The 55,746-nt window shown below is 69.5% G+C and carries 54 protein-coding genes and 2 pseudogenes (1 of these 56 cut by a window edge); 35 read left to right on the forward strand and 21 right to left on the reverse strand.

Features of this window, described 5'->3' with window-relative positions:
- The first annotated feature begins 186 nt into the window (after nucleotides 1-186).
- Both CQZ88_RS07250 and CQZ88_RS07255 read left to right on the forward strand, forming a co-directional pair.
- A complete protein-coding gene (locus CQZ88_RS07250) occupies nucleotides 187-501 on the forward strand; it encodes a helix-turn-helix domain-containing protein (protein ID WP_029545995.1) in 315 nt (104 codons plus the stop codon).
- Between the two features lie 369 nt (nucleotides 502-870).
- The gene (locus tag CQZ88_RS07255; RefSeq protein ID WP_006931605.1) at nucleotides 871-1,809 is read left to right on the forward strand and encodes a ScbA/BarX family gamma-butyrolactone biosynthesis protein; all 939 of its coding nucleotides are present in this window, start codon (nucleotides 871-873) and stop codon (nucleotides 1,807-1,809) included.
- A 14-nt stretch (nucleotides 1,810-1,823) separates the two neighbouring features.
- On the opposite strand, the gene CQZ88_RS07260 is transcribed toward CQZ88_RS07255, so the two are convergent.
- Nucleotides 1,824-2,465: a ScbR family autoregulator-binding transcription factor gene (locus CQZ88_RS07260; protein ID WP_006931603.1), complete on the reverse strand. Its 642-nt coding sequence runs from the start codon at nucleotides 2,463-2,465 to the stop codon at nucleotides 1,824-1,826.
- A gap of 95 nt (nucleotides 2,466-2,560) precedes the next feature.
- Between CQZ88_RS07260 and CQZ88_RS07265 the strand changes: the two genes are divergently transcribed.
- From CQZ88_RS07265 to CQZ88_RS07275, 3 genes are all read left to right on the forward strand, one after another.
- Entirely contained in the window at nucleotides 2,561-3,478 is a 918-nt protein-coding gene (locus CQZ88_RS07265) for an NAD(P)-dependent oxidoreductase (RefSeq protein ID WP_102799491.1), read from the forward strand.
- Between the two features lie 88 nt (nucleotides 3,479-3,566).
- Nucleotides 3,567-4,388, forward strand: a complete 822-nt coding sequence (locus tag CQZ88_RS07270) for an SDR family NAD(P)-dependent oxidoreductase (RefSeq protein ID WP_102799492.1) — start codon at nucleotides 3,567-3,569, stop codon at nucleotides 4,386-4,388.
- 30 nt (nucleotides 4,389-4,418) lie between these two features.
- On the forward strand, nucleotides 4,419-5,339 hold the full coding sequence (locus tag CQZ88_RS07275; protein WP_102799493.1) for a TIGR03619 family F420-dependent LLM class oxidoreductase: 921 nt from the start codon (nucleotides 4,419-4,421) through the stop codon (nucleotides 5,337-5,339).
- On the opposite strand, the gene CQZ88_RS07280 is transcribed toward CQZ88_RS07275, so the two are convergent.
- A complete protein-coding gene (locus tag CQZ88_RS07280) occupies nucleotides 5,336-6,175 on the reverse strand; it encodes a trans-aconitate 2-methyltransferase (protein WP_102799494.1) in 840 nt (279 codons plus the stop codon). The two genes, CQZ88_RS07275 and CQZ88_RS07280, sit on opposite strands and share 4 nt — an antisense overlap.
- A 49-nt stretch (nucleotides 6,176-6,224) precedes the next feature.
- Here CQZ88_RS07280 and CQZ88_RS07285 point away from each other — a divergent pair, with 49 nt between their 5' ends.
- A complete protein-coding gene (locus CQZ88_RS07285; protein WP_102799495.1) occupies nucleotides 6,225-6,815 on the forward strand; it encodes a helix-turn-helix domain-containing protein in 591 nt (196 codons plus the stop codon).
- A 9-nt stretch (nucleotides 6,816-6,824) separates the two neighbouring features.
- Here the strand turns inward: CQZ88_RS07285 and CQZ88_RS07290 are convergent, their stop codons facing one another.
- From CQZ88_RS07290 to CQZ88_RS07315, 6 genes are all read right to left on the reverse strand, one after another.
- Nucleotides 6,825-7,349 (reverse strand): nuclear transport factor 2 family protein, encoded by a 525-nt coding sequence (locus CQZ88_RS07290; protein WP_102799496.1) that lies wholly within the window; start codon nucleotides 7,347-7,349, stop codon nucleotides 6,825-6,827.
- Between the two features lie 13 nt (nucleotides 7,350-7,362).
- Complete coding sequence (locus CQZ88_RS07295) at nucleotides 7,363-7,827, reverse strand: nuclear transport factor 2 family protein (protein ID WP_102799497.1); 465 nt, start codon at nucleotides 7,825-7,827, stop codon at nucleotides 7,363-7,365.
- A complete protein-coding gene (locus tag CQZ88_RS07300; RefSeq protein WP_102799498.1) occupies nucleotides 7,824-8,687 on the reverse strand; it encodes a coniferyl-aldehyde dehydrogenase in 864 nt (287 codons plus the stop codon). The genes CQZ88_RS07295 and CQZ88_RS07300 overlap by 4 nt, the downstream gene beginning before the upstream one ends.
- Before the next feature lie 44 nt (nucleotides 8,688-8,731).
- Nucleotides 8,732-9,871, reverse strand: a complete 1,140-nt coding sequence (locus tag CQZ88_RS07305; protein ID WP_006931588.1) for an FMN oxidoreductase — start codon at nucleotides 9,869-9,871, stop codon at nucleotides 8,732-8,734.
- Nucleotides 9,872-10,066: 195 nt separating this feature from the next.
- A complete protein-coding gene (locus CQZ88_RS07310) occupies nucleotides 10,067-10,819 on the reverse strand; it encodes an SDR family NAD(P)-dependent oxidoreductase (protein ID WP_043798646.1) in 753 nt (250 codons plus the stop codon).
- 16 nt (nucleotides 10,820-10,835) lie between these two features.
- Complete coding sequence (locus tag CQZ88_RS07315; RefSeq protein WP_102799499.1) at nucleotides 10,836-11,774, reverse strand: 3-oxoacyl-ACP reductase; 939 nt, start codon at nucleotides 11,772-11,774, stop codon at nucleotides 10,836-10,838.
- 285 nt (nucleotides 11,775-12,059) lie between these two features.
- Here CQZ88_RS07315 and CQZ88_RS07320 point away from each other — a divergent pair, with 285 nt between their 5' ends.
- Nucleotides 12,060-13,682: an acyl-CoA synthetase gene (locus tag CQZ88_RS07320; protein ID WP_050035891.1), complete on the forward strand. Its 1,623-nt coding sequence runs from the start codon at nucleotides 12,060-12,062 to the stop codon at nucleotides 13,680-13,682.
- Between the two features lie 66 nt (nucleotides 13,683-13,748).
- Here the strand turns inward: CQZ88_RS07320 and CQZ88_RS07325 are convergent, their stop codons facing one another.
- Both CQZ88_RS07325 and CQZ88_RS07330 read right to left on the reverse strand, forming a co-directional pair.
- Entirely contained in the window at nucleotides 13,749-14,243 is a 495-nt protein-coding gene (locus CQZ88_RS07325; protein ID WP_006944203.1) for a nuclear transport factor 2 family protein, read from the reverse strand.
- The gene (locus CQZ88_RS07330; RefSeq protein WP_102799500.1) at nucleotides 14,240-15,139 is read right to left on the reverse strand and encodes a TIGR03619 family F420-dependent LLM class oxidoreductase; all 900 of its coding nucleotides are present in this window, start codon (nucleotides 15,137-15,139) and stop codon (nucleotides 14,240-14,242) included. Before CQZ88_RS07330 ends, CQZ88_RS07325 begins: the two co-directional genes overlap by 4 nt.
- Before the next feature lie 247 nt (nucleotides 15,140-15,386).
- On the opposite strand from CQZ88_RS07330, the gene CQZ88_RS07335 reads away from it, so the two are divergent.
- From CQZ88_RS07335 to CQZ88_RS07365, 7 genes are all read left to right on the forward strand, one after another.
- Nucleotides 15,387-16,280, forward strand: coding sequence for an IclR family transcriptional regulator (locus tag CQZ88_RS07335; RefSeq protein ID WP_043798636.1), 894 nt, complete (start codon nucleotides 15,387-15,389; stop codon nucleotides 16,278-16,280).
- 1,022 nt (nucleotides 16,281-17,302) lie between these two features.
- Nucleotides 17,303-18,268, forward strand: coding sequence for a thiamine pyrophosphate-dependent dehydrogenase E1 component subunit alpha (locus CQZ88_RS07340; RefSeq protein ID WP_006944220.1), 966 nt, complete (start codon nucleotides 17,303-17,305; stop codon nucleotides 18,266-18,268).
- A 14-nt stretch (nucleotides 18,269-18,282) separates the two neighbouring features.
- Entirely contained in the window at nucleotides 18,283-19,314 is a 1,032-nt protein-coding gene (locus CQZ88_RS07345) for an alpha-ketoacid dehydrogenase subunit beta (RefSeq protein ID WP_102799501.1), read from the forward strand.
- A 1-nt stretch (nucleotide 19,315) separates the two neighbouring features.
- Nucleotides 19,316-20,866 carry a 2-oxo acid dehydrogenase subunit E2 gene (locus tag CQZ88_RS07350; protein ID WP_102799502.1) on the forward strand — a complete coding sequence of 517 codons (1,551 nt, stop codon included), beginning with the start codon at nucleotides 19,316-19,318 and terminating at the stop codon, nucleotides 20,864-20,866.
- Between the two features lie 10 nt (nucleotides 20,867-20,876).
- The gene (gene lpdA / locus CQZ88_RS07355) at nucleotides 20,877-22,277 is read left to right on the forward strand and encodes a dihydrolipoyl dehydrogenase (RefSeq protein WP_006944224.1); all 1,401 of its coding nucleotides are present in this window, start codon (nucleotides 20,877-20,879) and stop codon (nucleotides 22,275-22,277) included.
- 74 nt (nucleotides 22,278-22,351) lie between these two features.
- Complete coding sequence (lipA, locus tag CQZ88_RS07360) at nucleotides 22,352-23,356, forward strand: lipoyl synthase (RefSeq protein WP_044476367.1); 1,005 nt, start codon at nucleotides 22,352-22,354, stop codon at nucleotides 23,354-23,356.
- A gap of 4 nt (nucleotides 23,357-23,360) precedes the next feature.
- Nucleotides 23,361-23,642 carry a DUF3263 domain-containing protein gene (locus CQZ88_RS07365; protein ID WP_006944226.1) on the forward strand — a complete coding sequence of 94 codons (282 nt, stop codon included), beginning with the start codon at nucleotides 23,361-23,363 and terminating at the stop codon, nucleotides 23,640-23,642.
- A gap of 84 nt (nucleotides 23,643-23,726) precedes the next feature.
- Here CQZ88_RS07365 and CQZ88_RS07370 read toward each other — a convergent pair whose 3' ends face one another.
- Nucleotides 23,727-24,854: a GAF domain-containing protein gene (locus CQZ88_RS07370; RefSeq protein ID WP_180986965.1), complete on the reverse strand. Its 1,128-nt coding sequence runs from the start codon at nucleotides 24,852-24,854 to the stop codon at nucleotides 23,727-23,729.
- A 171-nt stretch (nucleotides 24,855-25,025) separates the two neighbouring features.
- Here CQZ88_RS07370 and CQZ88_RS07375 point away from each other — a divergent pair.
- Nucleotides 25,026-25,208 (forward strand): annotated as a pseudogene (locus CQZ88_RS07375) (nitrilotriacetate monooxygenase); the annotation flags it as partial.
- A 42-nt stretch (nucleotides 25,209-25,250) separates the two neighbouring features.
- Here the strand turns inward: CQZ88_RS07375 and CQZ88_RS07380 are convergent.
- Complete coding sequence (locus CQZ88_RS07380) at nucleotides 25,251-25,754, reverse strand: FBP domain-containing protein (RefSeq protein WP_029545972.1); 504 nt, start codon at nucleotides 25,752-25,754, stop codon at nucleotides 25,251-25,253.
- Nucleotides 25,755-25,811: 57 nt separating this feature from the next.
- Between CQZ88_RS07380 and CQZ88_RS29490 the strand changes: the two genes are divergently transcribed.
- From CQZ88_RS29490 to CQZ88_RS07440, 12 genes are all read left to right on the forward strand, one after another.
- Nucleotides 25,812-26,483 (forward strand): TetR/AcrR family transcriptional regulator, encoded by a 672-nt coding sequence (locus CQZ88_RS29490; protein WP_146034266.1) that lies wholly within the window; start codon nucleotides 25,812-25,814, stop codon nucleotides 26,481-26,483.
- A gap of 254 nt (nucleotides 26,484-26,737) precedes the next feature.
- Nucleotides 26,738-28,027 carry an ATP-grasp domain-containing protein gene (locus CQZ88_RS07390; protein WP_006944236.1) on the forward strand — a complete coding sequence of 430 codons (1,290 nt, stop codon included), beginning with the start codon at nucleotides 26,738-26,740 and terminating at the stop codon, nucleotides 28,025-28,027.
- A complete protein-coding gene (locus tag CQZ88_RS07395) occupies nucleotides 28,024-28,872 on the forward strand; it encodes a hypothetical protein (RefSeq protein WP_006944243.1) in 849 nt (282 codons plus the stop codon). The genes CQZ88_RS07390 and CQZ88_RS07395 overlap by 4 nt, the downstream gene beginning before the upstream one ends.
- Nucleotides 28,869-29,942: a PLP-dependent cysteine synthase family protein gene (locus CQZ88_RS07400; protein WP_029545965.1), complete on the forward strand. Its 1,074-nt coding sequence runs from the start codon at nucleotides 28,869-28,871 to the stop codon at nucleotides 29,940-29,942. The genes CQZ88_RS07395 and CQZ88_RS07400 overlap by 4 nt, the downstream gene beginning before the upstream one ends.
- Entirely contained in the window at nucleotides 29,939-30,967 is a 1,029-nt protein-coding gene (locus CQZ88_RS07405; protein ID WP_029545963.1) for an enolase C-terminal domain-like protein, read from the forward strand. The genes CQZ88_RS07400 and CQZ88_RS07405 overlap by 4 nt, the downstream gene beginning before the upstream one ends.
- Entirely contained in the window at nucleotides 30,964-32,220 is a 1,257-nt protein-coding gene (locus CQZ88_RS07410) for an MFS transporter (RefSeq protein WP_102799503.1), read from the forward strand. The genes CQZ88_RS07405 and CQZ88_RS07410 overlap by 4 nt, the downstream gene beginning before the upstream one ends.
- Nucleotides 32,217-33,041: a trans-aconitate 2-methyltransferase gene (locus tag CQZ88_RS07415; protein ID WP_102799504.1), complete on the forward strand. Its 825-nt coding sequence runs from the start codon at nucleotides 32,217-32,219 to the stop codon at nucleotides 33,039-33,041. Before CQZ88_RS07410 ends, CQZ88_RS07415 begins: the two co-directional genes overlap by 4 nt.
- A 56-nt stretch (nucleotides 33,042-33,097) precedes the next feature.
- Nucleotides 33,098-34,666: an ABC transporter substrate-binding protein gene (locus CQZ88_RS07420; RefSeq protein ID WP_006944259.1), complete on the forward strand. Its 1,569-nt coding sequence runs from the start codon at nucleotides 33,098-33,100 to the stop codon at nucleotides 34,664-34,666.
- Nucleotides 34,666-35,613, forward strand: a complete 948-nt coding sequence (locus CQZ88_RS07425; RefSeq protein WP_102799517.1) for an ABC transporter permease — start codon at nucleotides 34,666-34,668, stop codon at nucleotides 35,611-35,613. Before CQZ88_RS07420 ends, CQZ88_RS07425 begins: the two co-directional genes overlap by 1 nt.
- The gene (locus CQZ88_RS07430) at nucleotides 35,610-36,446 is read left to right on the forward strand and encodes an ABC transporter permease subunit (protein WP_102799505.1); all 837 of its coding nucleotides are present in this window, start codon (nucleotides 35,610-35,612) and stop codon (nucleotides 36,444-36,446) included. Before CQZ88_RS07425 ends, CQZ88_RS07430 begins: the two co-directional genes overlap by 4 nt.
- Entirely contained in the window at nucleotides 36,443-37,882 is a 1,440-nt protein-coding gene (locus tag CQZ88_RS07435; protein WP_102799506.1) for an ABC transporter ATP-binding protein, read from the forward strand. The genes CQZ88_RS07430 and CQZ88_RS07435 overlap by 4 nt, the downstream gene beginning before the upstream one ends.
- A 108-nt stretch (nucleotides 37,883-37,990) precedes the next feature.
- Nucleotides 37,991-39,196 (forward strand): enhanced intracellular survival protein Eis, encoded by a 1,206-nt coding sequence (locus CQZ88_RS07440; RefSeq protein WP_102799507.1) that lies wholly within the window; start codon nucleotides 37,991-37,993, stop codon nucleotides 39,194-39,196.
- A gap of 417 nt (nucleotides 39,197-39,613) precedes the next feature.
- Here CQZ88_RS07440 and CQZ88_RS07445 read toward each other — a convergent pair whose 3' ends face one another.
- From CQZ88_RS07445 to CQZ88_RS07465, 5 genes are all read right to left on the reverse strand, one after another.
- A complete protein-coding gene (locus CQZ88_RS07445; RefSeq protein ID WP_102799508.1) occupies nucleotides 39,614-40,066 on the reverse strand; it encodes a hypothetical protein in 453 nt (150 codons plus the stop codon).
- A 19-nt stretch (nucleotides 40,067-40,085) separates the two neighbouring features.
- A complete protein-coding gene (locus CQZ88_RS07450) occupies nucleotides 40,086-41,234 on the reverse strand; it encodes a DUF6745 domain-containing protein (RefSeq protein WP_102799509.1) in 1,149 nt (382 codons plus the stop codon).
- Nucleotides 41,235-41,472: 238 nt separating this feature from the next.
- Entirely contained in the window at nucleotides 41,473-41,913 is a 441-nt protein-coding gene (locus tag CQZ88_RS07455; protein ID WP_102799518.1) for a VOC family protein, read from the reverse strand.
- A 273-nt stretch (nucleotides 41,914-42,186) separates the two neighbouring features.
- Entirely contained in the window at nucleotides 42,187-42,612 is a 426-nt protein-coding gene (locus CQZ88_RS07460; RefSeq protein WP_258008493.1) for a ClbS/DfsB family four-helix bundle protein, read from the reverse strand.
- Nucleotides 42,613-42,772: 160 nt separating this feature from the next.
- The gene (locus CQZ88_RS07465; RefSeq protein WP_065922097.1) at nucleotides 42,773-43,300 is read right to left on the reverse strand and encodes a flavin reductase family protein; all 528 of its coding nucleotides are present in this window, start codon (nucleotides 43,298-43,300) and stop codon (nucleotides 42,773-42,775) included.
- Nucleotides 43,301-43,546: 246 nt separating this feature from the next.
- Between CQZ88_RS07465 and CQZ88_RS07470 the strand changes: the two genes are divergently transcribed.
- The 6 genes from CQZ88_RS07470 to bphC all read left to right on the forward strand — a co-directional run bounded on the left by CQZ88_RS07470 (nucleotide 43,547) and on the right by bphC (nucleotide 49,454).
- Complete coding sequence (locus CQZ88_RS07470) at nucleotides 43,547-44,416, forward strand: alpha/beta fold hydrolase (RefSeq protein ID WP_102799510.1); 870 nt, start codon at nucleotides 43,547-43,549, stop codon at nucleotides 44,414-44,416.
- A 120-nt stretch (nucleotides 44,417-44,536) separates the two neighbouring features.
- The gene (locus CQZ88_RS07475; RefSeq protein ID WP_006935104.1) at nucleotides 44,537-45,322 is read left to right on the forward strand and encodes a 2-keto-4-pentenoate hydratase; all 786 of its coding nucleotides are present in this window, start codon (nucleotides 44,537-44,539) and stop codon (nucleotides 45,320-45,322) included.
- An 11-nt stretch (nucleotides 45,323-45,333) separates the two neighbouring features.
- Nucleotides 45,334-46,236 (forward strand): acetaldehyde dehydrogenase (acetylating), encoded by a 903-nt coding sequence (locus tag CQZ88_RS07480; protein ID WP_102799511.1) that lies wholly within the window; start codon nucleotides 45,334-45,336, stop codon nucleotides 46,234-46,236.
- Between the two features lie 39 nt (nucleotides 46,237-46,275).
- On the forward strand, nucleotides 46,276-47,298 hold the full coding sequence (gene dmpG / locus CQZ88_RS07485) for a 4-hydroxy-2-oxovalerate aldolase (RefSeq protein ID WP_102799512.1): 1,023 nt from the start codon (nucleotides 46,276-46,278) through the stop codon (nucleotides 47,296-47,298).
- 31 nt (nucleotides 47,299-47,329) lie between these two features.
- Entirely contained in the window at nucleotides 47,330-48,508 is a 1,179-nt protein-coding gene (locus CQZ88_RS07490; protein WP_102799513.1) for an acyl-CoA dehydrogenase family protein, read from the forward strand.
- Nucleotides 48,509-48,542: 34 nt separating this feature from the next.
- Entirely contained in the window at nucleotides 48,543-49,454 is a 912-nt protein-coding gene (gene bphC, locus CQZ88_RS07495; RefSeq protein WP_006935116.1) for a biphenyl-2,3-diol 1,2-dioxygenase, read from the forward strand.
- A 149-nt stretch (nucleotides 49,455-49,603) separates the two neighbouring features.
- On the opposite strand, the pseudogene CQZ88_RS07500 reads toward bphC, so the two are convergent.
- Nucleotides 49,604-51,084 (reverse strand): annotated as a pseudogene (locus CQZ88_RS07500) (MDR family MFS transporter).
- A 330-nt stretch (nucleotides 51,085-51,414) separates the two neighbouring features.
- On the opposite strand from CQZ88_RS07500, the gene CQZ88_RS07505 reads away from it, so the two are divergent.
- A complete protein-coding gene (locus CQZ88_RS07505) occupies nucleotides 51,415-52,032 on the forward strand; it encodes a hypothetical protein (protein ID WP_006935122.1) in 618 nt (205 codons plus the stop codon).
- A gap of 265 nt (nucleotides 52,033-52,297) precedes the next feature.
- On the opposite strand, the gene CQZ88_RS07510 is transcribed toward CQZ88_RS07505, so the two are convergent.
- The 3 genes from CQZ88_RS07510 to CQZ88_RS07520 are packed head-to-tail and all read right to left on the reverse strand — an operon-like array spanning nucleotide 52,298 to nucleotide 54,521.
- On the reverse strand, nucleotides 52,298-53,089 hold the full coding sequence (locus tag CQZ88_RS07510; RefSeq protein WP_006935123.1) for an SDR family oxidoreductase: 792 nt from the start codon (nucleotides 53,087-53,089) through the stop codon (nucleotides 52,298-52,300).
- Nucleotides 53,090-53,110: 21 nt separating this feature from the next.
- Nucleotides 53,111-53,368, reverse strand: a complete 258-nt coding sequence (locus CQZ88_RS07515) for a hypothetical protein (RefSeq protein WP_102799514.1) — start codon at nucleotides 53,366-53,368, stop codon at nucleotides 53,111-53,113.
- Complete coding sequence (locus tag CQZ88_RS07520; RefSeq protein ID WP_006935126.1) at nucleotides 53,346-54,521, reverse strand: Rieske 2Fe-2S domain-containing protein; 1,176 nt, start codon at nucleotides 54,519-54,521, stop codon at nucleotides 53,346-53,348. Before CQZ88_RS07520 ends, CQZ88_RS07515 begins: the two co-directional genes overlap by 23 nt.
- Nucleotides 54,522-54,771: 250 nt before the next feature.
- On the opposite strand from CQZ88_RS07520, the gene hsaA reads away from it, so the two are divergent.
- Nucleotides 54,772-55,746, forward strand: partial view of a 3-hydroxy-9,10-secoandrosta-1,3,5(10)-triene-9,17-dione monooxygenase oxygenase subunit gene (hsaA, locus tag CQZ88_RS07525; protein ID WP_006935131.1) — the 5' portion only. It continues 192 nt past the right edge of the window; 975 of the gene's 1,167 nt are visible here — the first part of the coding sequence; it begins with the start codon at nucleotides 54,772-54,774; its stop codon lies beyond the right edge, outside the window.

A 55,746-nucleotide genomic window follows, 5' to 3' on the forward strand; every position in this document is an offset into this window, starting at 1 on the left:
GGACTCTGCGGAGGCCGACCACGTCGCCACCGGAGAGCAGAGCGAGAGGCTGGTGATGCGTATCCCTCGGGATTGCGAACTCGTGTATGTCATTTCCTCGTGCCGGTCGAGGCCGGCACTGTCGTAACCGTCACGAACCCCGGCGCCCCATGTGCCGGGGTTCCCTCTCGTAGCAACGAAGGGCACGTGGATCCCACACCCGACCGCGCTCCCGCGGTCACCAACGAACTCGACAACGACGACTACCCCGCCTTCAGCATGGGTCGCGCCGCTGCGGCGCTCGGGGTCACTCCTGCCTTCCTCCGCAGTCTGGACGACACGGGCCTCGTGGTGCCGCACCGTTCCGGGGGCGGTCACCGCCGCTACTCCCGGAACCAGCTCCGGCTCGTCGCGCGGGTGCGGGAACTGGTCGACAGCGGCACCGCGGTGGACGCGGCGTGCCGGATCGTCTACCTCGAGGATCAGCTCGCCGAAGCGCGAAGTCGCATTCCGAGCAAGTGAGGCACCCGGGTTCGGGTGGCGGCGATGTGAACGCAGACACGCCTCCGCGCCGCAGGGGCTACCCCTCGTATAGTCCCGGCGGCGCGGAGGTGCTGTGACCTCGGGCCTGCCGCTCGAACACCCCTCCGCGTGCTCGACGGCCGACCCTGTTCATTTGTTTCATTTGTTTCCCGACTGCCTGACACCTTACCATAAACCGGTCGATCGGTTTGTTGGATTCGAAGAATTCATCCGAGCGACCGACGGGGGACGAAAGCCGTTCCCGGCGTCCGATCCAGTCACTGGACACGGGCGTGCTCCGATTCGTCCGGGTCGTCTATAGTCCCTCGATAAAAGCAGTCCGGCCGGTTTGCAATGAAAGAAGCGACAATGACCGTGGATGCGGACGCAGTGCCCCGGAACAGTCCCGTCCTCGGTTTCGAGTCGACGGTGCCCAGGCGGTACGTCCACCGGCAATCGGTGTCGGAGGTGTTCCTGACGGACTGCACGTCCGCCGGCGCCGACCATCGATTCCTGCTGGGCGCGCAGTGGCCACGGCTGCACGGCTTCTACCGGACCGAAACCGGCCGATACGACACCATGCTGATCGCCGAGACCCTGCGCCAGACGGCGATCTACTTGGGGCACACGCAATATCGCGTTCCCCTCGGTCATCCGTTCGTCATGCAGACCCTGCGGGTGGACGCGGCGGTGCAGGCGCTCGCCATCGGTACCGGCGCCGCGGAGGTCGTCCTCGACGCCTGCCTGGAGGACCCGGTGTACCGCGGCGGGCTGCTGTCCCAGTTCGATCTGACGGTGGTGTTCGTCGTCGACGGACGACAGGTGGGCACGGGACAGGGAGTGGCGAACGTCCTCACCCCCGACGACTACCAGCGGCTGCGCTGGAACGGCACCGGCCCGCGCACGATCGGGGATCCCGTCTGCCCCCCGGCGATTCCCCCCGCCGTCGTCGGGCAGTCCCGGCCACTGGACGTCGTGCTCGGTCCGCAGTACGCCGAGAACCGCTGGCGCCTGCGGGTCGACGATCGTCATCCGGTCCTGTTCGACCACCCCAGCGATCACGTTCCCGGCATGCTCGTCCTCGAGGCGTTCCGGCAGAGCGCCCGCGCCGCATGCGGCCGCCCACACGCCGACGTCGACCTCATCGAGGCCGCCTACCACCGGTTCGTCGAACTGGACGAGCGGGCGAACGTGGTGGCGCGGATCGATCCGCACGATCCGTGGACCGTGCGGACCTCGGTCGAGCAGTGGGGCGAGGCGCTGGCGACCGGCACGGTGCGGCTCGCACCGGATCGGTCACGATGCTGACCGCCGCGTGGCGTTCAGTCGGCGGGCGGCGTCCAGCGGGCCCGACGGATCCGCGGGATCTCACCGTGGCGGTCTGCGGGCATTACGGCGGGCAGCAACAGGATCCACATCTCGTCGAGGCGCTGTTCGAGATCCTGCCGGTGGGTGAGGACGTTGGACACGAGCTGGACGCCGTTGTAGGCGGAGATCACGAACCGGGCCAGCATGGCCGCGTCGATCGTGTCGAGGATGTCGCCCTGGGCGATCGCCTGCTCGGTGAGCTTCTCGCAGGCGGCGATCCAGTCCAGGTACGGGCCGGTGGGACCGTCGGTGGCGCTGAGTTCGAGCGTCAGGCGGATGCCGGCCCGCACGATCGGCTCGTCGATCATCTGCCGCGCCATCTCGTGCGAGAGCATCACGATCTGCTCGAGTGCGGAAATGTCGAGGCCCGCGATGGCCTCGACCGCGGCGATCGAGATGCGATGCTGCTCCTCGATGACGACTTGGGCGAGTTCGTCCTTCGACCGGAAGTGGAAGTAGAGGGCGCCCTTGGTGATGCCCGAGCTCTCGACGATCGCGCCGAGGCTCGCGCCCTCGTAGCCCGACCGTTCGAAGTTCTCGGCCGCGCCGAGAACGATCTGCTGCCTGGTCGCCACCGCCCGCGCTTGCTGAGCCATCCGTCCTCACTCCGTTCCCACCCTGTGTTCCGACGAGGTGCATCGTGACGAACCCCATCGGGTTTCCCCCACCCGGCCGAATGGTACCCACAGTAATGGACCGCCGCCGCGACGAACGTTCGTCGCAACCCCTGCGAATCGCGCTGATCGGCGCCACCGGCTTCGTCGGGGGCGCCGTGCTCGCGGCGCTCACGGCGTCCGGCGTGCCCTGCACGGCCGTCGCGCGACGGCCGGACGAGCTGCCCCCCGCCGCGACGCGGAGGGCCGCGGCGGACCTGACCGAACCGTCGTCCCTGGACGCCGTGGTCGCCGCCGCCGACGTGATCGTGCACGCCGCCTCCTACACCGGATCGGACCCGCAGACGTGCGACGCGGTGAACCGTGCCGGGACCGGGAACCTCCTGGCCGCGGCGGCCCGGCAGCACCGGCCGCACGTGATCTACGTCAGCACGATCGGGGTCTACGGTCCCGGCCCGCACCGCGGTGTCGACGAGGATGCCGTCGTGCCGAATCCGGTCTCGGTGCTCAGCGAGAGCCGGCTCGCGGCCGAACTGGCCGTGCGTGATTACGGCGGCACCGTGGTGCGGGCCGCCTTCGTCTACGGGCCCGGAGACCGCTGGTTCGTGCCCGGCATCGCGCAGATCCTCACTCGCCTCGGCGCCTGGGTCGAGGACGGCCGCCCCCTGCTGTCGGTGATCTCGGTCGGCGATCTCGGCCGCCTGATCGCGGCACTCGCGGTCCGCGGCACCCGCCCCGGCTCCGGCGGCGATGTCCTGCACGCCGCCCACCCGGATCCGGTGAGTGTGCGGGCCCTCGCGTCGGCCTTCGCCCGCGACGCCGGATTCGACCTGCCCCGCACCAGTCTCGGGTACGACGAGGCCGTGGCCGTCGCGCCGGAGCGGGGACTGACCGAGCGGCACATAGATCTCGCCGGCCACGACCACTACTACGACGCGGCGCGCATCTGGCGGGAGACCGGGCTGCGGGTGCCGCCCCCTGCCTTCGGTCCATAGGGGCCCTCCCGGCGCGCGGGCTCGGTCCCGTTCCCGGCCACCGGGAACGACCGGGGCGCCTCGGGGCGCGACAGCTACCGTCGCGACGGTGACCACCGTTCCGGCTTCGAGTAGTACGTCGCATCCCCTGCTGTCCGGAAGAACGGCGATCGTCACCGGAGGGGCGAACGGCATCGGCGCGGCCGTCGTCCGGCTGTTCGCCGAGCACGGTGCCGGCGTCGTCCTCGTCGACACCGATCGTGGGGCGGCCGAGCGGCTGGCCGCCGGAATTCCCGGCGTGGTGCCGATCGTCGGCGACGCCGCGGACCCGGCCGTCGCGACGGAGGCCGCGAGCCATGCCCCGGACGTACTCGTCAACAACGTCGGTGACTTCCTCCGCCCGTCGACGCCCTTCGCGGAGGCCGACGAATCCGAATGGGAGGCCCTGGCCCGCGCCAATCTCGACCACGCCCTGCGGATGACCCGCGCCGTCCTTCCGGGCATGATCGACCGCGGCCGGGGCGGCTCCGTCGTCAACGTCACCACGGTCGAGGCGCACCGCGGCATTCCCGGGCACGTCGTGTACGGCACGTACAAGGCCGGGCTGCGGCACTTCACCCGCAGTCTCGCCGTCGAGGTCGGCCGGCACGGCATCCGGGTGAACGCGATCGCGCCCGACCTGATCGCGACGCCGCAGGTGCCGTACGAGCGGCTCGTGCCGGAGGCGGACCGGCACCGCTGGCCGGGGTGGGCGCCGCTGGGCGGCCCGGGCCGCCCCGAGGACGTCGCCGGACCGGCCCTGTTCCTCGCCTCCGACCTCTCCCGCTACGTCACGGGGTCCACCGTTCACGTCGACGGTGGCAGCTACGCGGCCGGCGGCTGGTTCCCGCGCGCCGACGGGTCGTGGACCAATCGTCCCCTAGCGCCCTGACCGGATCCTCTACACCCGAAGGGTTTTCGCGTGAACTTCCTCCCCCCGACGCTGAGCGTCAATCTCCCCAATTTCGGCGACGTGCTGGCCCGTGACAACTTCGCCCACCTCGTGGACGTCGCGGTCCGGGCCGAGGAATGCGGCGTGGACCGCGTGAACGTCACCGACCATGTCGTGATGGGAGCCGACACCTCCGGTTACGCGTGGGGACCGTTCGCCACCGAACCCGATGCGATGTGGCTCGAACCCATGACCGTGCTCGCGGTGATCGCCGGCCGGACCCGCACGATTCGCCTCGGCACCGGCGTGATCATCGCGGCGCTGCGGGGCGCCGCCGTGCTCGCCAAGACCGCGGCCACCCTGGACCACATGTCGGGTGGGCGGCTCGACCTCGGGGTCGGAACAGGCTGGCAGGAGAAGGAATACGAGGCCGCGGGACTGAGCTTCGCCGATCGTGGCCCGCTGCTCGACGACACGCTCGCCGCCTGCCGGGCGCTGTGGGAGCACGCCCCGGCCTCGGTGCAGCGCCCGAGCGTGGCGTTCACCGACGTGTACTGTGCGCCGCGTCCCGGCGGCCGTCGCATCCCGGTCTGGGTCTCGGGGTCGTTGTCGAAGCCGGTGATCCGCCGGCTCGCCCGGTGGGGCGACGGGTGGATTCCCATCATGGGTGCCGGCCCGGACGAGCTGCGCCGGGGCCGCGATCTGCTCCGCGGCGCGCTCGAGCGGGACGGCCGCGATCCCGACGTCCTGCAGATCCGCGGACGGCTGCAGGTGGTCCACGACTCGGCCGGCGAGATCGCCGTGCCCGCGACGGCGCAGGCGGTGAAGGAGCTTCTCGCCGTGGGTGTCACCGACGTGATGGTGCCGCTGACCCTGGTGCATCCCGATCCGGACCGGGCCGCGGACCGGCTCGCGACGCTCGTCACGGTGCTGCGGGAGGCGGCCCTCTAGCGGCGGCGTGCCGCCCACGCGGTGCGGCTGCCACGGACCGTCAGGTCGCCGCGGTGCAGCAGACCGTCGGGGCTGTCGGGCGCCAGCAGGGCGTCGAGGGTCTCGAGATCGTCGGTGGCCAGCCGGCCGTCGAGCGCGGCGCGGATGCGGGACAGGTAGGCGTGTGCGTAGCGGGCCGCGCTCGGTGGTGCCGGCGCCGCCGCCACGGTGAAGCTGCGCTGGGCGGTGAACTCGAAACCGGCCCGCTCCAGGTGGGTCCGCCAGTCCGGGTGCGCGTTCCAGCCCGCGCGCGCCAGGGCCTCGTGGCAGCGCCGCTCCAGGCCCGGCCTGCCCCGCCCGACGTCGTCGGGCAGGAACCGGGGCAACTCGTCCATCTCGACGACCACCAGCAGGCCACCGGGATTCAGTGCGGCGTGGAGGTCGCGCAGCACCCTGTCCGGGTCGGCGACCTCGTGCAGCGACGAGGCCGCCCACGCGACATCGACCGTACCGATCGAGGGCCAGGCGGCATCCAGGTCGGCGAGCACGACCCGGAGCCGCTCGGCCGTGCCGTGCTCGGCCGCGGCGGCGCGGACGCGTGCGAGCATCGACGCCGACCTGTCGACCGCGACGATCTCGGCGGCGGGGAAGCGGCGCCCGAGCGCCAGGCTGCCCGTGCCCGTTCCGGCGCCGACGTCGACGATCGTGCGCGGCCCCTGCGGGGCGTGCTGCTCGGCCCACGCGGTCACCCCGTCCAGGTACGAGCCCAGTACCTCCGCGTCCAGGTCCAGTAGTTCTGCCAGCCCGGGGTCGTGGTGTGCGTGCCGGCTGCCGGGGGGCTGATGATCGTGCGTCATGGCTGCCACGGTAGCGACTTCGATGCGTGAAGGGCATACCATCTTGCGTATGACGCAAGATCTCGATCTGGACGCCGTGATCCGCCGACGCATCCGCGGCCTGCGACTGGCCCGTGGCTGGTCGCTCGATTCGCTGGCGGCCCGCTGCCGGCTCAGCCCGTCGACGCTGAGCCGCATCGAGACCGGCAACCGTCGGATCGCTCTGGATCAACTGGTGCCGATTGCCCGGGCCCTGGGCACCACGCTCGATCAGCTCGTCGAATCCGCCGAGGACGAGGACGTGGTGATCCGGCCGCAGCCCGAGCACATGCCCGGGGTGACCACGTGGCTGCTGTCCCGGGAACGTGCCCTGCACGGCGTGACGGTGGCGAAGATGCGTATCACCCCCGACCGGTCCACCGGAACCGGTGCGGCGAAGGTGCATCCGGGCCGGGAGTGGTTCACCGTGCTCTCCGGCACGGCCCGACTGCAGCTGGGCGAGCGGACCGTGCTCGTGCGGACCGGCGAGGCCGCCGCGTTCTCGACGATGGTCCCGCACGTGATCGGTGCCCACGACGGTCCGGTGGAGATTCTCACGATCTTCGACCACGACGGCGAGCGTGCCCACCTCCACGGTGAGCACGACGCGTCGCGGCCGTGACGCCGGCGGCTACAGCGGTTTCAGAAAGTCGAAGAACCCGGGCGTGTGCACCTGCCGCAGCCGGGTGAGCGCGCGGTAGCTGATCAGCCACACGCCGTCGACCCTCCGGTACTCCTCGTGGTAGTGGCCCCAGCCGTGCAGGTGCTCCTCGACCGCTCCGTTCGTCCACCACAGTTGGTCCTCCATCGCCCAGATCCCGGTGGCCGTGGTGTCGGAGGTGAGCGTGATCTCGGGTGTGTGACCGTGGTGCGCGCTGGTGACCGGCGTGCCTCCGTCGAGCAGGTTCTCGATCGCGCGCCGCAGCGGTTCCCGGCCCACCACCCGGTTGGCGCGATCACCGGTCCGCGGCTGGGTGTCCTCGGGCAGGCCGCCCCACGTCTCGCTCACGACGTCCTCGGTGTGCAGCGTGGGATACAGGTCCCATTGCTTGGTGTCCATCACGCGAAGCCGCGCGGCGAAGAGCCGCTTGATCTCCTCGACGGCCAGCAGTTGTTCCGCGGCGGTCAGCGTCAGGGCCGGTTCCGTATGCTTCACAAGGGCTTTCCCTTCACTCGGTAGCGGATCGGAGCAGCCGCACCTCGCGGTCGGCGGTGAGGTCGACGACCAGTTCCCGGCGCGCGATGCGCCACCCCTCCGGCACGCGGCGGTACTCGTCCCGGTAGCGGACGGACACCGTGTAGTCCCGGTATCCGTCGCCGCTCGGGTACACGTGGTGCGCCTCGCAATACAGCTCGCCCCGGGCCCGGTCGCCGTCGAAGTCGATCACATGCTGGCCGAGGACGTGCCGGGTGGAGTGCAGGTGCGCGACCGCGGCGAGCACCCCCTCGGCGATCGGCCCTGCTCCGGTGAGCACCGGGTCGTGCCCGCGACGGACCAGTCCCGGCGGCTGCACGAACTCGGCGTCGTCGGCGAACAGCGAGCGCAGCACGGTCGGATCGCGCCGGTCGACGGCGCGGGCATACCGTGCGACGACGTCCGCGAGGGCGAGGCGGTCCTCGACGGGGCTGCTCATGCCGGCATTCTCCATCGCCCGCCGGCCGGCGCGCGTCCCTCGTCCCGCTGACCGGACGGCGCCGCGCCGGGGCGGGTGAAGCGCAGGACGGGGCAGGTGCCCGGATGGTCGGTGACGGTCACGACCAGGCCGGCGTTCTCGGTGACGGCGGGGAGCAGCGCGGCATACGTCGCGGCGAGCGCGTCGGCGAACGTGCGGCGGTGCGGTGTCACCGATCGCGCGGCGCCGGGACGCAGCACGGTCGCCGTCCCGGCGCCGGCGGGTGCGCGCTCGCCGGTGATCACCACGTGGTCGAACCGGTCGGCGGTGATCGCATCGTCGTGTTCGCCAACGCCGATCATCACCGCGATGTCCGTGGGGTCGAGCATGGCCTCGGCGGCCTCGGAGAGGACACGCACGGTGCGCGGCAGGCCCTGCGCCGGCATCAGGACGGCACGGTGCCCGGTGCCGACCGCGCTGACCCACGGCCCCAGCAGCGAGAACAGGGGAGCGGTGCGGGCTCCGAGGATGGCCACCGTCCCGGCGTCGTGGTGGGGGCCGCAGTGCCACAGCGCTCCGGACGGTCCGGGGATCCGGTAGGTGGGACGGGCGGCGGTGCCCCAGCCTTCCAGGGACTCCCGGACGCGGTGCAGCGCCGTCAGGGAGGTGACGATGTCGTCCATGACCACGTGCGACGGCAGCACACCGTCGAAGTCCGCGTGGACCGCCTCGGTCAGCGGCTTGTGGTGCCGCACGAGCACGTCGATCATCGCGCGGACGGTCCGGACGCGGTGCGCGGGATCGGTGGCCGGCGCGGTCGCGGGCGCACGGCGCTGCCGATCGAGTACAGCGGAAAGCTGCTCGGGGAACGAGGATTCCATGGGGCCTCCTGTCGTCACCGCCGCGTACCCGCCCGTGCCGGGCGCTAGGTCAGCGACGCTTCGTGGATCTCGCGGTCGAATGCGGGCAGCGGTCCCCCGGCGCGCAGGGTGGTCGCCAGCGCCGGATCGGCCAGGTGCAGCCGGCCGACGGCGATCAGGTCGAACTCCCCGCTGCCGAGACGCCGTTCGAGCTCGGGGATGTTGTCGTCGACCGGTGCCGAGCCGCTGATCCGGCTCTCCCGCAGCGACTTGCCGATACCGACGCTGCCGACGGCCATCGTCGTGACCCCGGTCAGCTGCTTCGCCCAGCCGGCGAGCGAGAGGTCGCTGCCCTCGAAGGCGGGCGTGTCGAAGCGCCGGATGCTCGCATCGAGGATGTCGACCCCGGCCTCGACGAGAGCGCCGAGGATCACCTTCAGCTCGTCGGGCGTCTCGGCGATGCGGGCGGTGTAGTTCTGCTGCTTGTGCTGCGAGAAACGGAACACGATGGGCAGGTCGTCGCCGATCTCGGCGCGCACGGCCTCGACCACCGCAGCGGGAAACCGGGTGCGGCGCTCGAGGTCGCCGCCCCAGGCGTCGGTGCGGGTGTTGGTGCCCTCCCACAGGAACGAGTCCAGCAGGTAGCCGTGCCCGCCGTGCAGCGCGATCCCGTCGAAGCCGACCTCCGCCGCGGCGGCCGCCGCGCGCGCATAGGCGGAGATCACGTCGGCGATGTCCTGCTCGGTCATCGCCTCCGTCGGGCGCGACGCCCGCGCGACGTAGTCGGCGGAATACGAGGTGACCCCCGGGGTGCCCCAGCTGCCCGAGGGGCGCATGGGCTTCAGTGCGGGGTCCACGGCGCTCATCGCACCCCACAGCGGCCCGACGTGCCACAACTGCGGGACGATCCGCCCGCCGGCTGCGTGCACCTCGTCCACGACCCGGCGCCAGCCCGCCAGCGCAGCCGCGCCGTGCATGCGGGGTACCCGCGGATTGTCCACGGCCGTCGGATGATCGACGGCCACCCCCTCGGTGACGATCAGGCCGGTCCCGCCCTCGGCCCGCCGGCGGTAGTAGGCGGCGACATCGTCGCCCGGCACGCCGTCGATCGAGTACGACCGCGTCATGGGTGACATGACGATGCGGTTCGCCAGTTCGAGCGAACGCACGCGGAGCGGGCGGAACAGCGGGGAGGAGGAAGCCATGCGGTCGAAAACCTCTCTCGGCAGGACGGTATGGAATCTCCCGCCTCTCGGCGGGACGGTCTGGAAGTGGCCCGCCGGCCGGGTACGACACCGGCCGGCGGGCCCGTGCGGCTCACATTTCCATGCGGTCCGGCCGGCGGCGACCCGGTGTCCCACTCAGTGCGATCGAGGAACGGGCCGGCGTCCCCGGCCGCGTCAGCGCAACTTGATGCTGCCGCCGTCGGCCATCAGCGTCTGGCCCGTCATGTACCTCGAATCGTCGGACGCGAGGAACACGACCACCGGGGCGATGTCCGTCTCGGGATCGCCGATCCGCTGCAACGGCACCTTCGCCGCCGCGGCGGCCGCCCGGTCGGGGAACGCCTGCTGCCAGGCGAGCACACCTTCCGTGGCGGCGAACGGGCACACGACGTTGACGCGGATGCCGTCGGCCGCCCACTCGTTCGCGGCCACGCGGCTCACCGCCCGGATCGCCTCCTTCGCCGCCGCGTACGACGTCTGCGTCGGCATGCCGTCGAGGGCGGATCCGGAGCCGAAGTTGACGACGGACCCGCGGGCCTGCTTCAACTGCGGGTGGCAGGCCTGCATGAGGTGCACGGTGGGGTAGAAGCCCGTGCCGAACGACAGGTCGAACATCTCCGCGGTGTGCTCGAGCAGCGGGGCCTGGCGGGACGCGTGCGCGTTGTTGACCAGGACGTCGATGCCTCCGAACGCCGCCACGGCGGCGTCCCGGATCCGCTCCGCGCTCTCGCGCCGGGAGATGTCGGCCTGCAGGAACTTCGCCTCGCCGCCGGAGTCGACGAGTTCGGTCTCGAGGGCGTGGCCGCGGTCGTCGTCGACGTCGACGAACAGCACGCGCGCGCCCTCGCGGACGAACACCCGGGTGACGGCGCGCCCGATCCCGCCCGCGCCGCCGGTCACGACGGCGGTTTTTCCGCTCAGTTTCACGACCGTGTCCTTCCGCTCAGGCGCCGACGGTCTCACCGGTGGCCAGCGCGACCTTCTCCAGTTCGGCCACACTGTAGGCCGAGTACGTCTCGTACGGTCCGCGACCGGAGAAGTAGGACGACAGCTGTCCGCCGAGTTCCTCGACGGTGAACGCGGAACCGGCGGCGTCGAAACGGTGCTCGACCTTGGGTGCTTCCATGAGCGCGACCATCTTGCCGTACACGACGAAGACCTGGCCGTTGACCTCGTCGGAGGCGGGGGAGGCGAGGTACCGGACCAGGGTGGCCACTCGCTCGGGCGCGAGCGGGTCCAGGCCCGACGCACCGGTGTTGTTCTCGCCGAACGCGTCCGCCGTCATGGCCGTGCGGGCGCGGGGGCAGATGGCATTGGCTCGCACCCCGTACCGCGACAGGCCCTGGGCGGTCGAGAGGGTCAGGGCCGTGATGCCGGCCTTGGCGGCCGAGTAGTTGGGCTGCCCGGCCGAGCCGAACAGGAACGCCTCGGAGGAGGTGTTGATCACGCGGCCGTAGACCGGGCCGTTCGCGTCCTTCGAAGCCTGCCGCCAGTGCACGGCCGCGGCGCGCGACGTCGCAGCGTGGCCCTTGAGGTGTACCCGGATCACGTCGTCCCAGTCCGACTCGGACAGGTTGAAGATCATCTTGTCGCGCAGGATGCCGGCGTTGTTGACCAGGATGTCCATCGAGCCGAACTCGGTGACCGCGGTGCGGACGAGTTCCTCGCCGAGTGCCCAGTCCGAGACGTCGCCGGTGACGGCGACGGCGCGGCCTCCGACGGCGCGGATCTCGTCGACGACGTCGTGGGTGGCGGCACCCATGTCGTTGACGACGACGGCGGCCCCGGCGTCGGCGAGGGCGAGGGCTTCGGCACGGCCGAGGCCGGCGCCTGCTCCGGTGACGACGGCGGCGCGGCCGTCGAGGGTCAGGTTCTGGGTCATGGTGGGCTCCTTGTGTCCGTGCGGGTATGCAGAACGATGACTGAAAACTAGTATTCATTCTATTGCTTGCACAAGGGTGTTCTCGGACCGCGGTCCCTCGGGTGGGAGGCGGTCCTCGAATCCTGCAGCCAGGCTGGGGGCCTGGCTCCTCGTTCGTCGCTATCCGGCCGTTGATCCAGGAATAGGAATATGTTCTACTGAATCTGCTGTGATCCGCGGCACACACGCGACGATCGCGTGGGCGTGCGCGTCCTCGCCCACCCACGAACTCCGGAAGGACCCGCGATGTCTCTGAACCTGGCCGACCTCACCGAGGCCGTCGTCGATGCGATACCCGACCGGACGGCCCTGAGCTGCGGGGACGAGTCCCGGACGTACGCCGAGTTCGACGCCCGCGCCAACCGGGTCGCGCATTACCTCGCGGCCGTCGGAGTGACCGCAGGTGATCATGTGGGCCTGCACATGCGCAACAGCCTCGAATTCCTCGAGGTCATGTTGGGCTGTTTGAAGATTCGCGCAGTACCCGTGAACATCAACTTCCGCTACGTGGGTGCCGAGCTCGTGCACCTCTACACCGATGCGGACCTCGTGGCACTCGTGCTCGACGACGAGTTCGCCGACGTCGCGGCGCAGGCCGTGCCGCACACCTCACGGCTGCGGCACATCGTCGTCGTCGGAAGCGCGGAGACGGCGGCGCTCGAACAGGCTGCGGCAGGTGCGGGTGCGACCGTGGTGCGGTATGCGGAGGCGGCGGAGAGCGCCTCGGCGGAGAGGGATTTCGGTGAGCGCAGCGGCGACGACCGGTACATCCTCTACACCGGCGGCACGACGGGCATGCCCAAGGGCGTGATGTGGCGGCACGAGGACTTCTACTTCGCGGCGCTGGCCGGCGGCAACCCGTACGGCGAACCGCACCGCAGCCCTGCCGATCTCGCCGCGGCCGCCGCGGCAAACGAGCACCCGATGTCCTATCTCGTCACGGCACCGCTCATGCACGGGGCTGCGATGTATTCGGTGCTGATGGGGTTGTTCACGGGTGCGAAGCAGGTGCTGATGCGGTCGTTCGAGCCGGTGGAGGCGCTACGCCTGATCGAACGGCACCGGATCGCGATCGTGATGGTGGTCGGCGACGCCATCAGCCGGCCGCTGGCCGACGCAGTGGCCGCACGCGGCAAGGAGTTCGACCTGAGTTCGCTGCTGGTCATCGGTTCCGGCGGGGCGCTGTGGTCGGCGAGTGTGCGCGCGCAACTGGCGGAGCTGCTGCCGAACGTCTACCTGCGCAACTCGTTCGGCTCGTCGGAGGCAGGCGCGACCGGCACCCTCGACGTCGGTTCGGACGGCCGTGCCCGGATCTCCCCGTCGCCGACGCTACGGGTGGTCGATACGGATCTGGCCGAGGTCGAGCCCGGCTCGGAGACCATCGGCTACCTCGCGCGCATCGGCCACGTTCCCCTCGGCTACTACAACGACCCGGACAAGTCCGCGGCGACGTTCCCCGAGCGCGACGGCGTGCGCATGTGCCTGCTCGGCGACCTGGCCACCGTGGAGCCGGACGGCTCGATCGTGGTACTCGGCCGCGGCTCGGCGTGCATCAACACCGGCGGCGAGAAGGTCTACGCGGAGGAGGTCGAGGAGGCCGTCAAGAGCCATCCAGCCGTCCTCGATGCGGTGGTGGCTGGAGTTCCGGATCCGCTACTGGGAGAACGGGTCTCGGTGGCCGTCCAGTTCCGTCCCGGTGTGGAAGCGCCCTCGGTCACGGAACTGGCCGATCACTGCCGGACCCTGATTGCCGGGTACAAGATCCCGAAGACGATCGTGCCGGTTCCCGAGGTGATGCGCTCACCGGCGGGGAAGGCGGACTATCGGTGGGCCAAGGCGACGCTCGAGAACGCGACCGTCGACGCCTGACGCCGTCGGACACGGAAGCGGCCGGCCCCACATCCGGGGCCGGCCGTTCCCGGTCTTCGGGGCACGTCAGCGGCCGGCTCGGGCGAGCAGCTCGCGCGCTTCGTCGCGGCCGTCGAGGACCCGTGCGGTGCGCTTGCGGATCCGCCACCGACCGTCGTTCTTGACGAGTTCGAAGCGGTTGGCCGTTACGCGCCAGACGCGGAAGCCGTTCTCGTCGTGACGCAGCAGCTGCGAATGGCAGGTGGCCACGGCCGTGTCACCCTCGACCCGGATGTGCACAGGGTCGAGGAGGTGTCCGCATCCTTCGTGGATGTAGTCCTGGTGCGGCCGCGTGCGCACCATCTCCATGATCTCCTCGCGGCCGTTCATGGTGCGCATGTCGACGTCGTAGACGGCGTCCTCGGTCCACAATTCGCCCACCGCCGCGGCGTCACCGGCATCGACGGCCGGGCCGTAGGCGGTGACGATCTCCTGGACGGCGATCTTGTCCTCGAGGAGCTGGACGCGGGCGAGGAGGGACTGGACGAGCTGTGCGGTGTCGGTCGCTGCGGTGTCGGTCATCGGGTCTCCTGTTCGGACGGTTCGGCCGGGGCGAAGTCCAGCCCCAGGTCGGTGCCGAGTGCCCGCAGGCACTCGAGTTGTTCGCAGTAGTGTTCGACGCCGGTCGCGGCGACGGTCGCCCCCACGACGGTGGCGCCGGCCTCGCGACGGCGTTCCAGGGACCGGACGGTGCGCTCGCGCGCGCCCAGCGGGTCGAGGGGCGCCCCGGTGTCGAGGACGACGTCGAAGCCCGCCGGGAGGTCCACCCGGCCCAGCATCGCGGTCAGGTCGGGCAGGGGCAGACCGAACGGCACCCAGCCGTCGCCGTGGGAGACGGCGCGGCGCAGCGAGCGCAGCGTGCGGCCCCCGATCCACAGCGGGACGCGGGATTGGACGGCGTGCGGCTCGACGAGCAGGTTCTGGAATTCGTAATAGGACCCGTGGTACTCCGGCAGGCGTCGGGACAACGCGGCGCGCAACGCGGCCAGGGCGTCGTCGGCGCGGGCGCCCCGGTCGTCGAACGGGGCGCCGAGGAGGTCGAACTCCTCGCGCAGGCTGCCCACCCCGAGGCCGAGCGTCAGCCGGCCGCCGCTGAGGACGTCGAGGGTGCCGTAGCGTTTGGCGATCGCGAGCGGGTGGTGGTAACCCAGGACGAGCACCTGGGTGGCGAGCCGGATGCGGTGCGTCCGGGCGGCGAGATAGCTCAGGGTGGCGAGCGGGTCCCAGTAGGTGCCTCCGCGGGTGTCCGCGATGTCCACCGGCACGGCGACGTGCTCACTGCAGGTCAGATGGTGGAAGCCGAGCCGATCGGCGGTCCGGGCCACCCGGACGAGGTCGTCGACGCCGGCGGCGCGTTCCCATGGTGAGTGCACGCCGGGGTGCTGGACCACGACGGGGCTGACGATTCCGATGCGCATGCGAGCCTCTCCGCTGCCGGGACTGGGAGGGTGTCGGTCCGTTGTACCGGACGGCATCGCTCCGTCGCGGCCGACGTTCCGATGAGCGGGATCCGGGTCGATCGTGGACGCGAGGCGCGCCAGGGTCGCAGGTGCGAGATTCGCGCCGCCGATCACTACTGGTGGCGAGAGTGAGCTGATACACTTTCAGAATTCATTTCAGTTTTCCCGCTCCCACCCCGGGAGCAGATGTATCGGGAGGCCGCAGATGGCAGTCGTCGAAGCAACGGAACCGACAGCTACCTCCGCCCCGCGGCGCGACGTGCCGCCGTCGATGGTCGAACGGATGACACTCATCCTCGACGCGTTCGAGGGCCGGTCCTCGCGGCTGACGCTGGAGGAGGTGGCCTGCCGCACCCGGCTGCCCCGCTCGACCGTGCACCGCATCCTCGATCAGCTCGTGAAGCTGAACTGGGTCGATCACGCATCCTTCGGCTACTGCCTCGGCCGGCGGGCGCTCGGTCTCGGCGGCGGGGACGGTGGGCACGGGGAGATCCGGGCGTCGGCGGCGCCGCTCCTGCACGAGCTGCACATGCAGACCGGCATGGTGGTCCACCTCGCCGTCCTCGACGGCGCCGAGAGCGTCTACCTCGACAAGGTCGGCGGCCGCTTCGCCGCGGCGCTGCCCTCGCGGGTCGGCGGCCGGGCACCGGCGTACACCACTGCCGGCGGCAAGGCGATGCTCGCGTGGCTCGAGCCCGAACGCGTGGACGACCTGTACGAGCGGCGCCTGGCCCGCCGCACCGAGCACACCATCGGTGACCTTGCGACCCTGCACCAGGAACTCAGCCGGATCCGGCAGCGGCGCGGTCTGTCGTTCGAGCGCAGCGAGTCCGTACGCGGCGTTGCCTGCGTCGCCGTCGCGGTGCGCGGGCACGACGGTCCGGTCGCCGCGATCTCGCTGTGTGGCGATGCCCGCACCGCGCAGCTCGAGCGGGTCGCGCCCCTCGTGGTGGATGCCGCCCGGGAGGTCTCCCGCAGCCTCTACCCGGAACTCGGCGCCCCGCGCCGGGGCCGCAGGGCACCCGAACCGCCCGAGAGCACGTGGTCCCCGGACGCGATGGACCGGTTGCTGTCGGTCCAGAGCGGGCAGTGGCTCTAGCGACCAGCGGCGCCAGCGGTCACCAGCTCTGATCGAGACCGCGGCCTGGGCCCCGCCGACAGTGGTTCGTCGGCGCGTCCTGCGCCGCCCCCGGCGGACTGCACCCAGACCGTCGACGCGCGTGATCCGGCGCCCAACATGTCGAGGATCGGCTGCGGCCGCCGGCGGAACAGCCGATACGGTATGCCGCGGTCCGCGGCACTCCCAGTCGACTTCTGTCCGTGCCGGTGCACTCGAATTCGGTTTCGGACGGGCGGGTGTCATTGCCGCGGATCGGTGACACCGGCTGGTTCGACGCCTCAGTTCCGCACCGCATCCGATCGGTCGCAACCGAGCCCTCCGAGGCGCTCGTGGTGACCAACGATGTTCCCGTGCAACAGCGGGACAACGAGGGCATGGCGGGCAGGCGGTCGACCCGACCGAGGATGCGATCGCCGAGGCCGTGTCGGCCGAGCACCACAGGCGCATGGCCGCCGTGCTCGACGACTTCACTGCCGCCGCTGCACCGGTGTTCGAGCGGATGGCCCGGCTGGGACACATCAGGATCTGCGCAACGACCTGGATTCCAGCCAAGTGGCCTTCGTGACGGTGGCTGCCATCCGCGGGGTGGAGGAGGTGTGACCACCGACCACTGAATTCACCAGGCACACAGCGGTCTTCACCGGTTTACTACCGACACCGCCGGATCAGGGCGCATGAAGTGCCGACGGGAGTACCCGGAGCAACCCCCGCGCCGAGCGGATGTCGGATGCTCTCCTCGCGCGGCGCCAGTCCGTGCCTGCTTCTCGGGCGCGCGGTACCCAGCCCGCGCGCGTTCCGTGCGGCGCTCGGCCCGGCTGCCACCGCGAGTGCTCGTGCGGGGTCCGGGCTGCAATCCGCTGCAACGTTGAGTGGGCTCGCCCCCTCTCCCTACATTCGTGGCCTGGGTTACACGGCGTGAGACGAGAACCGTCCCGAAGTCTCGTCACGCTCGGGGCCTGAACCTGTGCGGCCGGCCCTCGGACAGAAAGTAGAGGAGAGCAATGGCGCTGAACAAGAGTGCATTACTGAGCGCGTATCGGAAGATGTCGGAGATCCGCGAATTCGAGGACCGGTTGCACGAGGAGAACGCGACCGGCGACATCCCGGGGTTCATCCACCTGTACTCGGGGCAGGAAGCGATCGCAGTCGGTGTGTGCGAGAACCTGAACGACACCGACTACATCGGCTCCACCCACCGCGGGCACGGCCACTGCATTGCCAAGGGGTGTGACCTCGACGGGATGATGGCCGAAATCTTCGGCAAGAACGACGGATTGTGCCACGGCAAGGGCGGATCGATGCACATCGCCGACCTGTCGGTCGGCATGCTCGGCGCGAACGCGATCGTCGGCGGTGCCCCGTCGCTGGCGATCGGCGCTGCGCTGAGCGCCAAGACCCTGGGGAACGGCGGTGTCGCGGCCTCGTTCACCGGCGACGGCGGATCCAATCAGGGCACCGTATTCGAGGCCATGAACATGGCGGTCGTGCTCGAGTTGCCGATCGTCTTCGTCATCGAGAACAACGGATTCGGTGAGGCCACCGGCCGCGACTATGCGGTCGGCACACCGAGTATCGCTGGGCGGGCCGCGTCGTTCGGGATGCCCGCCACCACCGTCGACGGTACCGACTTCTTCGAGGTCCACGAGGCAGCGCGCGAGGCGGTCGAGCGAGCCCGCAGGGGAGGCGGTCCCTCCACCATCGAGGCGGTGGCACACCGCTGGCACGGCCACTTCGAGGGCGACGCCCAGCTGTACCGCACCGCGGACCAGGTCGCCGAACTCCGCAGGACCCAGGATCCGCTGGTGAAGTTCCGCGCGAAGGTCGACGGCAAGAAGGTCACCGCGAAGGAACTCGATGCGATCGACGCCGAGGCTCGTGAACGGGTCGACGTCGCCGTCACGAAGGCGCGAGCTGCCGAGTATCCGCCGCTGACGAACCTGCTGACCGACGTCTACGTGTCGTACTGAGAGAGAGAACGAAAATGACCACGTCGAAGACGACATATCGCGAAGCGATCAAGGCCGCACTCGCACAGGAGATGCAGCGGGACGCGACGGTCGTGCAGATCGGTGAGGACCTGCGCGGTGGTCACGCCGGCACCAATCCGGAACTCGAGTCCGGGAAGGTAGAGGCGTTCGGCGGTGTGCTGGGGGTGACGAAGGGTCTGTGGACCGAGTTCGGTTCCGACCGTGTCATCGACACCCCGATCACCGAGTCCGCGATCATCGGCATGGCAGCCGGCGCTGCTCTGACCGGGCTGCGGCCGGTGGCCGAGTTGATGTTCATGGACTTCTTCGGAGTCTGCTACGACGCGCTCTACAACCAGGCGGCGAAGTTCCGGTACATGTTCGGCGGCAAGGCCCGTACCCCGCTGGTGGTGCGGGGCATGATCGGCGCCGGATTCTCCGCCGCCGCTCAGCACTCGCAGTCACCGTACAACGTGTTCGCCGCCGTTCCCGGCCTCAAGGTCGTCGCCCCGTCGAACGCCTACGACGCCAAAGGCCTGCTGATCCAGTCGATTCGCGACGACGATCCGGTCGTGTTCTGCGAACACAAGACACTCTACGACGTCAAGGGCGAGGTTCCGGACGAGCCGTACACGATCCCGTTCGGTGTCGCCAACTACACCCGCGAAGGCACGGACGTCACGATCATCGCGCTGTCGGCGATGGTGAACGCCGCCAACACCGCCGCGGACAAGCTGGCCGCCGAGGGGATCTCCGTCGAGGTCGTCGACCCCCGCACGGTGTCGCCGCTCGACGAGGAGGGCATCCTCGAATCCGTGGCCTCCACCGGCCGGGTAGTGATCGCCGACGAGTCCGCGGCGCGCTGCGGGTTCGGTCACGACGTCGCCGCGCTGATCGCGACGCGTGCTTTCGGGTCACTGAAGGCGCCGATCGAACTGGTCATCCCGCCGCACACTCCGGTGCCGTTCTCCCCGGTCCTCGAGCAGGCGTGGCTGCCGAACGCGGCTCGGATCGAGGCCGCCGTCCGCAAGGTTGTGAGTGCCTGACATGAGTGAGATCAAATTGATCGAAGTTCCGAAGTGGGGCCTGTCCATGGAGGAAGGCACCGTGGCGGAGTGGCTGGTCGAGGAGGGAGCGTCCTTTTCGAAGGGCGACCTGATCTGCGAGATCGAGACCAGCAAGATCGCCAACCAGTTGGAGGCGCCGTTCGACGGGGTGCTCCGACGGGTCGTCGCCAAGCCGGGGGAGACGTTGCCGGTCGGTGCGGTGCTGGCGGTGTCGGCCGAGGCTGCAGTCTCCGACGCCGAAATCGAGGAATTCCTCGCCGGCATCGGGGCGGATCAGGTGCCGACCCCGGCCGAGTCCGGGCGCTCACCGGCCGGACAGCCCGCCCCCGCGCAGCCGGATCTCGAGAGCAGCCCGCCGGCGCCGGCGGCCCACGAATCGGTACCGGTGACCGGGGCGACCACCGGGTCCCGTCAGCGGCCCGGTGCGACGATCGTTCCCGATGCCCTGCGAGGACGGACGAACGGTGACGTGTTCGCGACCCCGCACGCCCACCGCTTGGCGGACGAGTTGTCGATCGACCTGGCCCGTGTGACGGGGACCGGCCGGGACGGCCGGATCTCCGTTGCCGACATCCACGACACGATCCGGGCGGCCGGTGGAACCGTCGCACAACCGCCGTCGCCGACGCGGTCAGGTATACCGGGACGTTCCTTCGAGGACGACAGCACCGTCCCGGCCACCCCCGTGGCCCGACGTCTGGCCGCATCCCTCGGGATCAACCTGCACGACTGCCGGGCCACCGGGTCACGCGGCCGGGTGTGTGAGGCCGACGTCCGCGAGGCCGAGTGCCGGTTCCGGCTGCAACCGGAAGTCGTCGCAGCGCCCGAACCCGTCGCGGAGGCGGAGTTCGAGACGATTCCGTTCACCGCGATGCGCAAGGCGATCGGGCAGCGGTTGCAGGAGTCGAAACGCAGCGCCCCGCACTTCCGGCTCACCGCGGACCTGCAGATCGACGATCTTCTGGCCTTGCGGGCAAAGATCAATGCAACCGTTCCGGCCGTCAAGCTGTCGGTCAACGATTTCGTCGTCAAGGCGTGTGCCGCGGCGCTGCGGAAGGTGCCCGATGTCAACGTTCAGTTCGACGAGGCGACACAGTCGGTGCTGCGCTATGCAAGTGCCGACATCTCGGTGGCTGTCGCACTGCCGTCGGGTCTGATCACCCCGATCGTGCGCGGTGCCGACGGCAAGACTCTCGCCGAGATTTCCGGGGAGGTGCAGTCACTGGTGACCAAGGCCAAGACCGGGAAACTGGCGGTCGACGAGTTCCAGGGCGGCACCTTCACGGTGTCCAATCTCGGCATGTTCGGTGTGCGGGAATTCGACGCGATCATCAACCCACCGCAGGGCGCCATCCTCGCGGTCGGTGCCGCACAGGAGCGTCCCGTCGTTGTCGACGGTCAGGTCGTTGCGCGCACGATGCTCACCGTCACGCTCTCGTGCGACCACCGGGTGATCGACGGCGCGCTCGGCGCGACCTTCCTGCGAGAACTCCGGCGTTTCGTCGAGTCACCCGCGCTGATGCTGGTCTGAGAGGTACACCATGACAGAGAAATACGACGTCCTCGTCGTCGGCAGCGGGCCGGGTGGCTATGTCGCCGCAATCCGTGCCGCGCAGCACGGTCTGCGCACCGCCGTCGTCGAGCGGGACCGGCTCGGCGGGATCTGCCTGAACTGGGGGTGCATCCCTACCAAAGCGTTGCTGCACGGTGCCGATGTCGCCCACACGCTGGCGAACCTTCGGCCGCTCGGGTTCAGTGCGAGTGGTGTGGAATTCGACATGGCACGCCTCGTCGAGTTCAGCCGGTCGGTGTCGGGGCGACTGTCCGACGGCATCGGCTACCTGATGAAGAAGAACGGCATCGACGTCGTCCGGGGGTCGGCGCGGCTGCTCGACAAGGGAGTCGTCGCAGTGACGGCCGCGGACGAGTCGGTGTCCGAGTATCGGGCCGACCACGTCATCCTGGCCACCGGAGCCCGGCCGCGTTCGGTTCCCGGTGTCGTGCCTGACGGCGACCGGGTCTGGACATACTTCGATGCTCTGGTCCCGTCGGAGCTGCCGAAGTCATTGCTGGTCATCGGATCCGGTGCCATCGGCGTCGAATTCGCGAGTCTGTACAACGATCTCGGGACTGACGTCACCCTCGTCGAATTGGCCCCGCAGATCATGCCGGTCGAGGATGCTGCCGTCGCAGGCCATGTACGGCGGCAGTTCGAGAAGCGAGGCATCGGGATTCACACCGGCGCCTCGGTGTCCGAACTGACGGTCGGCACGGATGCCGTCACCGTGGCCGTCCGGTCGGCCGACGGAACGATCGATGAAGCGACCGTGGACAGAGTTCTCGTTGCGGCCGGAATCCAGGGCAACGTCGAGGGTCTCGGCCTCGAGGAACTCGGTGTCGAAGTCGATCGCGGATTCGTCACCACCGACCAGTGGTGTCGCACTACCGCATTCGGCGTGTACGCGATCGGTGACGTGGCGGGCGCACCCTGCCTCGCCCACAAGGCCAGCCACGAAGCCGTGCTGTGTGTGGACAGGCTCGCCGGTGCGGATCACGTCCGGCCGTTGGACCGCGACTACGTTCCGGGCTGTACCTACGCGAGGCCGCAGGTCGCCAGCCTCGGTCTCACCGAAGAACGAGCGCGTGCGACCGGCCGTCGCCTGCAGATCGGGCAGTTCGATCTGCAGGCGTCCGGAAAGGCGCGCGCGATCGGCGAAGCCGACGGCTTCGTGAAGACGATCTTCGACGCCGACAGCGGCGAACTCCTCGGTGCCCACATGGTCGGCCCGGATGTCACCGAGCAGATTCAGGGATTCGGCATCGCTCGATCCCTGGAGGCGACCGCCGACGATCTCGCCGAGGTCGTCTTCGCGCACCCGACACTATCGGAGGCGATGCACGAATCGGTTCTGGCCGCACTGGGCCGTCCGATCAACATGTAGCAAGTCCCGCCGAACCGCGGACCCGGGTGGGACCGTGGTTCGGCGGGAACTCACGCCCAGGAATCGAACAAAACGTGAATCCCATACCTGGAACATCACCCGAGGGGCCGGTTCCGTCGGGCCGCAGATTGCTTCGACTGGAGGTCCGCAATGCGCAAACCCCCATCGAACGCAAGCCGAACTGGATCAAGACCCGCGTCAAGACGAGTCCTGCGTACGCCGAACTCGAGAGCCTGGTCGAACGCGAAGGACTGCACACGGTGTGTGCGGAAGCCGGCTGCCCCAACATCTTCGAATGCTGGGAAGACCGCGAAGCCACGTTCCTGATCGGCGGTCGGCAGTGCACGCGCCGCTGCGACTTCTGCCAGATCGACACCGGCAAACCCACCGACCTCGACCGGGACGAGCCCCGCCGCGTCGCCGAGTCCGTGCACGCGATGGGACTTCGGTACTCCACCATCACCGGGGTTGCCCGCGACGACCTGCCCGACGGCGGCGCCTGGCTCTACGCCGAAACCGTCCGACAGATCCACGCCCTCAACCCCGGGACCGGCGTCGAGAATCTCGTCCCCGACTTCAGCGGAAGGCCCGACCTGCTGGCTGAGGTGTTCGACTCCCGGCCCGAGGTGCTCGCCCACAACCTCGAGACCGTGCCGCGGATCTTCAAGCAGATCCGCCCCGCGTTTCGCTACGAACGCTCGCTCGGTGTGCTCGCCGCGGCCCGCGACTTCGGCCTGATCACCAAGTCGAACCTGATCCTCGGTATGGGGGAGACCCCACAGGAAGTGCAGCAGGCGATGATCGACCTGCACGATGCCGGCTGCGACATCCTCACCATCACCCAGTATCTGCGTCCCTCGCCGCGGCACCACCCGGTAGAGCGGTGGGTCGAGCCGGAAGAATTCGTCGAGTACTCGAAGGCCGCCGAGGAGGTCGGTTTCGCCGGCGTCCTGGCGGGGCCGCTCGTGCGTTCCTCGTACCGCGCCGGCCGCCTCTACGCCGACGCCATGGCTCACCACCGCCGTGAACTCGCGGCTCCCCTCAGCCATCTCGCCGAAGCGCACCCGTCAGGAGATTGACCACATGAGTTCCGCTATCGAAGACAACCGCATCATCGAATTCGCCCGTCGCGGGCTGCCGTACGGGGGCGGAAGTCCCGGCGACCTTCTGGTCGAATTCGGTATGACCCCAGCCGATTATCTGATCCGGTTGGGTGAGATCCTCGACAGCCCTGTCGCCTTACGACTGCACCCCCGGCTACGTGCGGACCTGCGCAACTTCGTCGCTGCGCGCACCCCTGCGCCGCGCGCCGCGCCGAATCGGAGCGACCAGGTTCGGAGAGGATCCCGGTCCGCCGCGGTGTGAGCCCCGGGAGCAGGGCACGCGTGCCCCCAGATTCGTCGACACGGAGGCGGCGGGGTTCGGAGCGAGATGTTCGCAGGCGGAATGTCACCTGATCACACGGACTTCGACACCGTCCGCGAACCGGTACGGCTGGGGCGTCAGCACAGGGCCGAGGCTCTTGCGCAGCCGGGAGACCTCGGCGCGGACGGCAACGATGTGGTCCCGGTCGCCGAACAGGGCCTCGCTCAACGACGCGGCATCGATACCGGCCGATCGGGTACGTGCCAATACCCTCAGAATCTGCGCGTGCCGCGGTGACAGGGCACGCGTCCATTCCATCTCCCCCCGCACCGTCGCCCGAGGGGCCGCCCCCAGGTCGAGTTCGAGTTCGATGGCCGTCCGTTCCGCGCGGCGGCGCACCAACCATGCGTCACCGAGCGGTTCGGGTACGCAAAGTCCGAGACCGGGCACGAGCAGTGGTCGGTCGGCCTCCGGTGATGCCAGTCGTTCGGGAACGCCGATGCCGCTGGCTGCCACGACCCAGCCGTGACCGTCCACGACGACAGCAGGCCCGCACGTCCTTGCGAGCACCGGCGCCGCGTCAGTACGGAGCCTGTCGAGGTGGGCGGCATGCTCGCGCCAGAGCATCGACTCAGCCAACCGCACAGCCGTCTGCACGAGGGCCACGGTGGCCGGATGCACCGACATCGCCGACCCGCTGAGATCCAGTACGCCGAGTACCTCGCCGGAGCGTGGATCGTGGACCGGTGACCCCGTACACGACCAGCCGTAGTGGGACCGCGCATAGTGTTCGGCCGAGAAGAGCTGTACCGGAGCGTCCTCGACCAGCGACGTGCCGACAGAATTGGTGCCTACCGACTTCTCCGACCAGCGGGCGCCTTCCACGAATCCGAGGACGTCAGCTTCCCTCTGCACGTCGCGTGCACCCTCTCGCCACAGCACCACCCCGTCCGAGTCGGCGACGACCACGATGAAGTTCGCGTCGCTCGCCACCTCGGTCAAGGCGCCGCGTAGCTCGGGCAGAACCGACGTCAGGGCACTTCGTGCACGGCGAGCTTCGAGTTCGGAGACGTCCGCGAGTACGACGTCCTCACACCGGGCGGGACTGACACCGTCTGCCCGAAGACGCGACCACGACCGGGCGACAACGTCACGCGGAGGCACCGGCGGCGTCCGACCGGACATCACCGCGTCGTGGACGTCGCTCAACAATCGGGCGCGTCGCGACAAGTCTTCACCGGAACCGAAAGCGAGCAACCGTTGGCGCGCCGAACTGGCCCTACTCACACCGTTCAGCCTACCGTCAGGAGTGTGAGCCGCACCATGGCCCCTGCCGTCTGCGGCCATCACGAACGCGGAAGTCGTCGACGATCTCACGCACTCGTCGAGGAGTGGTTCGTTGCCGGCGCCTGCGACGGATTCAACCTGATGTGTCCGGCGTATCCGGATTCGCTGGACGACTTCGTCGACCTCGTCGTCCCGGAACTGCAGCGCCGCAGCCTGTTTCGCGCCACGTACCCGGGTACCACGTTGCGCGACAGTCTGGGACTGTGGTCCTTCGCGTAAAGGCGCTCGGGTGATGGCGCCGCTCGGGTAGTGGACAGCGGGTTATGGGTCCTGCTCGTCGAGCACCCGCCCGATGAAGCCACCGAGTCGAGTCTCGAGGTGGCGGATCCGAGTCTCGGTGGGCAGTGCTCGATCGGGCTGATTGCCAGGCAGTGGCAGCAGCTCTCGCACATACAGTGAGCACGCGAAGTTGCTGCACATGTAGGTTCCGACGCTGTTTCCGGCCTTGCCGCCGGCGCCGGCCTTGCGTGCCGTGAACAGCGCCGTTCCGCCGATGCGGTGAACGGCGTGGCAGATGGTGCACATCGTGCTGCGCGGCCGGGAGCTGTCGGTCTCGGCCTGTCGCAACTCGATTCCGACCACCTGCCCGGCGTGCTGGGCAATCAGATACGCGCGAAGCGGGGCTCGGGGGTCCGTCCAGCCGAAGAAGTCGAGTTCCGCCCAGCGCACGGTGTCGAAGTCGGGCGGGAACGTCACCGTCCTGATCTTGCTGCGCGAGCTGTTGACGAACGATCCGAGGACGTCGTCGCGGGACGGTGCCTGCATCACCACTATTCCTTCCACGTTTGATTCATGAAACAAGTGGAGTATAAACTCGCGGGCATGGGTCGCCACAAGGATGTCGAGCGTCGGCGCGCGCTCCTCGAGGGCTGCTGCGCCTACGCCGAGGAGCAGGGGCTGTTCGGTCTCACCCTCCGCCCGCTGGCCGATCGGCTCGAAACGTCGACCCGAAATCTCCTCCACCACTTCGGCAGTCGTGAGAACCTGATCGTCGAGATCGTCGACCGCACCCTGGTGACCCATCTGACCGCGTCGCGGGATCTGCTCCTGCGGATCCGCGATCTCTCGGCCGACGAGTCGTCGCCGTCGGCGACCGCCGCCCACGTGACCGCCGTGATCTCGCAGGGGCTCGAGATGGCGTGGGCGGAAGCGCACACGCCGGATGGGCGCCGGCGAACCGCCATGTTCTTGGAGATCTATGCCGCGGCGACGCGGGATCCCGAGCTGCAGCAGACATTCCTCGTCCCGGTGGTGACGGAATGGGTCGACCCCATGGCCGCGGCGATCGAGGCCGCGGGCGCGTCACCGGGCGCGGCCCGGTCCGTCGCCTCGCGCATCCTCGCGGCCCATCGAGGTCTTCTCCTCGAGGATCTCGCGCTCGGCTGCAACGTCGCCACCGATGCCGCGCATCGGGACGCCGTCCTGGCGGTCCGTACCGAGATCTCCCGTGCGACTTCCTCGGGCGGGGAAGGGGTCCATGACCGGGCGGAGTGAGCAGCCCGCCAGTCGTTCGTCGCGATCTCGTTCGCACCGCTGTTCCGGGCTTTCCCGGCGTCGCCGGGGTCGCCGGCCGGCCTGGTATCGAGCCCCGGCTCGATCGGCTGACCGGCACGAGCTGCCGGACCTTTCCTGGGCAACTGTTCTCACCAGGCTTGCAATCTTCGACACACCGGTCTTGCTAACGATAACGATTATCAGTAGCTTCTGTGGCGCTGGGTACTGCGGGAGATGCGAGCGGAAGGCCACGTGTGGCACACCTACTGCTGGTGGAGAGCTGGGTCGGCGCAATGGGAACGTTGCTGCCGAGAGCGATTGCCGACCTGGGAGTCGAGTTCACGTTCCTGACCCGACGGCCGGAGCACTACCCGGACACCCTGCCGGACGGTTCCCCGCATCCGCTGCGTCTCGGTCGCGCGGTAGCGACTGCCGAGACCAACGATCCGGCTGCCGCACTCGAGGCGGCGCGGCGGATCGATGCCGAGGCAAGGATCGACGGCGTCCTCACCAGCTGCGACTACTACCTGCCGACCGCCGCGCGAATTGCCTCCGCACTCGGACTTCCCGGTCCGACACCCGAGGCGATCGAGACCGCCTGCGACAAGGCGCGCACCCGGGCGGTGTTGGATTGCGTCGGTGTCCCGGGGCCGCGGCACACCACCGCGTCGGTCGACGACACGATCCGGCTCCGTACCGCGGCCGAGTCGGTGGGATTCCCCTTGGTGGTCAAACCCACCGATCTGTGTGCGGGAATGTTCGTGCGACGCGCGGACAGTTGGCTGGATGTCGAGTCGGCGGTGCACGCGCTGCGGGGGTTCGAGATCAATGCGCGCGGGCAGCGGCGGAACTCGACGGTGTTGCTCGAGGAGTTCCTCACCGGCCCGGAATTCAGTGTGGAGAGCTGGATTTCGCGCGGCAAGGTCCACACGGTCGGCGTGACCGACAAGAGCTTGGGTGGGGCGTCGGGTTTCGTGGAGACCGGGCACATGTTCCCGGCCGACCTGGCTGAGGGGGACCGCGCGAGAGTGGTGGCCGCCGCGGAGGAGGCGATCGATGCGGTGGGTCTCGATCACGGTGTGGTGCACACCGAACTACGCCTGACCGCCGCCGGGCCGCGGATCATCGAGATCAATCCACGGCCGGCCGGCAATCAGATCACCGAGCTGATCCGGCATGTGAGCGGAGTCGACCTGCCGCGGGTGGCGGTCGAGCTCGCACTGGGACGCGAGCCGATCGTCCCGACGGTCCCGGACGAGGACCGTGACGGCGGACGGCCCTCGAGCGCAGCCGTGAGCATGCTGGTGCCGACGAGGGCGGGTGTTGTCACCGGAATCGAGGGAGTGGACACCGTCGCAGCCGATCCGTCGGTGGTCTCGGCGGCGTTCAAGGGGCCCGGTCACCGAACCACGCCGGGAATGGACAACAACAGCTACCTGGGCAGCGTCGTCGTCATCTCGCCGGAGCGGTCCGGGGCCCGCCCGCTGGCGGAGCGCCTGTTGTCGTCGATCTCCGCCACATACGGCGAGGAGCCGGCGTCATGACCGCCGCCTCAGCGATCGGTACCGTGACGAACGGTCGCCTGGCTGCGCTTCTCGAGCGCTACCGCACCGACCCTGCCCGGCGTCCCGCGCGCGACGTGGTGGTGTCGGTTGCGTTCACCACGTCACAGGGAGTACGGCACGGCGGGCGCAGTGGCGGCTACCGCAACCAGGTGATCTCGCTGCGGGTGGGGGCTGCGACGGGCTCGTGCGCGGTCGAGCCGGGCTCGGTGGATCCGGAGATCGTGCACGCGTGCGCAGGGGTGGCGGTGGCCGATCTGCTGCACCATGCCGAGATCGCCGTGCAGATCGCCGCACTCGACGCTTACCTGACGCACCAGCGCCCGCACTCGGGTGAGCCCCGCGCAGTGACGGTGCAGCTGGATTCCGGGGATTCGCTGCAGCGCTCGCTGGCCCGGGCGCATCACGTGACCGGGCTGGTCGACGCACCACCCGACGGGCGGGTGCTGGTGATCGGAGTGGTCAACTCGCTGCTCGTCAGCTTGCGCGAGCGCGGGCTGCGGTACGTGCCGTGTGATCTGAAGGGCGGCACCACCGAGTGGGGTGAGCCGATCGTTACCGACTTCGCCGAGCATCTCGACGAGTGTGATGCGGTGCTGGCCAGCGGAATGATGCTGGGCAACGGCACCGTCGACACCTTGTTCGCGCGGGTGGCAGGGTCCGGCCGGCGGCTTCCGGTCACGATGTTCGCCCAGAGTGGCGCCGCGGTCGCCCGGGAGTTGCTCGGACGCGGCATCGACGCACTCTCCGCCGAGCCGTACCCGTTCTTCTGGCTGACCGGGGACGCCGGCCCGATCTACCTGTACCACGGGTCGCGTGCACGATGACCGTGATCGATTCGCCGGCGCGGGTGGGGAACAGCCCACTCGTGCGCATCCTCACCCCGGTGCCGAACCCGCATCCGGGCTACTTCGCGAAGATCGAGTCGCTCGGCTTCGGTGGGCTCAAGGCGCGGTCGGCCCTGTCGATGCTGGCCGGTGCCCGGCGACGCGGGGAACTGCGTGACGGCGCGCGGATCGTCGAATCCACCAGCGGCACTTTGGGGGTCGGGCTGGCATACGTGGCACAGCCACTCGGCCACCCCGTCACCCTGGTGGTGGACTGCGAGCTCGAACCCGCCATGCGCAATCTGCTGTGCGCGCTGGGTGCCACCTTGGAGATCGTGGGCCGTCCGCACCCGGAGGGCGGGTGGCAGCAGGCCAGGCTCGACGTCCTGCACCAAATTCTTGCCGCCGACCCGGATGCGTACTGGCCCAACCAGTACGACAATCCCGACAACGCCGTGGGCTACCACGGGCTCGCCGACGAGATCGTCGCGGGCCTGGCCGCACAGGGTATCGAGCGGGCCGAGGTGCTTGTGTGCAGTGTGGGCACCGGCGGCCACAGCAGCGGAGTGGGTCTGCGGTTGCGGCAGGTGTGGCCGGACCTGCGGATCATCGGGGTCGATGCGGTGGGGTCGACGATCTTCGGACAGCCTGCCGCCTGCCGGGTCATGCGGGGACTGGGCAGCAGCGTGCATCCGGGCAATGTGCGATACGAGATGTTCGACGAGGTGCACTGGGTCGGCCCGCGCGAGGCCGTGCACGCCTGCCGCAGCCTGGCGCGGGACGGGTTCCACACCGGCGGCTGGTCGACGGGTGCGGTGGCCACGGTGGCCGGGTGGGCGGCCACCCGCTGGCCGGGCCCGGTGGTCACCGTCTTTCCGGACGGCCCCGACCGCTACCTGCGCACCATCTTCGACGACGACTGGTGCGCTCGGCACGGCCTGCTCGCTCCGCCGCGAACACATCCGCACGAGATCGCCGAGTGCGGTGACCCGGCGGAGTGCTGGACGCGGTGCGAATCCGTGCGGGCCCCGCACCCGTCGGCGAGGGACCGGATGGAGACGGCGCGATGAGCCTGACCTGGTCGGTGAGCACCCTCGCCCTGGCCCGGCCGTTCCGGATCAGCCGGGCGGTGATGTCGTCCCGCCAGGCGGTCACGGTCACCGTGACCGATCCCGAAACGGGATCGTGCGGCCGCGGCGAGGTCGTCACCTCCGTGTTCGCGGGCCTGGACGTGCACCACATCGAGACCCAGCTGCGGGCAGTCGCGGCGTACTGCGGTGCCCGAGGGATCCCCGAAACGATTCCGGCACAGGTGCACCCGGCGGTTGCCGGCGCCGTGTGGTCCGCCGTCGCCGACTACCGGGCACGTGTGAACAGGCAGACGGTCGCTGCGCACCTCGGGTTGCCGCTGCCCGCCGAGATCCCGATCTCCCGCACCCTCGGAATCGGTGCGCCCCAGGACATGGCCGCCGAGGCCGCCGAGTTGTCCGGGTGTGGGTTCGCTCTGCTGAAGGTCAAGACCGACGCCGACCCGACCGAATCGGTACGGCGGCTGGCCGCCATCGCCGCTGCCGCTCCAGGCGTGGATCTGATCGTCGACCCGAACGAAGCGTGGACCGCGGCCACCGCCCTGTCGGTGCTCGCCGACAGCGGTGGTCTGCCGATCGTCGCGCTCGAACAACCGCTGCCGGTGCACGACCGCGACGGAATGCGGGAGCTGCGCAGCCGCACCGATCTTCCGCTCGTCGCGGACGAGGCCGTCCACGGCCTGGCGGACCTGGACGAGCTGACCGGCCTCGCGGACGTGGTGAACATCAAACTCGCCAAGTGCGGCGGCATCTACCGCGCCCACGCACTGGCCGCGGCGGCCGGCGCGCGCGGAATGGAGGTGATGCTCGGCTGCCTGGTGTGCAGCTCGCTGGGTATCGCCCCCGCGGCGCAGCTGGCGTCCCTGGCCCGATGGTGCGACCTGGACGGGCACCTGCTGCTCGCCCGAGACCCGTGGGCCGGCCTCGGGGGTGAAGACGGAAAGCTGCGCCCGAGCGGCCTGCCCGGACTCGGCGTGTACCGACCCGACAACGAGGAAACGCGATGACCGCCAACGACTCCCCGGCAGGGACATTCGCTCTGCTGCGCAGCTTCCCCCGCTCGGTACAACTGCTGGTGCTCAACCAGTACGGCGTCAACACCGGTTTCTACATGCTGGTGCCGTACCTGTCCATGCATCTGACCGGGAACCTGGGTCTGTCCCTGACGATCACCGGCCTGGTCCTCGGGGTGCGTACCCTCAGCCAGCAGGGCTTGTTCCTGATCGGGGGCACCGCTGCCGACCGGCTCGGACCCCATCGGGTCATCATCGCCGGCTGTGCCCTGCGGTCGGTGGGCTTCGCAGTGTTCGCTGTGGGCACCAGCGTGCCGCTGCTGCTTCTCGCCTCAGTTCTGTCGGGATTGGCTGGGGCTCTGTTCAATCCGGCCGTGCGCTCCTACATCGCGGTCGCCGAACCCCGGCGCCGGGCGGAGGCATTCGCGGTCTTCAACGTCTTCGCACAGGCGGGGGCACTGTCCGGACCGCTGATCGGCAGCGCGCTGCTGACGGTGGACTTCCGTACCGTCGCCGTCGCCGCGGCGGCCGTCTTCGCTGCCCTCACCCTGGCGCAGTTGCGGTTTCTGCCCTCCCACCCGGTGGACCGCGCCGAGACGACGGTGCTCCGCGGCTGGGGTGCGGTGCTGGCCGACCGCCGGTTCGTGCTGTTCACCGTGACCATGCTCGGGATGTTCGCCCTGCAGACGCAGATGTACCTGGTGTATCCGGTGCTGGCCGGGCGGATCACCGACTGGAGTGGGGCAGTGGCGGTGCTGTTCCTGTCCACCACAGTCTTCGGTCTGCTCGCCCAGGTGCGGCTGACCCGATGGTTCGATCGCCACACCAGCCGGGGCACGGCCATCACGGCGGGGCTGATGTTGATGGGCGCCGCGTTCGTGGTGGCACTGCCGGTCCTGTGGGGCGAACCCTCCCACGGCGCGGGACGGATCGGGCTGACGCTGGCGCCGTTGTTGCTTTCCGCCCTGATCCTCGAAGCGGGCATCCTGATCGCGCAGCCGTTCGTGATGGAACTGATCCCGGCATACGGGGCGTCGAACATCTCCGGAACTCTGTTCGGGATGTTCTACCTGGTCTCCGGGGTGGCCGCCGCCGCCGGCAATGCGTTGATCGGGTACGGCCTCGACCTGGGCAACGGGTGGCCCGGTGCGCTGGTGTGCGTCGCCCTTGCGTGGGGTTCGGCCACCGGGATCTGGCTGTTGCACCGCCGCGGCCTGCTCGCCGACCAGGCCGGAGCGCGGACATGACCACGGCTGCAGGGGCTCGGAACCTGTTGACGGACAACCCCGCTCTGTACGAGGCACGATTCCCCGACCCCGACCACAGTGCCGCCCGGTTGGTCGACGACATTCTCGCGACCTGCCTGACCTCCGACGACGCGGCGCCGCGGACACACCCGGCGACGGTGCTGGACCTGGGCTGCGGCACCGGCCGCGACCTGGGATACCTGGCCCGGCGGGGATACCGTTGCCTGGGCATCGACCAATCCCCGGCGATGGTGCGATACGCGCAACAACAGTATCCCGGCGTGAGAGCCGCGGTCGGCGACCTGCGCACCTTCGAGGTCGACGCGAGCGTCGACGCCATCGTCTGCCTCGACAGTGCCCTGCTGTACTGCCACACCGACGCCGAGCTGGAATCGTGCCTGCGCTGCTGCCGCAGGCACCTACGTCCCGATGGGTTGCTGATCGCCGAAATGCGCAACGGCGCCTTCTTCCTCGGCAACCCCGAACTCCTCGACGGCCCCACCCACTCGGCCTTCTCCTGGCACGGTCACACCTGGCGGGCGGAGACCACCCTGTGGATCGACCACGCCGCACAGCTGCTACGCCGCCGCCGGCAGTGGCAGATCCCCGAGTGCACCGAGCCCCTCGTCCAAACCTCGGCGTGGCGGCTGCTGTTTCCGCTGGAGCTGACCGGCCACCTGCAGCGCGCCGGATTCGTGGTTCGGGCACTGTTCGACACGCCCGGACCCCGCACCGAGACCGGCTGGCCGGGACGAGGAACCGATCTCGGCGGCACTGCTCTCTGCGGCGACCGGCTGCACGTGATCGCCGAGGCCGTCTGATTCACCCCCACGCTCCACCCCGACCCGCTCGATCCACTGCCCGAGGAGATACCCCGATGAATCCGATTCCCCTGCCACCGCTTCCGCACCTGAGCCGGCGCTCGTTCCTCGGACTCGGCGCCGCCGCCGGCGCCGTACTGCTCGGCGCATGCAGCACGAGCGGCGAGACCGCCCCCGCGGCCACCGCCGCGCCCCGGGACGGCGGCCGACTGCGAGCGGTGTTCGCCGGCGGCGGCGCACAGGAGGTGTTGGACCCGCACAAGACCAACCTGTACGCCGACGTCGCCCGCGCGAACGCGCTCTACGACAAGCTCGTCGAATACGGCGACGACCTCGGTCCGGTACCGCGGCTCGCCACCGCCTGGCATCCGAACGCCGACGCGACCACCTGGACGGTGGAGCTGCGCCCGGCGGTCTTCCACGACGGCCGGCCGGTGCGCGCCGCCGACGTGCTGTACTCCTACCAGCGGATCCTGGACCCGACGAACGCACTGCGCCCGCGGGCCTCTCTCGAGGTGATCGACATCGCGCGCTCCCGAGCTCTCGACGACCACATGATCGAATTCGTCTGCGCCCGCCCGTGCGGGGAACTGGCGAACGTGCTGGCCGCGTTCGGCGCCTACATCATCCCGGAGGGCACCACCGACTTCAGCCGTCCGATCGGCTCCGGGCCGTTCACGTTCGTCTCGTTCGAACCGGGTCGCTCGCTCGTCACCGCGCGATTCCCCGACTACTGGGACGGCGCCCCTCACGTGGACGAACTCGAGATCCTCACCGCTCCGGACGAGACCGCACGGATCAACGCCCTGCTCGGGGGGCAGGTCGACTACGCCGACGACCTCGGTGTCACCTCGGCGCGCACCTACGAAACCGATGCCCGGATGCAGATCCTGCGGTCCCCGCGCAGCGCGATGTCGGCGTTCGCGATGAAGGTGGACCGGCCACCCTTCGACAACGTGGATCTGCGGCGGGCGATGTTCGCCCTCGTCGATCGCGACGAGCTGGTCACCACCGTGCTGGGGAGCACCGGTGTGGTCGGCAACGACCTGTTCGGCAAGGACTTCAAGTACTACGCCGCCGACCTGCCGCAGCGCACCATGGACCTGGACGAGGCCGAGGCCCTGATCCGCAAGGCCGGCGCCCGGAACACCACCATCGAACTGCAGACCACCGGCGCCACCAATGGATTCGTCGAGGCCGCGAACATCCTCGCCGAACAGGCCGGTCGCGCCGGACTGCGCATCGACGTCAAGGTGACGGAGGGATCGACCTATTGGACACACACCCTCGACGAGGGTGTGTTGTCGAGTTTCCGTTCCGGGGCCATGCCCATCGAAACCCACTTCGCGCAGCGGATGCTGTCGACCTCGGCGAAGAACTACACCCAGTGGCGCCGCCCCGAGTTCGACGCATTGTTCGCCACCGCCAGCGAAACCACCGACGAGAACATCCGGGCCCGCGCATATCAGCAGATGCAGTCGCAGCTCCACAGCGAGGGAGGTCTGCTGGTGTGGGGCTTCTCCGACGGCCTGCACGGGATGGCGCCGCACCTGGCGGGGATGGCCGAGAACGCGCCCAGCAACACCCTCGGGTACGCCCGCTTCGACAGGGCCTGGCTTTCGTGATGCTCGCCCGCTACGCCGGTACCCGCCTCACGGTGGGACTGGCCCAGGTGCTGGGCGTACTCGTCGTCGTCTTCTCGATCGCCTCCGCGCTGCCGGGGGACGCTGCGGTGGTGATCGCGGGCGATGACGCAGATCCGAGGCGGATTGCGCAGCTACGCGAGCTCCTCGGGCTGGACCGGCCGCTGTCCGTGCAGTTCGGGGACTGGCTGACCGGTCTGCTCGGCGGCGACCTGGGCACCTCCGTGGTATCCGGTCGCCCGGTCACCGCGATGCTGGGCTCGGCGCTGGCGCCGACGCTGACCCTCGCCGCTCTGGCGTTCGTGGTGCTCGTCCCGCTGGCACTGCTCCTCGGAGTGGTCGCCGCGGTGCGCCGCGGCCACCGGATCGACCGGGCCGTCACCGCCCTGACCGTAGCGTTCTACGCGGCACCGGAATTCGCGTTGGCGATCGTGCTGGCGGCAGTGTTCGCGGTCGGGCTGGGATGGTTCGCGCCCACCGCGGTCGGCGCCGGCGGTCCGTTGCTGATGCAACCGGAGCTGTGGGTGCTGCCCGTACTGGTGCTGGTGATCCGCCCGGTGTGCTCGCTGTCGCGGTTGGTGCGCTCGTCGCTGATTACCACCCTCGACACCGAATACATCCGGCACACCCGTCGCCTCGGTGTGCCCGTGCGCCGGGTGATCTGGCGGCATGCCCTGCCGGGCTCGCTCACCCCGGCGGCACAGCATCTCGCGCGGGTCGCCGATTGGCTGCTCGGCGGGGTCGTGGTCGTCGAGGCGGTGTTCGCGCTCGGCGGTCTCGGGCAGTTGCTGGTCAGCGCGGTCAGCAGCCGCGACATTCCGCTGTTGATGGGATTGGTGACGGTGTTCGCGGTGATCACGGTGGCGGTGAACACGGTCGCGGACATCGCGGCGTTCCAGCTCAACCCCACGGCCGGACTGGCATCGTGACCGGCTCCACGCTTCTCGAGCGTGCGGGTGGGCGGTCCCGGGTGCGCATCGGGGCTGCCCTGACCGCGGTCCCGCTCGCGGTCGCGCTGCTGGGGCCCCTGTTCACCGAACCCGGTGCCCGTGGCCCGGCGTTCACCTACGGGGACCAGTGGCTCGTGGGAACCGACTCCGAGGGGCGCGACCTGCTCACGCAGGTCCTGCTCGGGGGGCGCTCGCTGGTGCTGGTGGCCGCGGCATCCGTGGCCCTGACCTACCTGCTCGCCGTGCCGTGGGGGGCAGCTGCCGCGACCGCTCGGGTACGGATCGTCGACGAGATGCTGATGCGCCCCCTGGACCTGCTGCTGTCGCTGCCGTCGATCATGGTGCTGCTGCTGGCCGTTGCGCTCACCGACGCCGACCTGGTCGTTCTGACAGTCACCGTGGCGGTGCTGCTGTTCCCGGATGTGGCGCGTCTGGTGCGGGCATCGGCGCTGCACGCCGCGCACACCCCGGCCATGGAGGCGCTGCTGCTGCAACACGAAACCTGGTGGCGCCGGCACCTCGGCTATCTGGGACGATCGCTGCTCCCGGTCCTCGCGGCAGACGCAGGACTGCGGTTCGTCGGGGCGATCTACCTGGTTGCCTCGGCCAGCTTCCTGGGGGTGAGCGCGGACTCCGCCGGCACCGACTGGGCCGTGATGATCGACCGCAACCGCGCGGGCCTCGCCCTGGTCCCGTGGGGTGTCGTCCTGCCCGCGGCCCTGATCATCGCCTTGGCGATGGGTGTGAATCTGCTGTTCGACTCCGGCGCTCGCGCGGTAACACGCGAGGTGTCGACGAGGAAGTGGCGATGACCGAGGTAATCCCGGCGGCCCCGGCCGCCGCTGTGCCCAGCGGCACCATCCGAGTGCGCGGTCTGACCGCACGGACACGGGATCGGCTCCTGGTCGAAGGCGTCGACCTGGACATTCCCGCCGGGGTGGTCACCGCGCTCGTCGGGGCCTCCGGGAGCGGCAAGACCACTACCGCGCTGGCCTTGATGGGCGAGCGCCGCCCGGGGGTCGAAGTGACCACGACCGCCCTGGACACGGGCGGGGCACGGTTCGGGTATGTGCCCCAGCACCCCTCCTCGGCGCTGAACCCGGCCCTGCGGATCGGTACCGTGCTCGACGACATCGCTCGTGCCGGCCGACGGCACGGGCATCCGGTGACCGTGGCCGACGCACTCGAACGTGCAGGATTCGCCGATGATCCGGGCATGCTGCGCCGTTACCCGCATCAACTGTCGGGCGGACAGCAACAACGACTGGTCATCGCCCAGGCTCTGCTGACCGACCCGACATGCCTGATCCTCGACGAACCCACTACCGGGCAGGACCCGGCTCGTCGCACGGCGGTCCTCGACGAGATCACCCGACTTGCCCGGCAGGGCCTGACGATCGTGCTCGTCACCCACGACCTGGACGCGGTCCGCGCGGTCGCCCAGCGTGTGATCGTCATGGGCGGCGGCCGGGTGTTCGAGACCGGTGACGCCGCGATCCTGCCGGTCGCCGCCCCGCGGATCCCGCAGACACGCGCCGACAGCGCTGATTGCCGCCCGACCCGGGCCGACGCCCGGTTGATCCTGGACGCCGTCTCGGCGGGGTACCGCAACACCGAAGTTCTGCAGCGTTACTCGCTCTCGTTGCAGCCGGGCGAATGTCTGGCACTTCACGGCCCCTCGGGTTGCGGTAAGACCACCGCGGCTCGGGTCGTCGCGGGCTTGCACCCACCCACGGCCGGGCGGGTTCTTCTCGACGGCCACCCGTTGGCCGCATCGGTACGGCGACGGACCCGGCACCAAGCGGCGGCGATCGGGTACGTCTTCCAGGACGCCAAGGCGGCCTTCGACCCGTACCGCAGCGTGTGGGATCAGATCCTGCGCGGTCCGACACGCCTGCGCGGTGCCACCGGCCCGGAAGCGGCCGCGGCGGCCCGCCGCGCGCTCGACCAAGTGGGTCTGGCCGAACGGATCACCCGACAGCATCCCTCCGCACTTTCCGGCGGCGAGGCCCAGCGCGCCGCCCTCGCCCGTGTCCTGGCGGTCGAGCCGTCGCTGCTCATCTGCGACGAAGTCACCACGGGACTCGACCCCGCATCCCGACAGCGGGTGCTCGACATCTTGTCCGATCTCGTACGAACACAACGCATATCCCTGCTGATGATCAGCCACGACGGCGCCGTGGTGGACGCGGTCGCCGACCGGATCGTCGACATGACGCTCCCGGCCACGAACGGGGAACCGCCGTGAGCGCGCATCGCCGCGTCCGTCGCCGAGGAAACCCGACTGTATCCGCACCGAGCCCGAACCGGACAAATCACTCGCGTTCGGGGAGTCGGTTGTGTCAGTCTCTCGGACATGACCGTGCACGACGCCCTCACCATCCGTACCGCCACCGACGACGACTGGCCGGCCCTGGAGCTGCTCGACTCGGTGGCGTTCGGGTATCACCCCATCGATGCCGATCGGACGCTGCTTCGTCCGATGTTCCGCACGGAGAACATCGTGGTGGCGACCGAGCGGGGGGCGCCGATCGGTCAGGCGCTGTATCTGGACATGGAGCTCACCGTGCCCGGCGGGCACCAGGTCCCGGCATGTGGTGTCAGCTGGGTTTCGGTCGCTCCCACGCACCGTCGCCGCGGCGTGCTGCGGTCGATGTTCACCGAACTGCACCGCCGGATGGAGGCGACCGGGGCACCGCTGGCCGCCTTGACCGCCAGCGACGCCGGCATCTACGGGCGCTTCGGATACGGTCCGGCCACCGTCGCCACCGAGGTCACCGTCGATCGGCGCTTCGCTCGCTTCCGCCAGGACGCCCCCGATCCCGGCGGGGTGGTCCTTGCCGACGCTGTGACGGCGGCCAACCAGTTGCCGGAACTCTACGACCGGTGGCGGTTGCGCACGCCGGGAGCGCAGGCACGTCCGAAAGCCGAGTGGGACTACACCTTTGCCGATCCCGAAGAGCGCCGCGACGGCGCCTCGGCGCTGTTCTTCCTGGTTCATCCCGACGGGTACGCGACCTTCCGCCGCAAGGGATCCGACGCCGAGCCGGTCGCGGTGGTCGAGGAGTTGGTCGCGATCACCGACGACGCTCACGCCGCGCTGTGGCGCACCCTGTGCGGACTGGACCTGACCCACCGCATCGAAACCGTCCAGCATCCCGACGATCCGCTGCGCCTGCTGCTGACCGACTACCGCCTGCCGCGCACCACCTCCCGGGTGGACGAGTTGTGGCTGCGGATCATGGACGTGCCGGCCGCGTTGACCGCCCGCGACTATGCCGCCGATCTGGACACCGTGCTGACGGTCCGAGATCCGTTCCGCAGCGCCGGGGGCACTTTCGCGTTGACGGTACGCAACGGCCGGGCCCGGTGTGTCCGCACCGACTCGGCGCCGGTGATCACGCTGGATCTGGACGCGCTATCCGCGTTGTATCTCGGCGCGCACAGGGCCCGCACATTTGCTGCCGCCGGCGGGGTGGAGGCGCGCAGCGCCGGTGACATCGACGACCTGGACCGCGCATTCGACGTCGCCCGCCCCGCAATGTTGGGCTGGCACTTCTGAATCGAGCGCTGACCTGTGTCTTATCGGCACAGTGCGGGGCTCTCATGATTTGGTCGGATTTCTCGAGTTGTGACCTTCAGCAGTCGGCGGGCCGGGAGGGCGCCGCTCAGACACCCGAGTTAGGGGTCAGGGCTCGGCCGGGGGCACGACCTGCTGACCCGGGTGTAGGCGTGCCTGCAGCTCGATCCCGCCGCCGGTCGGTGCCGGCGGCAGCGCACCGTCCACACCACCAGCACCCACAGTGCCGCCCGGGGCGTGCCGAGCCTGGAGCCGATGACGTCGACGGTGGCTGTCGATGCCACGGTCAGTCACCCCAGCACGATCACCGAGGTTACCGCCGCGAGCCCGCCACACCTCCGGACTGCGCGGACCGGCGACGCGTCAGCTCGGCGACGTCGATTCGACGACGTGTTCAGGTCAATCGGCGACCAGTCGCGCCGACCCGTAGCGTCCTGCGCCGTGCTCTCGTTGTCGACGGATCACGTAGCAGCCCGGAGCGATACCCGTCGCCCCGTGCTCGGGGTGAAGAAGATACGCCGTCCCGGTGGTCTCGACGATGCCCAGAGCGAGACCCATGGTGTCCCGGACGGGGGTCGTCCACGTGCAGGTGCCCTCGTCGGCGACGAGGGAATGCGGGTTGCCGCCGGCGGCGCTCCGCAGCAACTCCACTCCCGATCGTGGCACCCGGATGGAGCGCGCCCACGATGTGCGTTCGACGGCGGCACCGACCACCGGGTAAGGGATGACGATCAGATCACCTTGAGCCTGGAGACCACCGGTCACCGGGACGGTGACCTCCCGGTCCAGGTTGTCGAGGACGTCCAGCCCGCTGAGGGCCGTGAGGTCGGACAGTGTGAGTTCGGAATGCATGGGATCACCTTGGTGGGGTTCAGGTTCGGCGAACGAGTTGTGCATAGTCGGTACCGCTGATGCCATAGGTCCAGCCCGCGGCGTCCAGAGCGGAGGGAACCCATTCGGGGACGTGAAGGCCGTACCGGCGCCGTTGCCCGTCGCGTTCGACGGAACCGTTGACGACGAGCAGGATCCGGCCGGGGCGACCCCAACCGGTCGGTGATGCATAGAGTCCGAGCGTGCATCCCGGGTTTCCCGGATCGTCTGCATGGTCCACGAGTGCGAGCGCGGCCATGTCGATGTACCTGTCCCAGCCGATTCGCTCGACGGCGCATCGGCGGACCTCGACATTGCGCTCGTCGTTGATCCGCTCGACGGTGGGATCGAGGACGACCCAATCGGGAACGATGGTGCCATGTTGCACGAAAACATGACTGCCGTCCGAGAATTCGAGCGCCGGACGATCGGGGTGGTGTAAGCGGCGTTCGTTGTGGACGCCCTCGGGTGTGGGTTCGGTGTGCACGGCGGTGGGCCGTTCGGCCATGACGCAGACTCCGTCGAACGCCCACCACCACCCGGTGGCGCGGACCAGTGCGGCCTGAAGATCGAGAAGGTCGTCGTCGCGCGACTCGAAGCTCGCGAGGCCGAAGCGTCGGAGCGTGTCGTAGTACGCGACCCGATGTGCCTCCTGTTGCCCGTACCAGGTGACGCCGGGAGTCGGGCGCGGCCACAGTGTGCGTATCGCCGTCGCGACACCGACGTACAGAGAGGTCCGCAACGAATCCCACACGGCCGCACGAACGAGCGGGTCCGGCCGGTGCCGCCGAAGTATGCGCGCGTCCATCCGGTCACGGGACGCGGACCAGAGTGCGGCGATCCCTGCCGAAGGGTGTGCAGGCTTTCCGAAGCGCAGCGGGGGGACCGATAAGCTTTCGTCGGCAATCAACTGCAGTGCCACTGGGGGAGAGGGTACCCAGACGAACTCCGGTTCCTCGAACCCCGCTCGTCGGTAGAGTCCTGCGACGGCGGATTCCGCGGAGGGCCGGTCGGAAGGTCTCGTACACAGTCCTTGCGCGAGCCAATGGTCGCGCCGGACGGACACCGCGGCGGCAATCGCGTGAGGATCGGTGATTCTGGTGGACAGGGTGCGGTGTGGAACCGCTGATGAGATCGGCACGGCGCTCACCGGATGGTGGCGGTGGCCGCCTTTCCTGTAGTCATGGTTATCGAGGATGGCACGGGAAGGCTCTGGGCGCAAGCAATTGTCCCGCCCAGGCATTCGGACGTGGACGAAGACCGGCGCCTACTTCATCGGCCGATCGTGACCGTCATCGATCGTCGTACGGGACTGCTGCAGAAGGGCATTCTCGGAGCTACCGCCGCGTCCAGGGCAACGGATCGACACATGGGCAACGGCGCGCGCGTCAGCCGATCTGCTCGAAGAGGGACACGATGATCCCTTCGGGTCCACGCACGTAGGCCATCCGCACGCTGTTCTCGTACTCGCCGATGCTGCCGATGAGCCCGTATCCGTCCGCAGCCACCGCATCGACGGCCGCTTGGAGGTCGCCGACCTCGAAGGACACGTTGCGCAGCCCGAGCTCGTTGGCCATCGCCAAGGGTGATCCGGGCACGTGGTCGGGCGTGACGAAGGTTGCGAGCTCGAGTCGGGTCCCTCCGTCGGGCGGCCGCAGCATGGCGATCTCACAGTGCGCTCCGGGGATGCCGCAGACGGTCTCCACAAACTCGCCCTCCACGGATCCGGTGCCCTCCACTTCGAGACCCAGTCCGACGAAGAACGCTGTCACCGAGTCGAGGTCCGCGACGGTGATGCCGATGTGGTCGAAACGTTTCACGTGCGCCATGGGATCCATCCTCCGATTGTCGTTGTGCCGATGCTGGGACGGAGGCGGGTCTGGGATCTCGACATGTACTTGCCGCAGAGCTGCGGGCGACCCGTGGTGTCGAAGGTCGCTGCCGTCCTGCACGTACCGGACCTCGCTGGTCATGGGTACGCATCCAGTGTTGTCCCGGGTGCTACGAAACCTGAGAAGTGACACGCGAGCGACCGGGCCGTCCGCGACGTCACCGAGGAGATCGGCGAGGAGTGGATCACCCGGCCGTCGACGGCGGGCGGCTCACAGGCCGTCGGCGCGTAGCCAGGTGCGGAGGCGGCGTCGGGCGTTGGTGTACGGGGAGGAGGTGTTGAGCTGGATCATCCGTCCCGCGGTGTACGCGCGATACCAGGGCGAGCCGTAGAGTTCGACGTTGTCGAGCCCGCGCACCAGGGCAACGATGCGGCCGTGGGCGGCATCGAGCCGCTGCAGCAGCGGCCACGGTACGTCGGCATGATCGCGGTAGAACTTCTGCGCCGGCGAGCCGAGTTGGTTCCAGGTGAATCCCGGTGCCGGGAGTTGCGGTTCGATGCCGCGAGCGCGGTCGTCGTGCCACGAAACGACCAGTTCGTTCCATCCGATCAGGTACGCCACCAGATCGGCCGGGCTCATCCGGGTTCCGGTGCGGTGCCCGGGCAGCGACGCCTCCCGGGCCCGTTCGACAGGCACACGTTGCAGCGCGCGTGAGCGCGCCGGACGTCTCGGTGAGGGCGCGCAGCAACTCGTCCTCGGTGTGCGGTACCGGCATGCGTGTCTCCGTGTGGCGGGCGGTGGTGTCGGGATGCACGGTATCGGCGACGGTGGTTCCTGCGCCTGGCGACGGGCCCGGTCAGACCACCGGCGCCGGGTGGTCGATCCCGAACCGGCCCCGGAAGAACACCATCGGCCGCTCCTCGCACACGGTGTCCAGCTCGAGCACCCGGCCGATGATCACGTCGTGATCGCCGGCGACGTGCACCTCGTGCACCTCGGCGTGCACGCGCATCAGCACGTCCGGCAGTGTCGGCGTCCCCCACCGGGAGACCTCCCAGTCGAGTTCCTCGTACCTGCGGCCCCGGCTCGAGCCGAACCGCGCGCACAGGTCGGCCTGGTCCTCGCGGAGCACGTTGACGCAGAAGCGCCCCGCGGCCCGGATGCGCGGCCACGCGCGGCCCCGGTGGTCGGCGCAGATGAGGATCAGCGGCGGCTCCAGGGACACCGAGGCGAACGACTGGCACGCGAACCCCACCGGGCCCGCGTCGTCCAGTCCCGTCACCACGGTGACCCCGGTGGCGAACTGTCCCATCACCCGGCGCATCTCCTCCGGATCGGGCGCAGCGACGGTCGATCGTGCGAGTGTCGTCGTCTCGAGGGGCATGAGTCCACCTCCGGTTGTGGGGACGGATCGGCGTGCATACGCCGTGGTCGATGCGACCGACGCTAGGGCAGGCCCGGCGTGCCCCCCATCGGGGTCCCGCTGAGCGGAAGCGGCCGCGCGCGCCGCCTCGGCGGGCCGGGAGATCTCGCTGAACGGGATGGTGTATGGCCGCTGCGGGCCACGGCTGGCAGCCTGCGGTTCGTATGGGCGGTGCGCCCGGCACCACGGCGACGAACAGGGACGACGATGACGGATGTGAGCTACGAGGGGACCCTGAAGGAACTCTCCACCGACCAGGGTGTGCTGCGCTACCACGAGGCCGGCGACGGCCCGCCGCTGCTCCTGCTGCACGGCTCCGGCCCGGGGGTGACCGGTTGGCGCAACTACCGCGGCGTCCTCGCCGACTTCGCGCGGCACTTCCGCTGCCTGGTGCTCGAGTTCCCCGGCTTCGGCGTGAGCGATCCCGGCGACGGCCACCCCATGGTGATGGCCCAGGGCGCCGTCGGCGCCTTCCTCGACGGCCTCGGCCTCGGGGCCGTGGACATGATCGGCAACTCCATGGGCGGGATCGTCGCCACCAAGGTCGCCATCGACGAGCCGCACCGGGTGCGCAAACTCGTCACCATCGGCGGCATGGGAAAGAACGTCTTCGCGCCGGGGCCGGGCGAGGGCATCAAGCTGCTGATGGAATTCACCGACAATCCCACGCGCGAGGGGCTCGTCCGCTGGCTCCACTCCATGGTCTACGACCCGGCCGTCGTCACCGAACAGCTGATCGAGGAGCGCTGGGCGCTGGCGACCGAGCCGAAGACGCTCGAGATCGCCCGCCGGATGTACAGCTCCCAGGCGTTCGCGGCCGGCGCCGCGGCCGCCGCGGCGTCGAACGCGACCCCGTACTGGGCGCAGCTGCACAAGATCAAGGCCCCCACCCTGCTGACGTGGGGCCGCGACGACCGGGTCAGCCCCGTCGACATGGCGATGCTGCCCATGCGCGACATCCCGAACAGCGAGCTGCACACCTTCCCGAAGTGCGGGCACTGGACGATGATCGAGGCCCGCGACGCGTGGCTCTCGGCCGTCCTCGCCTTCCTGCTGCGCGACGAGCGGCGGACCTAGCCCACGGTCCCGCTGAGCGGGAGAGCTTTTGCCCTCCCACCTGCGCATATGTCACCTTTCGAGTCAGTCGATCGGCGCGGAGAAGAAGCGCGGATCCTTCACCAGTTCCAGGAGTGCACGATGCTCGACGGTTCGCAGCGAATCGCCGCCGCCGATCTCTTGTGGGCCGCCGAGCGTGACCGCGCCCCGATCGGTCCGCTGACGGAGACGTTCCCCGAGATCGACGTGGTGGACTCGTACGAGATCCAGCTGATCAACATCCGCCGGCGGCTCGAGGCCGGCGCCACGGTGTACGGCCACAAGGTCGGGCTCTCGTCCGAGGTCATGCAGAAGATGATGGGCGTCGACGAACCCGACTACGGGCATCTGCTCTCGACCATGGTGTACTCCGAGGACGAGCCGATCGACACCGCGCAGTTCTGCTACCCGCGCATCGAGGTCGAGATCGGCTACGTCCTCGGCGAGACCCTGCCCGGCGCGGACTGCACCGAGGAGGACGTGCTCCGGGCGACCGAATACATCGTTCCCAGCATCGAACTCATCGACTCGCGGATCGAGGACTGGCGCATCGGCCTCGCCGACACGATCGCCGACAACGCCTCCTCGGCGGGCGTGATCCTCGGTGCCGGCCGCATCGCGCCGGACCGGGTCGACATCGGCGGTATCGCCGCGGTGCTGTACCAGGGCGACGAGGAGATCGCGCGCGGTGCGGCGGCCGCCGTGCTCGGCGACCCGACCCGTGCCGTGGCGTGGCTGGCCCGCAAGGTCGCCGGCTTCGGGGTGCGGCTCGAGGCCGGGCACGTGATCCTGCCCGGCTCGTGCACCCGCGCGATCGACGCCCGGCCGGGCGACACCTTCCGGGCCGAGTTCAGTGATATCGGCTCTGTCTCAGTCGAATTCAAGTGAGGAACAGACCAGTGACCAAGGCTACCGCCGCGATCGTCGGGCCCGGCAACATCGGCACCGACCTGATGTACAAACTGCTGCGCTCGGACGTCATCGAGCCGCGCTGGATGATCGGCGTCGACCCCGCCAGCGAGGGGCTCACCCGGGCGGCCGCCGAGGGTCTGGTCGCGAGCCACGAGGGCGTGGACTGGCTGCTCGCCCAGGACGAGCGCCCCGACGTGATCTTCGAGGCCACCTCGGCCTACGTGCACCGGGTGAATGCGCCCCGCTACGCCGAGCTCGGCATCCAGGTCGTCGCCCTCCCCCCGGCCGCCCTCGGACCCGCCGTCGTGCCCGCCGTGAACATGGGGGAGCACGAGGACGCACCGAACGTCAACCTCATCACCTGCGGCGGCCAGGCCACGATCCCGATGGTGCACGCCGTCTCCCGCGTCACCGAGGTGGAGTACGCCGAGATCGTTGCGAGCGTCGCCTCGCCGTCGGCCGGTCCCGGAACCCGCGCCAACATCGACGAGTTCACCCTCACCACCAGCCGCGGCATCGAGACGATCGGCGGTGCCCGAACGGGCAAGGCCATCATCATTCTCAACCCCGCCGAACCGCCGATGCTCATGCGCGACACCGTGTTCTGCTCGATCCCCGAGGATGCCGACCGGGACGCGATCGCCGCGTCGATCCACGACGTGGCCGCGACCGTGCAGGGCTACGTTCCCGGTTACCGGCTGCGTGCCGAGCCGCAGTTCGACGATCCCACCCCGATGAGCGGCGGGCGCGCCCGGGTCGCGATCTTCCTCGAGGTCGAGGGCGCCGGCGACTTCCTGCCGCCGTACTCGGGCAATCTGGACATCATGACCTCGGCCGCCACCAAGGTGGGCGAGAGCTTCGCGGCCAAGCTGCTCGCCGCCCGCGTGTAGACCCCCACCGCAGACCGTACTTTCGAAGGAACACAGTCGATGCCCTACAGCGCAGATCTCGACATCCGGATCACGGACTCGTCGTTGCGTGACGGCTCCCACGCCAAGCGTCACCAGTTCACCGTCGAGGACGTGCGCTCCATCGTCGGTGCGCTCGACGACGCCGGCGTGCCCGTCATCGAGGTCACCCACGGCGACGGCCTCGGCGGCTCGTCGTTCAACTACGGCTTCAGCCGCACCCCGGAGCAGGAGCTCATCAAGGCCGCCGTCGAGACGGCGACGCAGGCGAAGATCGCGTTCCTGATGCTCCCGGGGCTCGGGGTGCGCTCGGACATCCGGGAGGCCGCCGACAACGGTGCCGCGATCTGCCGGATCGCCACGCACTGCACCGAGGCCGACATCTCCGCCCAGCACTTCGGTCTCGCCCGGGAACTCGGCCTCGAGACCGTCGGATTCCTGATGATGTCGCACAGTCAGCCGCCCGAGGTGCTCGCGAAGCAGGCCCGCATCATGGCCGACGCCGGCTGCCAGTGCGTGTACGTCGTCGACTCGGCCGGCGCCCTCGTCCTCGAGGGGGTCTCGGACCGGGTCGCGGCTCTGGTCGCCGAGCTGGGCGACGACGCCCAGGTCGGATTCCACGGCCACGAGAACATGGGCCTCGGCGTGGCCAATTCGGTGCTCGCCGTGCGGGCCGGGGCCCTGCAGATCGACGGGTCCACCCGCCGGTTCGGCGCCGGTGCGGGCAACACCCCGGTCGAGGCGTTCGTCGCCGTGGCCGAGAAGCTCGGTATCCGAACGGGTATCGACACCCTGAAGATCATCGACGCCGCCGAGGACGTCGTCCGGCCGGTCATGGACGGCGAGTGCCTCCTCGACCGGCTGTCGCTGACGATGGGCTACGCCGGTGTGTACTCGAGCTTCCTCAAGCACGCCGCCGCCCACGCCGAGCGGTACGGGGTCTCCGGTGCGGAGATCCTCATCGAGGCCGGCCGGCGCAACCTCGTCGGTGGCCAGGAAGACCAGCTGATCGAGATCGCCGTCGGTCTCGCCGCCCAGAAGTAGACCCCCGGGTCTTGAGAGAGAGCTGACAGTCATGGGCCAGGTTTTGGACAACATCATCCAGTACGCGGACGAGATCCGCGCCGAGGGCACCGAGGGCGACAAGCTCATGCGCCTGACGGACAACAACGCCAAGCGGCTGCGCGACGCCGGTGTCATCCGCATGCTGCAGCCGAAGGAACACGGCGGCCTCGAGGTCCACCCGCGGGAGTTCGCCGAGACCGCGATGGCGATCGGCGCGATGGACGGCGCCACCGGATGGGTCGCCGGCATCGTCGGCGTGCATCCGTGGGAGCTCACGTTCTTCGACCCCAAGGCGCAGGACGAGATCTGGGGCGAGGATCCCGACATGTGGATGGCCTCCCCGTACGCCCCGATGGGCGTCGCGGTTCCGGTCGACGGCGGCTACGTCCTCAACGGCCGCTGGTCGTTCTCCTCCGGCACCGACCACTGCGGCTGGATCATGATCGGCGCCGCAGTGGGCGACAAGGACGGCAACCGGCTGAACCCGCCGCAGGTCCTGCACGTGCTGCTGCCGCGCTCGGACTACGACATCGACCAGGACAGCTGGAACGTCGTGGGCCTGCGCGGCACCGGCTCGAAGGACCTGATCGTCGAGGACGCCTTCATCCCTGCCTACCGCACCCTCGACGCCGACATCGTCCTCGGCGGCAACGGGTGGCGTCACGCGGGCCGGGACGAAACCCTCTACAAGTTCCCGTTCTCGTGCATCTTCCCGCTGGGCATCACCTCGTCGCTCATCGGCATGGCCGAAGGCGCGCTCGCGTGCTACATCGCGGCCCAGAAGGAGCGCGTCGCGGTCACCGGCATCCCGATCAAGGAGGACCCGTACGTCCTCTACGCCCTCGGTGAGGCGGCCGCCGAGATCGCCGCGTCGCGCGCCGCGATCCTCGAGACCGTCGACCGCTTCTGGGACAAGACGGACAAGGGCCAGGAGGTCACGTTCGAGGAGCGCGCGATCGGCCGCCGCACCCAGACCGCCGCCGCGTGGCGGGCCGTGCGCGCCGTCGACGAGATCTTCGCCCGCTCCGGCGGCGGCGCGATGCACCTGAAGTTCCCGATGCAGCGCTTCTGGCGCGACGCGCACGTCGGCCTGTCGCACGCGATCCACGTCCCCGGCTCGATCTTCCACGCGTCTTCGCTGACCCAGCTCGGCGGCGAGCCGCAGGGCGTCCACCGCTCGATGATCTAGCCTGCCCCGCCGACCTTTTCAGGATGGAAGACAAATGACGGACATTCGAGCACTCGGATACCTCCGGATCCAGACCACCGACGTCGCGCGCTGGCGCGAACTCGTCGTCGACGGACTCGGCATGGCCGTGGGCTCCGGCCCGGAGCCGGACGGCCTCTACCTGCGGGTGGACGAGCGGCGCGCACGCCTGATCGTCCTGCCCGGCGAATCGGACAGGGCGCTCGCGGTCGGCTGGGAGGTGCGGGATCAGTTCGCACTCCAGCGTGTCCGGGAGACCGTGGAGAAGGCGGGTATCACCGTCGACGTCCTCTCGCAGGAGGAGTGCGACTACCGCGATGCCGAGCAGGTCATCGCGTTCGACGACCCGATCGGCACCCGCGTCGAGGTGTTCTTCGGTCCGGTGCTCGATCACAGCCCGGTGGTGACTCCGCACTGTGGCCGGTGGGTCACCGGCGAACAGGGGCTCGGCCATGTCGTGTTGCCCGCCACCGATTTCGATGCGGCGTACGCGTTCTACACCGAGGTGCTCGGTTTCCTGCCGCGTGGCGCGATCCGCCTTCAGGCACCCGGACCGGCGCGGCGCGTGCGCTTCCTCGGAGTGAACCAGCGCCACCACAGCCTGGCCCTGTGCCCGGCGCCGCCGACCGAGGAGCCCGGCCTCGTGCACCTGATGACGGAGGTCGACACCCTCGACGCCGTCGGGCAGGCGCTCGACCGTGTGCGCAAGCTCGGCTTCTCCATCTCCTCGACGCTGGGCCGGCACACGAACGACAAGATGGTGTCGTTCTACGTTCGCGCGCCGGGCGGGTGGGATCTCGAGTTCGGCACCGAGGGGATGCTCGTCGACGAAACCTATTACACGGCCGAGGAGATCACCGCCGACAGCTATTGGGGCCACGACTGGTCCGAGTCCGAGCCGTTGGCGGCCTTCACGCCGAAGGCCTGACTCTCGCAGTGGAACACGACGAAGGCCCGGCCGGGGGATCGCCCCGGCCGGGTCTTCGTCTCTCGTTCCCGGAGTCGTACTCCGTGGCTCTCGGGAGTCGTACTCCGTGGCTCTCCGGTGTCGTACTCCGTGGTTCGGAACCGCGTGGATCAGGCGTGGGTGACCTGTTCGAGCTGTGGCGGCGGGAGGCGTCGGACGAAGGGCGCGGCGACCACGGCGATGAGGGCGAGCACACCGCCCAGCACGAATGCGGTCTGCGCACCCGAGGCCTGGGCCTCGGCCGTGCCGGAGCCGGCGGCGGCGTCGGCGCCGATCGTGAGCGCGGCGACGAGCAGCGCGGTACCGGCGGCACCGGCGAGCTGCTGCAGCGTGTTCATGATCCCGCTGCCGTGGCCGTAGAGCCGCGGCGGCAGGGCGCCGAGCGAGACGGTCATCAGCGGGGTCATGAGCATGGCCATGCCGATGCAGAACACCACGTGCATCGCGATCACGAGCCCGATCGACGTGTCGGTGCCGACGGTGCTCAGCCACCACTGGCCGGCGGCCAGCAGGAGCGCGCCCGGGGTCACGATCGGGCGCGGCCCCACGGCGTCGTAGATGCGGCCGACGATCGGCGAGATCACGCCCTGGACGAGACCGCCGGGCAGCAGGATCAGGCCGGTCGTCAGGATGCTCACCCCGAGCCCGGCCTGCAGGTAGATCGGCAGGACGACGACGGTGCCGAGCATGGTCGCCATGGCGATGACGACGATGACGACCGAGATGCGGAAGTGGGGCACCTCGAACGGATTCAGGTCCAGCAGTGCGGTGCCGGTGCGCTCGAGGCGCTTCTGGCGCGCGACGAAGAGGCCGAGGGCAACGACGCCGACGATCAGCGCGGTCGCGGGGCCGACGATGGTGCCGTCGAGGAGGGACGCGACGTTCGCGAGGCCGTAGACCAGGCCGCCGAAGGCGAAGACCGAGAGGACGACCGACACCACGTCCAACGGCGCCTTGCGGGTCCTGCCGGTGTTGCGGAGGAGGAGCAGGCCCGCCGCGAAGGCGACGATCGTGGCCGGAAGCATGAGACCGAACAGCCAGCGCCAGCTCATGGAGTCGACGATGATGCCGGAGACGGTGGGGCCGATCGCGGGCGCGACCGAGATGACGACGGAGTTCAGGCCCATGACGGTGCCGCGGTGGGCGACGGGAACCGTGGTGATGGTCGTGGTCATCAGCAGCGGCAGGATGACCGCCGTGCCACCGGCCTGGACGACGCGGGCGAGCAGCATGATCTCGAAGCCGGGGCGGCGGCGGCGAGTGCGGTGCCGGCGATGAACAGGATCATGGCGGCGGTGAACAGGGTTCGGGTCGAGAACCTCTGCAGCAGGAAGCCCGTGGTGGGGATGACCACGGCCATCGTCAGCATGAAGCCGGTGGTGAGCCACTGGACGGTGGCGGCGGAGACCGAGAAGTCCCCCATGAGTTGCGGGAGCGCAACACTGAGCACGGTCTCGTTGAGGATCATGATCAGGGCGGAGACCACCAGCACGCCGATCACCTGAGCGATGTGCCGCGTGGAGGTGAGCCCCTCCGACGCGCCGGGGGCCGCGCCGGCCGGGCGCGTGTCTTTCAGTTCGAGGTTCGTCATCGACACCTTCGCTTCTTCGGTCGTGGACCGGTCAATGATGTCACAGAGTGACGAAGTGTCATAATGTGACATCAACCGCCTTGGCGGGTGCAGTGGGGGCGTGGAGCCGCCCGTGGCCGGACATGCAGGCAGGAAAATTGTCACCAAGAAAGTATTCTTGACACTCTGTCATTGAAGCGCATACGGTGTTGCGTGACTCACGTGTTGCAGCTCACACCCGGGCGCATGTCCGCCGACGTCCTGTCCGAGGACGCGTCCGGTGGGGCGTCTTCGACGTGGTCGTGCCGAACGCGTCACAGCCCTGACCATCACTCACGAGGGAATGATCGAATGTCTCTGCAAAACAAGGGGATTCTGATCCAGGCCGGGCTCGGCGCGGTGCTCGTCACCGTCCTGATGATTCCGTTCCAGTCCCTGACCCCGCTCGCGCTCTACAGCCCGATGCTCATCCTGCCCGTCATGCTGTTCTTCACGCTGCAGGCACCACCGCGGGCCCTGCTCGGCATGTTCCTCAGCTTCGTGTGCGGCGTTGCCTGGGGCGCAGCGTTTCTCGCCGTCCAGAGCGCCCTGCCCGGCGTACCGCTCGAGCTCGTGATGGGCATCGGAGTGGCGTGCGTGATCTTCCTCGTCCTCGCGGTGCACCCGCTCGTATTCGGCCGCACCCCGCTCGGCATGGTCCCCGCCGTGCTGCTCGGCGTCGTGGAGACGCTGCTCGTGACGAACCTGTCGGTTCTGCTGCCCGACGGTGCGCCCGTGCCGAACCTGCCGTGGCTCGTCGTGATCTTCGGTTACGGCTGCGTCATGACCCTGATCCTCATCCTCGTGCAGGACAAGATCATCGGGGCCCTGCTCGGTGCGCAATGGCGCTCCGCGCCCACCGACGAGGCGCCGAGCTCCCAGATCCCGCCCACCCCGCCGGTGCGTCCGTCCCCCCGGCCGACGGCCTGATCCGCCGCGGTTGAGCCGTGTCCGAACGGCATCGGCCGTCGGCTCCGGTGGATCGGGCCGGCCTGCCGGCGCAGCAAGTCGACGGTGGACCGACTGTCATGGAATGTGCGCCGCCCGGCCGACCCGATCCCGGGTAAGGTACCCGCCCGTCGACACTTTCACACCAACGGAGCCCGGGGAACCGGTGTGAGGTTTCTCGCGCCCCGGAACGGACGTCGCAGGGCCGGCATCCGATTCCGGATGCCGGCCCTGCGATGCGAGCGAGTCAGCCGCGGTTGAGCAGCTTGCGCATGGCGTCGGCCGCGCCCTTGACGAGCGTGTCGCGCGGGAAGCCGCTGCGCTTGACCGCCGCGTCGTAGTTGCCGCCGGCCACCCACACCGGCCCGTCGGTGAGGTGTTCGAGCCCCTCGCGGGCCACCTCCTCCGGCTCGGCGACGAGCATGCCGGGGATGTCGAAGTTCAGCCCGGCGCGGATCATCGCCGGGGTGCGGGTCACGCCGAGGACGAGTTCGACGACGTGTACCCCGTGCGGGGCGAGCTCGAGCCACAGGCTTTCGGCGAACACGCGACTGAACGCCTTGGACGCCGCGTAGATGCTCTGGTGTTCCGCCCCCATGTAGCCGGCGAGCGAACCGAGCAGCATGATGCCGCCCCGGCCGCGCTCCTTCATCTTCGCGCCGAACAGGTGCGAGAGTTCGAGCTGCCGATGGATGTTGAGGTCGATGACGCCACGGAAGCCGTCGAGGTCGCCGGTGACGAACTCGTTGCCGTAGCTGTTGGCGCCGGCGTTGAAGATGAGCAGGCCCACCTCGACGTCGTCGGTCGCCTGCCGGATCTGCTCGACGGCGTCGGGGGAGAGCAGGTCGAGTGCCAGGGTGCGGACCTGGACGCCGTTGCTGCGTACCTTCTCCGCGGTCTCCTCGAGCGGGCCGGGCTTGCGGGCGATGAGCACCAGATTCAGCCCCGCCTTGCTCAGCTCGTCGGCGAAGGCGGAGCCGACGCCCTCGGAGCCGCCGGCGATGACGGCCCATGGGCCGTAGTGCTGGACGTCGATCACGAAAGTTCCTTTCCGGCTGACTTACTGGACGATCGGTCCCGGGACCGGGGTGTCGTCGAGGACGGTGAGGCGGCCTTCGGTCGCGGCCCACGTGATCGTCTCGGCGAGCTTCGCGCAACCGCGGCGCGGCGCCCCGGGCCGGGAGTCCTGCCCACCCCGCTCACGCATCTCGGGGCACCGGGACCGCGCCTGCTCGTTCCACTGGACGGAGGTGTGCTCCCAGCTGTTCTTGGCGACGAGAACCCGGGCGCCGCACTCAGTGCACTGCAGGGGTTGCATCGGTGGTCGCCGCCTCCTCGGCGTCCTTCGTGCGGGCGAGGTTCTCCTCGACCTCCTTCATCCACGCCGCCACCGGGCGGGTGGTGTCCATCTCGAACTCGAACCGCTCGGTCATCTCCGGCTTGACGTCGGCCGCGTCCACGTAGAACTGCTCGTACCAGCGGCGCAGCTGGTAGACCGGGCCGTCCTCGTCGCACAGCAGCGGATTCTCGATGCGCGTCTTGTTCTTCCAGATCTCGACGTCCTGCTCGAAGCCTCGGGCGATGAAGTCACCGAACTTGCGGGCCGTCTCGTCGGCCGAGTCGCCGAGGGCGTCCGACTTCTTCACGATGATCCCGTACATCAGGACGAACTTGTTCTCGGTGACGGGGTAGTGGCAGTTGAGCAGCACCGAGTCGATATCGTAGCCCTCGTACTTGTACTGCAGGTCGTCGATCATGAACGACGGCCCGAAGTACGCCGCCTCGGAGCGGCTGCCGACGAGCTTCGGCTGGCCGTCGGCGTGCGGCCGCATGTCCTCCCGCGCCTGACCGTGCATGATCTGCGTCGCGACGTGCCCCTCGAAGATGTTCTTGAAATACGTGGGGAACGAGTAGTGCACGTAGAAGAAGTGCGCCATGTCGACGATGTTGTCGATGATCTCGCGGCAGTTGGTGTCGACCTCGGTGGTGTACCAGACCCAGTCGGTCCACTCGTCGCTCGTCGCGCCGGCGATGCGGGGAATGGTCACGTCGGCCGGCGGCGGGTTGCCCTCGGGGTCGTTCCAGACGAACAGCATCCCGTCCTGATCGAGCGTGTGCCAGGCGCGGGTCTTCGCGATCGGCGGAACGCGGCGGGCGTAGGGGATTGCGGTGCAACGTCCGTTGCCGCCCCAGCGCCAGTCGTGGAACGGGCAGGCCACCGAGTCGCCCTTGATCGTGCCCTGGCTGAGGTCGCCGCCCATGTGCCGGCAGTACGCGTCGAGGATCTTCAGGTCGCCGTTGCTGTCGGCGAACACGACGAGCTTGGTGCCGAAGGCATGGACCGAGTGCGGCTTGCCGTCCTTGAAGGACTCGGACAGGCCGAGGCAGTGCCAGCCGCGGGCGAACCGGGTGGGCGCGGAACCGGCCTCGATCTCGCGAACTTCGACGTCGTCGGACTTGCTGGAGCTCACTGTCGTCCGTCCTTTCGAATGGAATGTCGTATCGGATGGAGCACCTCGGGCACCGGTGCTGTGCGCGGGTGGGCCGGGGGACGGTGGCCGCCTGCGACCGTGTGCTCGACGCTAGGTGAGCCCGCTCACCGGGGATGGAGCGCATCCCACTGTCCGGGACCGTCTGCGGCGGTGTATCCGGACGGCACCGCAGGATGGGGTGCCTGTTCCTGCCACGGTGACCCGTCCGGGTCGCGAAGGAGACACACCGATGTCCGACGACGTGCTGACGAAGGTCCGCGAGCTGCTGCCGTCCATCGCGGAGCGCGCCCGCAGCGTCGACGAAACGCGCCGGGTGCCCGACCAGACCGTCCAGGACCTGGCCGCCGCGGGAGTGTTCCGGATGCTGCAGCCCGCCCGGCACGGTGGTCTGGAGAGCAACCCTGTGCGCTTCTACGAGGTGGTGCGGGCGATCTCGGGTGCCTGCGGCTCGACGGGCTGGGTGGCCTCGATCCTCGGCGTCCACTCGTGGCATCTGGCGTTGTTCGATGCGCGGGCACAGGACGACGTGTGGGGACAGGACGAGTCGACGCTCCTGTCGTCGTCGTACGCACCGGTCGGCGAGCTCGTCCCGGTCGAGGGCGGCTTCGAGCTGTCGGGCAGCTGGCGGTTCTCCTCCGGCTGCGAACACGCGTCCTGGGCGCTGCTCGGGGCGCTCGTCGTCGGGGCCGAGGGCCGGCCGGTGGACTTCATGACGGTGCTCGTGCCGCGCACCGACTACCGGATCCAGGACGTGTGGGACGTCGTCGGCATGCGCGGCACCGCGAGCAACGAGATCACCGTGGAGAAGGCGTTCGTCCCGCACCACCGGACGGTGCGCAACTACGAGCTCGCGCAGCTGCGGGCCCCCGGGCACAAGGTCAACCCGGGGCCGCTGTTCAGGCTGCCGTTCGCGGCGGTCTTCACCACCGCCGTTGCCGCGCCGGTCATCGGGACGGTCGCCGGATGCTACGAGCAGTACCTGAGCGCGATGCGCGACCGGGTGCGCCTGAGCCTGGGTGGAGGCCGGTTCGCCGAGGACCAGTTCGCGCAGGTCGCCGTCGCCCGCGCCGCGTCCGAGATCGACGCGGCGATCCTGCAGACGGACCGCAACATCCGCGAGTTGTACGAGCTGGCCGTGGCCGGGGAGCCGCTGCCGACGAGCATGCGGCTGCGGGTGCGCCGCGATCAGGTGCGCGGCACCGAG

This window comes from Rhodococcus sp. ENV425 (assembly GCF_002887785.1).
GTDB classification, from domain to species: domain Bacteria; phylum Actinomycetota; class Actinomycetes; order Mycobacteriales; family Mycobacteriaceae; genus Rhodococcus; species Rhodococcus aetherivorans.

What these genes read in the sequence shown, in the direction of transcription:
- CQZ88_RS07440 (WP_102799507.1), top strand. Translation starts at nt 37,991, where the DNA reads ATGACCGTGCACGACGCCCTCACCATCCGTACCGCCACCGACGACGAC.
- CQZ88_RS07300 (WP_102799498.1), bottom strand. Translation starts at nt 8,687, where the DNA reads ATGGAATCCTCGTTCCCCGAGCAGCTTTCCGCTGTACTCGATCGGCAG.
- CQZ88_RS07365 (WP_006944226.1), top strand. Translation starts at nt 23,361, where the DNA reads ATGAGTTCCGCTATCGAAGACAACCGCATCATCGAATTCGCCCGTCGC.
- CQZ88_RS07295 (WP_102799497.1), bottom strand. Translation starts at nt 7,827, where the DNA reads ATGAGCAGCCCCGTCGAGGACCGCCTCGCCCTCGCGGACGTCGTCGCA.
- dmpG (WP_102799512.1), top strand. Translation starts at nt 46,276, where the DNA reads ATGCCCTACAGCGCAGATCTCGACATCCGGATCACGGACTCGTCGTTG.
- CQZ88_RS29490 (WP_146034266.1), top strand. Translation starts at nt 25,812, where the DNA reads ATGGGTCGCCACAAGGATGTCGAGCGTCGGCGCGCGCTCCTCGAGGGC.
- lpdA (WP_006944224.1), top strand. Translation starts at nt 20,877, where the DNA reads ATGACAGAGAAATACGACGTCCTCGTCGTCGGCAGCGGGCCGGGTGGC.
- CQZ88_RS07455 (WP_102799518.1), bottom strand. Translation starts at nt 41,913, where the DNA reads ATGGCGCACGTGAAACGTTTCGACCACATCGGCATCACCGTCGCGGAC.
- CQZ88_RS07335 (WP_043798636.1), top strand. Translation starts at nt 15,387, where the DNA reads ATGGCAGTCGTCGAAGCAACGGAACCGACAGCTACCTCCGCCCCGCGG.
- CQZ88_RS07305 (WP_006931588.1), bottom strand. Translation starts at nt 9,871, where the DNA reads ATGGCTTCCTCCTCCCCGCTGTTCCGCCCGCTCCGCGTGCGTTCGCTC.
- CQZ88_RS07280 (WP_102799494.1), bottom strand. Translation starts at nt 6,175, where the DNA reads ATGACGCACGATCATCAGCCCCCCGGCAGCCGGCACGCACACCACGAC.
- CQZ88_RS07345 (WP_102799501.1), top strand. Translation starts at nt 18,283, where the DNA reads ATGACCACGTCGAAGACGACATATCGCGAAGCGATCAAGGCCGCACTC.
- CQZ88_RS07425 (WP_102799517.1), top strand. Translation starts at nt 34,666, where the DNA reads ATGCTCGCCCGCTACGCCGGTACCCGCCTCACGGTGGGACTGGCCCAG.
- CQZ88_RS07465 (WP_065922097.1), bottom strand. Translation starts at nt 43,300, where the DNA reads ATGCCCCTCGAGACGACGACACTCGCACGATCGACCGTCGCTGCGCCC.
- CQZ88_RS07350 (WP_102799502.1), top strand. Translation starts at nt 19,316, where the DNA reads ATGAGTGAGATCAAATTGATCGAAGTTCCGAAGTGGGGCCTGTCCATG.
- CQZ88_RS07380 (WP_029545972.1), bottom strand. Translation starts at nt 25,754, where the DNA reads ATGCAGGCACCGTCCCGCGACGACGTCCTCGGATCGTTCGTCAACAGC.
- CQZ88_RS07410 (WP_102799503.1), top strand. Translation starts at nt 30,964, where the DNA reads ATGACCGCCAACGACTCCCCGGCAGGGACATTCGCTCTGCTGCGCAGC.
- CQZ88_RS07435 (WP_102799506.1), top strand. Translation starts at nt 36,443, where the DNA reads ATGACCGAGGTAATCCCGGCGGCCCCGGCCGCCGCTGTGCCCAGCGGC.
- CQZ88_RS07415 (WP_102799504.1), top strand. Translation starts at nt 32,217, where the DNA reads ATGACCACGGCTGCAGGGGCTCGGAACCTGTTGACGGACAACCCCGCT.
- CQZ88_RS07395 (WP_006944243.1), top strand. Translation starts at nt 28,024, where the DNA reads ATGACCGCCGCCTCAGCGATCGGTACCGTGACGAACGGTCGCCTGGCT.
- CQZ88_RS07475 (WP_006935104.1), top strand. Translation starts at nt 44,537, where the DNA reads ATGCTCGACGGTTCGCAGCGAATCGCCGCCGCCGATCTCTTGTGGGCC.
- CQZ88_RS07315 (WP_102799499.1), bottom strand. Translation starts at nt 11,774, where the DNA reads ATGACCCAGAACCTGACCCTCGACGGCCGCGCCGCCGTCGTCACCGGA.
- CQZ88_RS07505 (WP_006935122.1), top strand. Translation starts at nt 51,415, where the DNA reads ATGTCTCTGCAAAACAAGGGGATTCTGATCCAGGCCGGGCTCGGCGCG.
- CQZ88_RS07470 (WP_102799510.1), top strand. Translation starts at nt 43,547, where the DNA reads ATGACGGATGTGAGCTACGAGGGGACCCTGAAGGAACTCTCCACCGAC.
- CQZ88_RS07325 (WP_006944203.1), bottom strand. Translation starts at nt 14,243, where the DNA reads ATGACCGACACCGCAGCGACCGACACCGCACAGCTCGTCCAGTCCCTC.
- CQZ88_RS07265 (WP_102799491.1), top strand. Translation starts at nt 2,561, where the DNA reads ATGGACCGCCGCCGCGACGAACGTTCGTCGCAACCCCTGCGAATCGCG.
- CQZ88_RS07340 (WP_006944220.1), top strand. Translation starts at nt 17,303, where the DNA reads ATGGCGCTGAACAAGAGTGCATTACTGAGCGCGTATCGGAAGATGTCG.
- bphC (WP_006935116.1), top strand. Translation starts at nt 48,543, where the DNA reads ATGACGGACATTCGAGCACTCGGATACCTCCGGATCCAGACCACCGAC.
- CQZ88_RS07255 (WP_006931605.1), top strand. Translation starts at nt 871, where the DNA reads ATGACCGTGGATGCGGACGCAGTGCCCCGGAACAGTCCCGTCCTCGGT.
- CQZ88_RS07330 (WP_102799500.1), bottom strand. Translation starts at nt 15,139, where the DNA reads ATGCGCATCGGAATCGTCAGCCCCGTCGTGGTCCAGCACCCCGGCGTG.
- CQZ88_RS07445 (WP_102799508.1), bottom strand. Translation starts at nt 40,066, where the DNA reads ATGCATTCCGAACTCACACTGTCCGACCTCACGGCCCTCAGCGGGCTG.
- CQZ88_RS07320 (WP_050035891.1), top strand. Translation starts at nt 12,060, where the DNA reads ATGTCTCTGAACCTGGCCGACCTCACCGAGGCCGTCGTCGATGCGATA.
- CQZ88_RS07400 (WP_029545965.1), top strand. Translation starts at nt 28,869, where the DNA reads ATGACCGTGATCGATTCGCCGGCGCGGGTGGGGAACAGCCCACTCGTG.
- CQZ88_RS07515 (WP_102799514.1), bottom strand. Translation starts at nt 53,368, where the DNA reads ATGCAACCCCTGCAGTGCACTGAGTGCGGCGCCCGGGTTCTCGTCGCC.
- CQZ88_RS07405 (WP_029545963.1), top strand. Translation starts at nt 29,939, where the DNA reads ATGAGCCTGACCTGGTCGGTGAGCACCCTCGCCCTGGCCCGGCCGTTC.
- CQZ88_RS07285 (WP_102799495.1), top strand. Translation starts at nt 6,225, where the DNA reads ATGACGCAAGATCTCGATCTGGACGCCGTGATCCGCCGACGCATCCGC.
- CQZ88_RS07260 (WP_006931603.1), bottom strand. Translation starts at nt 2,465, where the DNA reads ATGGCTCAGCAAGCGCGGGCGGTGGCGACCAGGCAGCAGATCGTTCTC.
- CQZ88_RS07490 (WP_102799513.1), top strand. Translation starts at nt 47,330, where the DNA reads ATGGGCCAGGTTTTGGACAACATCATCCAGTACGCGGACGAGATCCGC.
- CQZ88_RS07420 (WP_006944259.1), top strand. Translation starts at nt 33,098, where the DNA reads ATGAATCCGATTCCCCTGCCACCGCTTCCGCACCTGAGCCGGCGCTCG.